Origin of the sequence: Lentzea albidocapillata subsp. violacea (assembly GCF_900100275.1) — a bacterium.
Taxonomy (GTDB): domain Bacteria; phylum Actinomycetota; class Actinomycetes; order Mycobacteriales; family Pseudonocardiaceae; genus Lentzea; species Lentzea violacea.
The window spans coordinates 1-50,823 of record NZ_FNET01000033.1; the positions used below are offsets into that span (position 1 = coordinate 1).

58 protein-coding genes and 2 pseudogenes are annotated in these 50,823 nt (G+C 66.7%); 37 read left to right on the plus strand and 23 right to left on the minus strand.

Annotated features, from left to right (window positions below):
* Positions 1 to 308: transposase (locus BLR21_RS38930; RefSeq protein ID WP_143028076.1), on the minus strand; the 308-nt coding region annotated here is incomplete at its 3' end.
* A gap of 445 nt (positions 309 to 753) precedes the next feature.
* Between BLR21_RS38930 and BLR21_RS38935 the strand changes: the two genes are divergently transcribed.
* The 3 genes from BLR21_RS38935 to BLR21_RS38945 are packed head-to-tail and all read left to right on the plus strand — an operon-like array spanning position 754 to position 3,565.
* The gene (locus BLR21_RS38935; protein WP_090014855.1) at positions 754 to 2,145 is read left to right on the plus strand and encodes an MBL fold metallo-hydrolase; all 1,392 of its coding nucleotides are present in this window, start codon (positions 754 to 756) and stop codon (positions 2,143 to 2,145) included.
* The gene (locus BLR21_RS38940; RefSeq protein ID WP_090014857.1) at positions 2,142 to 2,705 is read left to right on the plus strand and encodes a rhodanese-like domain-containing protein; all 564 of its coding nucleotides are present in this window, start codon (positions 2,142 to 2,144) and stop codon (positions 2,703 to 2,705) included. The genes BLR21_RS38935 and BLR21_RS38940 overlap by 4 nt, the downstream gene beginning before the upstream one ends.
* A gap of 5 nt (positions 2,706 to 2,710) precedes the next feature.
* Positions 2,711 to 3,565: a sulfite exporter TauE/SafE family protein gene (locus BLR21_RS38945; protein WP_090014937.1), complete on the plus strand. Its 855-nt coding sequence runs from the start codon at positions 2,711 to 2,713 to the stop codon at positions 3,563 to 3,565.
* A 185-nt stretch (positions 3,566 to 3,750) separates the two neighbouring features.
* Here BLR21_RS38945 and BLR21_RS38950 read toward each other — a convergent pair whose 3' ends face one another.
* Positions 3,751 to 4,185 (minus strand): MerR family DNA-binding protein, encoded by a 435-nt coding sequence (locus BLR21_RS38950; protein ID WP_090014859.1) that lies wholly within the window; start codon positions 4,183 to 4,185, stop codon positions 3,751 to 3,753.
* A gap of 555 nt (positions 4,186 to 4,740) precedes the next feature.
* On the opposite strand from BLR21_RS38950, the pseudogene BLR21_RS38955 reads away from it, so the two are divergent.
* Positions 4,741 to 5,060 (plus strand): annotated as a pseudogene (locus BLR21_RS38955) (YnfA family protein).
* A gap of 85 nt (positions 5,061 to 5,145) precedes the next feature.
* Complete coding sequence (locus BLR21_RS38960; RefSeq protein ID WP_176930001.1) at positions 5,146 to 5,574, plus strand: universal stress protein; 429 nt, start codon at positions 5,146 to 5,148, stop codon at positions 5,572 to 5,574.
* A 6-nt stretch (positions 5,575 to 5,580) separates the two neighbouring features.
* Here BLR21_RS38960 and crcB (BLR21_RS38965) read toward each other — a convergent pair whose 3' ends face one another.
* The 8 genes from crcB (BLR21_RS38965) to BLR21_RS43390 form a co-directional block, all read right to left on the minus strand.
* Positions 5,581 to 5,949, minus strand: coding sequence for a fluoride efflux transporter CrcB (crcB, locus tag BLR21_RS38965; protein WP_090014863.1), 369 nt, complete (start codon positions 5,947 to 5,949; stop codon positions 5,581 to 5,583).
* Positions 5,946 to 6,425 (minus strand): fluoride efflux transporter CrcB, encoded by a 480-nt coding sequence (crcB, locus tag BLR21_RS38970; RefSeq protein ID WP_338061091.1) that lies wholly within the window; start codon positions 6,423 to 6,425, stop codon positions 5,946 to 5,948. The genes crcB (BLR21_RS38965) and crcB (BLR21_RS38970) overlap by 4 nt, the downstream gene beginning before the upstream one ends.
* Before the next feature lie 412 nt (positions 6,426 to 6,837).
* Complete coding sequence (locus BLR21_RS38975; protein WP_218131105.1) at positions 6,838 to 8,280, minus strand: SulP family inorganic anion transporter; 1,443 nt, start codon at positions 8,278 to 8,280, stop codon at positions 6,838 to 6,840.
* Positions 8,281 to 8,765: 485 nt separating this feature from the next.
* Positions 8,766 to 9,335, minus strand: a complete 570-nt coding sequence (locus tag BLR21_RS38980; RefSeq protein ID WP_143028078.1) for a nucleotidyltransferase family protein — start codon at positions 9,333 to 9,335, stop codon at positions 8,766 to 8,768.
* Positions 9,336 to 9,539: 204 nt separating this feature from the next.
* Positions 9,540 to 9,881 (minus strand): hypothetical protein, encoded by a 342-nt coding sequence (locus BLR21_RS38985; RefSeq protein ID WP_338061092.1) that lies wholly within the window; start codon positions 9,879 to 9,881, stop codon positions 9,540 to 9,542.
* An 86-nt stretch (positions 9,882 to 9,967) separates the two neighbouring features.
* Positions 9,968 to 10,276, minus strand: coding sequence for a hypothetical protein (locus BLR21_RS38990; RefSeq protein WP_143028079.1), 309 nt, complete (start codon positions 10,274 to 10,276; stop codon positions 9,968 to 9,970).
* Positions 10,273 to 10,689: a MerR family transcriptional regulator gene (locus tag BLR21_RS38995; protein ID WP_090014871.1), complete on the minus strand. Its 417-nt coding sequence runs from the start codon at positions 10,687 to 10,689 to the stop codon at positions 10,273 to 10,275. The genes BLR21_RS38990 and BLR21_RS38995 overlap by 4 nt, the downstream gene beginning before the upstream one ends.
* Positions 10,690 to 10,702: 13 nt before the next feature.
* Positions 10,703 to 11,446 carry a thioredoxin family protein gene (locus BLR21_RS43390; protein ID WP_218131098.1) on the minus strand — a complete coding sequence of 248 codons (744 nt, stop codon included), beginning with the start codon at positions 11,444 to 11,446 and terminating at the stop codon, positions 10,703 to 10,705.
* A 154-nt stretch (positions 11,447 to 11,600) separates the two neighbouring features.
* On the opposite strand from BLR21_RS43390, the gene BLR21_RS39010 reads away from it, so the two are divergent.
* Positions 11,601 to 12,113: a DinB family protein gene (locus BLR21_RS39010; RefSeq protein ID WP_090014873.1), complete on the plus strand. Its 513-nt coding sequence runs from the start codon at positions 11,601 to 11,603 to the stop codon at positions 12,111 to 12,113.
* On the opposite strand, the pseudogene BLR21_RS39015 reads toward BLR21_RS39010, so the two are convergent.
* Positions 12,106 to 13,136: pseudogene (locus BLR21_RS39015) on the minus strand (flavin-containing monooxygenase). The gene BLR21_RS39010 and the pseudogene BLR21_RS39015 overlap by 8 nt on opposite strands.
* 57 nt (positions 13,137 to 13,193) lie before the next feature.
* The gene (locus BLR21_RS39020) at positions 13,194 to 14,030 is read right to left on the minus strand and encodes a helix-turn-helix domain-containing GNAT family N-acetyltransferase (RefSeq protein ID WP_090014876.1); all 837 of its coding nucleotides are present in this window, start codon (positions 14,028 to 14,030) and stop codon (positions 13,194 to 13,196) included.
* 98 nt (positions 14,031 to 14,128) lie between these two features.
* Between BLR21_RS39020 and BLR21_RS39025 the strand changes: the two genes are divergently transcribed.
* Entirely contained in the window at positions 14,129 to 15,460 is a 1,332-nt protein-coding gene (locus BLR21_RS39025) for an FAD-dependent oxidoreductase (RefSeq protein WP_090014878.1), read from the plus strand.
* Positions 15,461 to 15,500: 40 nt separating this feature from the next.
* Positions 15,501 to 16,637, plus strand: coding sequence for an MFS transporter (locus BLR21_RS39030; RefSeq protein ID WP_090014880.1), 1,137 nt, complete (start codon positions 15,501 to 15,503; stop codon positions 16,635 to 16,637).
* Here the strand turns inward: BLR21_RS39030 and BLR21_RS39035 are convergent.
* The 3 genes from BLR21_RS39035 to BLR21_RS39040 form a co-directional block, all read right to left on the minus strand.
* Complete coding sequence (locus BLR21_RS39035) at positions 16,634 to 17,035, minus strand: arsenate-mycothiol transferase ArsC (RefSeq protein WP_030476180.1); 402 nt, start codon at positions 17,033 to 17,035, stop codon at positions 16,634 to 16,636. The two genes, BLR21_RS39030 and BLR21_RS39035, sit on opposite strands and share 4 nt — an antisense overlap.
* Positions 17,036 to 17,110: 75 nt before the next feature.
* A complete protein-coding gene (locus BLR21_RS42970) occupies positions 17,111 to 17,275 on the minus strand; it encodes a hypothetical protein (RefSeq protein WP_176930002.1) in 165 nt (54 codons plus the stop codon).
* Positions 17,275 to 17,916 (minus strand): arsenate reductase ArsC, encoded by a 642-nt coding sequence (locus BLR21_RS39040; protein ID WP_030476179.1) that lies wholly within the window; start codon positions 17,914 to 17,916, stop codon positions 17,275 to 17,277. The genes BLR21_RS42970 and BLR21_RS39040 overlap by 1 nt, the downstream gene beginning before the upstream one ends.
* Before the next feature lie 83 nt (positions 17,917 to 17,999).
* On the opposite strand from BLR21_RS39040, the gene BLR21_RS39045 reads away from it, so the two are divergent.
* The 10 genes from BLR21_RS39045 (at position 18,000) to BLR21_RS39090 (ending at position 25,879) form a co-directional block, all read left to right on the plus strand.
* A complete protein-coding gene (locus BLR21_RS39045; protein ID WP_090014881.1) occupies positions 18,000 to 18,365 on the plus strand; it encodes an ArsR/SmtB family transcription factor in 366 nt (121 codons plus the stop codon).
* 156 nt (positions 18,366 to 18,521) lie between these two features.
* Positions 18,522 to 19,505, plus strand: a complete 984-nt coding sequence (locus BLR21_RS39050; protein ID WP_218131099.1) for a PstS family phosphate ABC transporter substrate-binding protein — start codon at positions 18,522 to 18,524, stop codon at positions 19,503 to 19,505.
* Positions 19,502 to 20,485, plus strand: a complete 984-nt coding sequence (gene pstC / locus BLR21_RS39055) for a phosphate ABC transporter permease subunit PstC (RefSeq protein ID WP_256335220.1) — start codon at positions 19,502 to 19,504, stop codon at positions 20,483 to 20,485. The genes BLR21_RS39050 and pstC overlap by 4 nt, the downstream gene beginning before the upstream one ends.
* The gene (pstA, locus tag BLR21_RS39060; protein ID WP_090014885.1) at positions 20,485 to 21,378 is read left to right on the plus strand and encodes a phosphate ABC transporter permease PstA; all 894 of its coding nucleotides are present in this window, start codon (positions 20,485 to 20,487) and stop codon (positions 21,376 to 21,378) included. The genes pstC and pstA overlap by 1 nt, the downstream gene beginning before the upstream one ends.
* Positions 21,379 to 21,403: 25 nt before the next feature.
* The gene (gene pstB, locus BLR21_RS39065) at positions 21,404 to 22,303 is read left to right on the plus strand and encodes a phosphate ABC transporter ATP-binding protein PstB (RefSeq protein WP_090014947.1); all 900 of its coding nucleotides are present in this window, start codon (positions 21,404 to 21,406) and stop codon (positions 22,301 to 22,303) included.
* Between the two features lie 72 nt (positions 22,304 to 22,375).
* Complete coding sequence (locus BLR21_RS39070; RefSeq protein ID WP_176930003.1) at positions 22,376 to 23,122, plus strand: response regulator transcription factor; 747 nt, start codon at positions 22,376 to 22,378, stop codon at positions 23,120 to 23,122.
* Positions 23,123 to 23,135: 13 nt separating this feature from the next.
* Entirely contained in the window at positions 23,136 to 23,495 is a 360-nt protein-coding gene (locus BLR21_RS39075; RefSeq protein WP_090014889.1) for a metalloregulator ArsR/SmtB family transcription factor, read from the plus strand.
* Positions 23,496 to 23,551: 56 nt separating this feature from the next.
* The gene (locus tag BLR21_RS39080) at positions 23,552 to 23,845 is read left to right on the plus strand and encodes an ArsR/SmtB family transcription factor (RefSeq protein ID WP_256335221.1); all 294 of its coding nucleotides are present in this window, start codon (positions 23,552 to 23,554) and stop codon (positions 23,843 to 23,845) included.
* Positions 23,842 to 24,918: an ACR3 family arsenite efflux transporter gene (gene arsB / locus BLR21_RS39085; RefSeq protein ID WP_090014893.1), complete on the plus strand. Its 1,077-nt coding sequence runs from the start codon at positions 23,842 to 23,844 to the stop codon at positions 24,916 to 24,918. The genes BLR21_RS39080 and arsB overlap by 4 nt, the downstream gene beginning before the upstream one ends.
* 4 nt (positions 24,919 to 24,922) lie before the next feature.
* A complete protein-coding gene (locus BLR21_RS39090; protein ID WP_256335222.1) occupies positions 24,923 to 25,879 on the plus strand; it encodes an ArsO family NAD(P)H-dependent flavin-containing monooxygenase in 957 nt (318 codons plus the stop codon).
* On the opposite strand, the gene BLR21_RS39095 is transcribed toward BLR21_RS39090, so the two are convergent.
* The gene (locus tag BLR21_RS39095) at positions 25,870 to 26,685 is read right to left on the minus strand and encodes a sulfite exporter TauE/SafE family protein (protein ID WP_218131100.1); all 816 of its coding nucleotides are present in this window, start codon (positions 26,683 to 26,685) and stop codon (positions 25,870 to 25,872) included. The two genes, BLR21_RS39090 and BLR21_RS39095, sit on opposite strands and share 10 nt — an antisense overlap.
* A gap of 61 nt (positions 26,686 to 26,746) precedes the next feature.
* Here BLR21_RS39095 and BLR21_RS39100 point away from each other — a divergent pair, with 61 nt between their 5' ends.
* Positions 26,747 to 27,436, plus strand: a complete 690-nt coding sequence (locus BLR21_RS39100; RefSeq protein WP_090014895.1) for an arsenate reductase/protein-tyrosine-phosphatase family protein — start codon at positions 26,747 to 26,749, stop codon at positions 27,434 to 27,436.
* Positions 27,433 to 28,068, plus strand: coding sequence for an arsenate reductase ArsC (locus BLR21_RS39105; RefSeq protein WP_090014897.1), 636 nt, complete (start codon positions 27,433 to 27,435; stop codon positions 28,066 to 28,068). Before BLR21_RS39100 ends, BLR21_RS39105 begins: the two co-directional genes overlap by 4 nt.
* Positions 28,069 to 28,156: 88 nt before the next feature.
* Here the strand turns inward: BLR21_RS39105 and BLR21_RS39110 are convergent, their stop codons facing one another.
* Both BLR21_RS39110 and BLR21_RS39115 read right to left on the minus strand, forming a co-directional pair.
* Entirely contained in the window at positions 28,157 to 30,235 is a 2,079-nt protein-coding gene (locus BLR21_RS39110) for a PhoX family protein (RefSeq protein ID WP_256335223.1), read from the minus strand.
* Between the two features lie 129 nt (positions 30,236 to 30,364).
* Positions 30,365 to 30,721, minus strand: coding sequence for an ArsR/SmtB family transcription factor (locus tag BLR21_RS39115; protein ID WP_090014900.1), 357 nt, complete (start codon positions 30,719 to 30,721; stop codon positions 30,365 to 30,367).
* 80 nt (positions 30,722 to 30,801) lie between these two features.
* Between BLR21_RS39115 and arsM the strand changes: the two genes are divergently transcribed.
* The 9 genes from arsM to BLR21_RS39155 all read left to right on the plus strand — a co-directional run bounded on the left by arsM (position 30,802) and on the right by BLR21_RS39155 (position 37,834).
* Entirely contained in the window at positions 30,802 to 31,689 is an 888-nt protein-coding gene (gene arsM / locus BLR21_RS39120) for an arsenite methyltransferase (protein WP_090014902.1), read from the plus strand.
* A gap of 39 nt (positions 31,690 to 31,728) precedes the next feature.
* On the plus strand, positions 31,729 to 32,064 hold the full coding sequence (locus BLR21_RS44275) for a hypothetical protein (protein WP_090014904.1): 336 nt from the start codon (positions 31,729 to 31,731) through the stop codon (positions 32,062 to 32,064).
* Positions 32,061 to 32,501 carry a MerR family transcriptional regulator gene (locus BLR21_RS39130; protein WP_090014907.1) on the plus strand — a complete coding sequence of 147 codons (441 nt, stop codon included), beginning with the start codon at positions 32,061 to 32,063 and terminating at the stop codon, positions 32,499 to 32,501. Before BLR21_RS44275 ends, BLR21_RS39130 begins: the two co-directional genes overlap by 4 nt.
* A gap of 228 nt (positions 32,502 to 32,729) precedes the next feature.
* Positions 32,730 to 33,062 carry a YnfA family protein gene (locus BLR21_RS39135; protein ID WP_176930006.1) on the plus strand — a complete coding sequence of 111 codons (333 nt, stop codon included), beginning with the start codon at positions 32,730 to 32,732 and terminating at the stop codon, positions 33,060 to 33,062.
* An 821-nt stretch (positions 33,063 to 33,883) separates the two neighbouring features.
* Entirely contained in the window at positions 33,884 to 34,417 is a 534-nt protein-coding gene (locus tag BLR21_RS39140) for a sigma-70 family RNA polymerase sigma factor (protein ID WP_218131101.1), read from the plus strand.
* A complete protein-coding gene (locus BLR21_RS39145; RefSeq protein ID WP_090014909.1) occupies positions 34,410 to 35,084 on the plus strand; it encodes a hypothetical protein in 675 nt (224 codons plus the stop codon). Before BLR21_RS39140 ends, BLR21_RS39145 begins: the two co-directional genes overlap by 8 nt.
* 28 nt (positions 35,085 to 35,112) lie before the next feature.
* The gene (locus tag BLR21_RS42080; protein ID WP_143028080.1) at positions 35,113 to 36,090 is read left to right on the plus strand and encodes a hypothetical protein; all 978 of its coding nucleotides are present in this window, start codon (positions 35,113 to 35,115) and stop codon (positions 36,088 to 36,090) included.
* Between the two features lie 121 nt (positions 36,091 to 36,211).
* Positions 36,212 to 36,445 (plus strand): DUF2188 domain-containing protein, encoded by a 234-nt coding sequence (locus BLR21_RS39150; RefSeq protein ID WP_090014911.1) that lies wholly within the window; start codon positions 36,212 to 36,214, stop codon positions 36,443 to 36,445.
* A 174-nt stretch (positions 36,446 to 36,619) separates the two neighbouring features.
* The gene (locus tag BLR21_RS39155) at positions 36,620 to 37,834 is read left to right on the plus strand and encodes a hypothetical protein (protein WP_143028081.1); all 1,215 of its coding nucleotides are present in this window, start codon (positions 36,620 to 36,622) and stop codon (positions 37,832 to 37,834) included.
* A 232-nt stretch (positions 37,835 to 38,066) separates the two neighbouring features.
* Here the strand turns inward: BLR21_RS39155 and BLR21_RS39160 are convergent, their stop codons facing one another.
* A complete protein-coding gene (locus BLR21_RS39160; RefSeq protein WP_218131102.1) occupies positions 38,067 to 38,723 on the minus strand; it encodes a uracil-DNA glycosylase family protein in 657 nt (218 codons plus the stop codon).
* 182 nt (positions 38,724 to 38,905) lie between these two features.
* On the opposite strand from BLR21_RS39160, the gene BLR21_RS42085 reads away from it, so the two are divergent.
* From BLR21_RS42085 to BLR21_RS39185, 5 genes are all read left to right on the plus strand, one after another.
* The gene (locus BLR21_RS42085; RefSeq protein ID WP_143028082.1) at positions 38,906 to 39,565 is read left to right on the plus strand and encodes an 8-oxoguanine DNA glycosylase OGG fold protein; all 660 of its coding nucleotides are present in this window, start codon (positions 38,906 to 38,908) and stop codon (positions 39,563 to 39,565) included.
* A gap of 35 nt (positions 39,566 to 39,600) precedes the next feature.
* A complete protein-coding gene (locus tag BLR21_RS39170) occupies positions 39,601 to 40,122 on the plus strand; it encodes a hypothetical protein (RefSeq protein ID WP_143028083.1) in 522 nt (173 codons plus the stop codon).
* A gap of 38 nt (positions 40,123 to 40,160) precedes the next feature.
* Complete coding sequence (locus BLR21_RS39175) at positions 40,161 to 41,222, plus strand: hypothetical protein (protein ID WP_143028084.1); 1,062 nt, start codon at positions 40,161 to 40,163, stop codon at positions 41,220 to 41,222.
* A 159-nt stretch (positions 41,223 to 41,381) separates the two neighbouring features.
* Positions 41,382 to 43,001, plus strand: a complete 1,620-nt coding sequence (locus tag BLR21_RS39180) for a hypothetical protein (protein ID WP_090014920.1) — start codon at positions 41,382 to 41,384, stop codon at positions 42,999 to 43,001.
* 137 nt (positions 43,002 to 43,138) lie between these two features.
* On the plus strand, positions 43,139 to 43,390 hold the full coding sequence (locus BLR21_RS39185; protein WP_090014922.1) for a hypothetical protein: 252 nt from the start codon (positions 43,139 to 43,141) through the stop codon (positions 43,388 to 43,390).
* Between the two features lie 146 nt (positions 43,391 to 43,536).
* Here the strand turns inward: BLR21_RS39185 and BLR21_RS39190 are convergent, their stop codons facing one another.
* The 4 genes from BLR21_RS39190 to BLR21_RS39205 all read right to left on the minus strand — a co-directional run bounded on the left by BLR21_RS39190 (position 43,537) and on the right by BLR21_RS39205 (position 47,400).
* The gene (locus BLR21_RS39190) at positions 43,537 to 44,499 is read right to left on the minus strand and encodes a hypothetical protein (protein WP_090014925.1); all 963 of its coding nucleotides are present in this window, start codon (positions 44,497 to 44,499) and stop codon (positions 43,537 to 43,539) included.
* A gap of 174 nt (positions 44,500 to 44,673) precedes the next feature.
* Complete coding sequence (locus BLR21_RS39195) at positions 44,674 to 45,849, minus strand: tyrosine-type recombinase/integrase (RefSeq protein ID WP_090014927.1); 1,176 nt, start codon at positions 45,847 to 45,849, stop codon at positions 44,674 to 44,676.
* A 133-nt stretch (positions 45,850 to 45,982) separates the two neighbouring features.
* Positions 45,983 to 46,228 carry a helix-turn-helix domain-containing protein gene (locus BLR21_RS39200; RefSeq protein ID WP_090014929.1) on the minus strand — a complete coding sequence of 82 codons (246 nt, stop codon included), beginning with the start codon at positions 46,226 to 46,228 and terminating at the stop codon, positions 45,983 to 45,985.
* On the minus strand, positions 46,225 to 47,400 hold the full coding sequence (locus BLR21_RS39205; RefSeq protein ID WP_090014931.1) for a DNA cytosine methyltransferase: 1,176 nt from the start codon (positions 47,398 to 47,400) through the stop codon (positions 46,225 to 46,227). Before BLR21_RS39205 ends, BLR21_RS39200 begins: the two co-directional genes overlap by 4 nt.
* Before the next feature lie 326 nt (positions 47,401 to 47,726).
* Between BLR21_RS39205 and BLR21_RS39210 the strand changes: the two genes are divergently transcribed.
* The 3 genes from BLR21_RS39210 to BLR21_RS39220 all read left to right on the plus strand — a co-directional run bounded on the left by BLR21_RS39210 (position 47,727) and on the right by BLR21_RS39220 (position 50,789).
* Positions 47,727 to 48,776, plus strand: coding sequence for a tyrosine-type recombinase/integrase (locus BLR21_RS39210; protein WP_256335224.1), 1,050 nt, complete (start codon positions 47,727 to 47,729; stop codon positions 48,774 to 48,776).
* Entirely contained in the window at positions 48,777 to 49,103 is a 327-nt protein-coding gene (locus BLR21_RS39215) for a helix-turn-helix domain-containing protein (protein WP_090014935.1), read from the plus strand.
* Positions 49,104 to 49,277: 174 nt separating this feature from the next.
* The gene (locus BLR21_RS39220; protein ID WP_176930005.1) at positions 49,278 to 50,789 is read left to right on the plus strand and encodes a tyrosine-type recombinase/integrase; all 1,512 of its coding nucleotides are present in this window, start codon (positions 49,278 to 49,280) and stop codon (positions 50,787 to 50,789) included.
* Positions 50,790 to 50,823 lie beyond the last annotated feature (34 nt).

Genomic DNA, 50,823 nt, shown 5'->3' on the forward strand with positions numbered 1-50,823 from the left:
GGACGGTCCAGCTCCGCCGCAAAGAAACTGGCCGCTGACTTCAAGATCTGGTTGGCCCGCCGCAGCTCACGGTTCTCCCGCTCCAGCTGCGCGAGCCGCTCCGCGTCACCGCTCGTGGTGCCCGGCCGGTCCCCGGCGTCGGTCTCCGCGCGCTTCACCCAGGTCCGCAGCGCCTCGGGATGGATCCCGAGTTGGTCGGCGATCCGCTTGATCGCACCAGTCGCGGCCGCTGGATCCCGGCGCGCCTCCACGGCCATCCGGGTCGCCCGCTCACGCAGTTCGTCTGGGTACTTCTTCGGTGGGGCCATCAGTCCTCATCATCCAGGCTTGAATGTCTCCATCAAACCCGGTACGGAACAAGGGGCTTGTAAGCGGAGTCAAGCTTCGGCGGCGGACGTTGGGCGACCGCGTGTGACGTCCGGCTGGACGCACACTGCGTCCAGGGTGATCCGTCCAGCACGGTGGGCCGACCGAACCATGAACGTCGTCGGTGCTCGGCGGGATCGGGGCCCACAGGTCGTCTATGTGCGCTTCTGCAGAGAGGCGACAGCTGGTCCGCGAGGTGCACCTTTGTCGCGTAGGCCATCGGCACAGTCGATCTCGTAGTTGACGACGCCCAGCCGGTCGCCCTCGACGCTGGAACGTCTCAGAGACCGACCTGAGGCATACCCCGGGGGGTAGTTGCAGATCCGCGATGGGCGAGCGTACGGTTGAGCTCAAATACCCCCTGGGGTATATGAGAGGAGAACGGTCATGCCGTTGAACGTCGAGGTCGTGGCGACCTCGTCATTGGGAGACCGCAGTTACCTGGCGCATGACGGGCAGGTGGCGGTGGTGGTGGATCCGCAGCGGGACATCGACCGGGTCATTCAGCTCGCGGGCCGGCGTGGAGTGACGATCACCCATGTCGTGGAGACGCATCTGCACAACGACTACGTGTCCGGTGGCCTGGCACTGGCCAAGCTGACCGGTGCCCACTATGCCGTGGCTGCGGCTGATGATGTCGCGTTCGAGCGGTTACCGGTGAGCGACGAAGACGAGATCGTCTTGTCGGACCGGATGCGGTTGACCGTGCTGGCGACGCCGGGACACACGTTCCACCACGTGTCGTACGTGCTGCACGGCCCGGATGGGCCTGAAGGCGTCTTCACCGGAGGCTCGCTGCTGTTCGGAACGACCGGGCGCACGGATCTGCTCGGCAAGCAGCACGCCGACACGCTCGCGCACCACCAGCATGCGTCTGTGCGCCGGTTGGCTGACTCGCTGCCGGATGGTGCAGAGGTGTGGCCGACGCACGGCTTCGGCAGTTTCTGCTCGGCCTCCCAGGCGGACGCGCCGTCGTCGACGATCGGCCGGGAGAAGACAACAAATTCCGCCTTGCGGGTGGAAGCGGACGACTTCGTTGCCCAGTTGCTCGCCGGACTGGATGCCTACCCCGCCTACTACGCGCACATGGGCGTCCGCAACGCGCAGGGCGCCGAGTTGATCGACCTGACGCCCGTGCGGATCGCTGATCCGGCCGAGTTGCGGAGCAGGATCGACGCGCAAGAGTGGGTAGTGGATCTGCGTTCACGCAAGGCGTTCGCGCATCAGCACCTGGTCGGCACGCTGAGCTTCGGTCTGGACGGGCCGATGTCGACCTGGCTGGGCTGGATGGCGCCGCGGGGCGCGCCGATCACGCTGCTCGGCGAGTCCGCGGAGCAGGTGGCGCAGGCGCAGCGCGAGCTCGCGAGGATCGGGATCGACCGTCCAGCGGCCGCCGCAACCGGCACGCCAGAGCAGTGGGCCGGCGATGCGAACCGGCTCGGCGAGTTGGCCGTGGCGACATTCTCGGACCTCGCGGCCGCGAGGTCCGGGCGAGTACCGCACGAACTCCCGCCCGCGGACGTGGTGCTGGACGTGCGGCTGACCGGTGAGTGGCAGCAGGGTCACCTTAGCGGTGCTGTGCACATCCCGTTGCCCGATTTGCCGCAACGGTTGGCGGAGGTGCCGGACGGGGCGGTGTGGGTGCACTGCCAGTCCGGTTACCGGGCATCCATCGCGGCGAGCGTGCTGGCTGCGGCAGGGCGTCGGGTCGTACACCTCGACGACGACTTCGGTACGGCCCGCGACGCCAGCCTCGCCATGGCGGGAGACCAGTCGTGAAGCTGGAGGTCGCACAGCTGCGGCAACAGGTACAGTCCGGCACCGGCCCGCGGCTGATCGACGTGCGCACGCCCGGCGAGTTCGAAACCGCGCACATCCCCGGTTCCTACAACGTGCCGCTGGACCTATTGCGCGAGCACCGCGACGAACTGCGCGCTCACTTGGACGAGCAGGTAGTGCTGATCTGCCGATCAGGCAGACGCGCGGTGGAGGCCGAGCAAGCGCTGGCCGCCGCCGGACTACCCAACCTCCGCTTGCTCGACGGCGGCATCGACGCGTGGCAGGCAGCCGGCGGGGAGGTACGGCACGGCGAACCGCGCTGGGACCTGGAGCGTCAGGTCCGGCTGGTGGCCGGTGCGATCGTGCTCACCGCCGTCCTCGTCGGCTTGCTGGTGCCGCCGGTCACCTGGCTCGCAGGGCTGGTCGGTGCCGGACTGGTGGTCGCGGCGCTCACCAACACCTGCGTCATGGGCACGCTGCTGGCCAAGCTGCCGTACAACCGCGGCCCGCGCGCGACCTTCGAGGCCGTCGTTGCGGCTCTGGCCAGCGAACGCGGGTGAGCATGATGCTCGTAGTCACGCTGCTCGCCGCCGTGCTGATCGGGCTCGCTCTGGGCGTGCTCGGCGGTGGCGGATCGATCCTCACTGTGCCGATCCTGGTCTACCTCGCTGATCTGGAGCCCAAGCAGGCGATCGCGATGTCGTTGTTCGTCGTCGGTGTCACCAGCGCCGTGGCTGCGGTGTCACATGCACGAGCCGGTCGAGTGCGCTGGCGTACGGGACTGGTGTTCGGCGCGGCAGGCATGGCTGGCGCGTACGGCGGCGGCAGGCTCGCCGAGCTCGTCCCCGGCACATGGTTGCTGGTGGGCTTCGCGTTGATGATGATCGCGACCGCAGTGGCGATGATCCGTGGTCGCCGCCACGGCGCCCCGACGAGGCCGCACGGAGAACTGCCGGTCGGCCGAGTCGTCGCCGAGGGGGTCGCAGTGGGTGCTGTCACCGGCTTGGTCGGCGCGGGCGGTGGCTTCCTGGTCGTACCCGCTCTGGCGTTGTTGGGCGGGCTCCCGATGGCGGTCGCGGTCGGCACGTCGCTGGTGGTGATCGCCATGAAGTCTTTCGCCGGGCTGGCCGGCTACTTGGCGACCGTCGACATCGACTGGACGCTCGCCGTGATGGTCACCGCTGCGGCGGTAATCGGCAGCCTCATGGGTGGCAAGCTGGCAGGACGGATCCCCGAGACACTACTGCGCAAGGCGTTCGGCTGGTTCGTGCTCGTGATGGGCGGCTTCGTCCTGGTCCAGCAGCTGCCTGTGGCGGCGGCCTGGGTCGTCGTCCCAGTCCTGCTCGTCGCCGGCGCGGGTAGCGCGTGGCTCGTGCGGCGCAAGCGCCGCGAGGTCACGGCAGGCGGCGTTCCCGAGTAAGGGCCGCCACCCGGACCTCACCGGTCCGGCCATTGACCAAAAGCCGCCAAGTGCTGCTGCGACGCAGTAAGCAGGTTGTCGCAGACGTGGGGGGACTCGGTGGTGGCTATACGACCACTCTGCGGAGCCGTACACCCACATCGATGGTGAGACCCTGCAATGAGTGGTGGCGTCCAGCTCAAAGCTCATTTTCGTACAGACCTGCCAGGTTCGATTGGGTGAGTACTTCCCATAGATGGGGCGACTGGGAGTAGGACCCACGTGAGGTGTTCGCGTTGATCGAACACCTCGCCTGGGTCGAGTCGCTGCAGGATGGGGCAGTCGCGTTCGGCGTGGGGCCGGTCACAGGTCGTCGTCAGCCCGGTCAGCCCGTCGTGCAGGGCCTGAAGATCAGCGATTCGCCGTTCGAGATCGGTGATTTTCCCGCTGGCCATGGCACGGGTTTGGTCGCAGCTGTCCGGGCCGCCGCCGGCCAGGTGCAGCAGTGTGTCCACTTCGGTCAGCGTGAAGCCCAGTTCCTGCGCGCGTTTGATGAACCGCACCCGCCGCACCGCGTCGTCCGGGTAGCGGCGGTACCCGGAGGCGGACCGTTGTGGCTTGGGCAGGAGCCCGAGGCGCACGTTCGCCTCGTTTCTCGGGGGATCGCACTGGCCCGCACTGCTCGCGCTGTGGGTTTTGCTAGGTGCCGGATGCTCCCTCGCGCTGACTCCCGGGTGCGCGGTTCTTGCGCCGATCCGCCAACTCGGGCGATCGTCATGCATTGTTCGCCGCAGACTTCGCGCTTTCTCACGCCTGCTGGCTGCTGTGCTATCCGGTGGCCGGATGGGCGGCCAGCGCTGCCAACATGACCACGCCTTCGTGATCCTCGGTGGGTATCACGGCAGTCGCCGCACTCATCGCGGCGAGGTTGTGGCCGAGGCAGGATCCAGCGGCTCGTACATCCGTCCTGCCCGCTGCCGTTCGCCTGCCTCGCCGGAGGGAAGGCCGCCGAGGCAGGCTGCTGCTGCCGACCAGGCCCGCCGCTTCGCGTGGCTCGCCGGAGCCGCCTGCCTGCTGTGCTGTCTCGTGCCGGTGCTGGGAGTCGCCGCAGTGGTGAGCATTGGAACGTGGTTGGTACTTCGGCATCGACGGCGGCACAGCTGCGTCGGTGACGGATGTGAATGTCAGACTTCCGGATCATGATGGTGCTGCGTTCGGTGGTGTTGTTCGTGCTCGCCGCGGTGGCGGAGATCGGCGGCGCCTGGCTGGTGTGGCAAGGACTGCGGGAAGACCGGGGTCTGCTGTGGATTGCCGGCGGCGTGCTGGCGCTCGCCGCGTACGGCTCGTCGCGACGTTCCAGCCCGATCCGAACTTCGGCCGGATCCTCGCCGCGTGCGGCGGAGTCCTCGTCGCCGGATCACTGGCCTGGGGGCAGGTGATGGACGGCGTCCGGCCGGATAGATGGGATTACACCGACGCCGTCATCTGCCTGCCTGGCGTCGCGGTGATCATGTAAGCACCCCGAGGCTGACCAGATTTGGCGTGCATTGACCCGCTGAGAGCGGGACAGTGGTGAGGTGAGCGCATCGCGCGGAGCACCGGTGCTGGTGGTCGGATTCGACGATCAAGCGGCCAGCCTGGCCGCGTTGCGCACGGCGGCGGATCTCGCGCTCCGGCTCGGCGCGGACCTGCATGTGGTGCACGGCATCGATGCACGCGACCAGCCCGTCGACCCCGACGCAGACGTCGACACCTGGGACAACTACAGGCACAAGGCGCTGGACCATCTGCGTGCGCAGGTCGAGCAGGCCTTGGCCGCACATCCTGGTGCCTGGACCTATCACGCCGCAGACGGAAACCCCGCCAAGTTGCTGGTCAGGATCGCCGATGAGCAAGAGGCTTTGATGATCGTGGTCGGCACGCACCGGCACCGCTCGCTCGCCAGGATGATGCGAGGCTCGGTGAGCCGCGGCGTGGCCAGAGCCGCCCATCACCCCGTCTTGCTCGTCGCCGACCCCACAGGGCGTTGACCAGCTTCAGCCGATCAGCGCCACGGTGGTCGTGAACGCGAGCAACACCGCGCCGAGTCCCGCGATGATGCTCACAGCGGCGTTCAGCACGGCATACAGGTAGGCGTTCTGCTCGACCAGGCGCAGGGTCTCGTAGCTGAAGGTGCTGTAGGTCGTCAGTGCCCCGCAGAATCCGGTGCCCACCAGCGTGAACACCTGACTCGGCAGGGCGGTGCCGGCTCCGGCGAGAGCCCCCAGGAGCAGGCACCCGGCGAGGTTGACGCTGAAGGTGCCCCACGGGAACAGGCTGTCGTGACGCGACTGCACGAACCGGTCGGTCAAGTACCGCAGTGGAGCGCCGACCATGGCGCCGACGAACACCAGCACTGCCGTCACGACTGCCTCCCCAACGTCGCGGTACGGGTGATCCACACTCCGGCGAGCACGGCGAGCATGGCGGCCAGGAACGTGCCGGCGAGATACACGAACGCCAGGGCGACGGCGCCGGGATGCAGCAGATCGCGGATCTCCAGGGCATAGGTCGAGAAGGTGGTGAACCCGCCCAGGACACCCACACCGAGGAACGGGCGAACCAGCCGGTGAGCGGTCCACACCTCCGTGATCAGCACCATCAAGACGCCGATCAGCAAGCAGCCGAGCGTGTTGATGACGAAAGTGCCCCACGGGAACTGGCCCGGTCGGGTCGGCAGAAGAAGCGTGAGCCCGTAGCGGGCCAACGCACCGAGACCACCGCCAAGCGCGACCGTGGCCAGTACAGGCCCGTGGTGGTACACGAGTTCACGACGGTGCGCCGGGACGTGGAGATCGATGTCGGGGTCGATCGGATCGGTGAGTTCGATCTCGTTGGCCACGGACACACTCCTACTCAGGTGCCGGGCACGTGTGGGTACCCGGTCGAGTAGGGACTGTTGGCAGCTCGGCGCTGCGGTTCTCCGGAACGGAGCGGCGAGCCCCACCGCCGCTGCCGCACACGCTACCGACACGAACAGCGACCCTGGAGAGCGATGTGGTCGGCTTCACGGCAGCAAGTCATCGCTGACCCGCTGCTGGTTGAGGCCGGTGCTGCTGATCGAGTGGGCCTGCCGCTGGCGGCTGAGCAGGACCAGCGTCACTCACCCCTGCGGTGCACACGGAGGGCAGGGGTGCGATACGCCATCAGCACCCCTCGAGTCGCAGGCGAGTAACTGCGGCGCCGGGCGGTCACGAACCTGCGGCCTTGCATCCCGTCAGCTGTCGCGCCGCCTGTGGCAGAAACATCGATCGTCAGTGGCTGCCGCTGAGTTCGCCGCTGAGCGCGCCGTGCATCTTGGCGCTGTGCTCGTTGAGTCCGATGATCTCGACGGTCTTGCCGCGTGCGGCGTACTTGGTCGTGATGGCGTCCAGTGCGGCCACCGAGGAGGCGTCCCAGACGTGTGCGGAGGCGAGGTCGATGATGACCTTGTCGGGGTCGTTGGCGTAGTCGAACTGGTAGACGAGGTCGTTGCTGGAGGCGAAGAACAGTTCGCCGTTGACGGTGTAGACGACCTGGTTGCCGTCGGGGTCAACCACTGGGGTGACGATGGCCAGGTGCGCGACGCGGCGGGCGAAGATCACCATGGCGGTGATGGTGCCGGCCACGACGCCGATGGCGAGGTTGTCGGTGGCCACGACGACCGCGACGGTGGCGATCATGACGGTGATCTCGCCGGTCGGCATGCGCTTGAGGGTCGCCGGGGCGACGGAGTGCCAGTCGAAGGTGCCGAACGAAACCAGGATCATCACGGCGACCAGTGCGGCCATCGGGATGTCGGACACGACCGGACCGAAGACGATGCAGAGGATCATCAGGAACACGCCGGCCAGGAACGTCGAGAGACGGGTCCGTGCACCATTCTTGACGTTGATCATGGTCTGGCCGATCATCGCGCAGCCACCCATGCCGCCGAAGAACCCGGTGACGACGTTGGCGATGCCCTGCCCGATGGACTCGCGGGTCTTGTTGGAATGCGTGTCGGTGAGGTCGTCGACGAGCTTCGCGGTCATCAACGATTCCATCAAGCCGACCAGCGCCAAGGCCAGCGCGTAGGGCGCGATGAGCTTGAGGGTGTCCACGGTGAACGGCACGTCGGGAAGGCCGGGGACCGGAAGGGATGAGGGCAGCGTGCCCTTGTCGCCCACAGTCGGTACGGCGATGCCCGCACCGATGGTCAGCGCGGTCAGCGCGATGATCGACACCAGTGGTGCGGGCACGGCCTTGGTGATCCGGGGGAAGAACACCATGAGCAGCAGGGCACCGACGACGAGCGGATAGACCATCCACGGGACGTCGACGAGTTCGGGCACCTGGGCCATGAAGATCAGGATGGCCAGGGCGTTGACGAAGCCGACCATGACGCTGCGCGGGACGAAGCGCATCAGCTTGGCCACGCCCAGTGCTCCGAGCGTGATTTGGAAAAGCCCGCCCAGGATGACTGCGGCGACGAGGTAGCTCAGCCCGTGTTCACGTGCCAGGGGCGCCACGACGAGCGCGATGGCGCCGGTGGCGGCGGAGATCATCGCGGGCCGCCCGCCCGCGACGGAGATGACCACGGCCATGGTGAAGGAGGCGAACAACCCGACGCTGGGATCGACTCCGGCGATGATGGAGAAGGAGATCGCCTCGGGGATCAGCGCGAGTGCGACGACGAGCCCGGCGAGTACTTCGGTGCGCAGGACCTTGGGGGTCATCCGGGCGGCACGAAGACGGGTCAGCAGTGCGGCGGGGGAAATCGGTGAGGTGGTCAAGAACGGCCTTGTCATGTTCGGGCGCGGCCGTGTCGTCGGAACGCGCAACGGACGGGCAGGGCACAGGGCCAACGGCGCTGGACGGCTGATCGATGTCCGCGGAAGGCACAGGCCAGGCATCAGGTCATGAAAGGGTGCACCGGCGGATGAGCCGGGGCGCGGGCCTCAGTCCGTAGCGACTACGGCGGGCAGAACGAGGAGAGGGGCAGCGACACGCGCATGCGGCTTCTCCTGTCTGTGAACTGATTCGGCAGCGGGAACATCATCGTTCCCGGCAAGTGCCGAGCGTTGCTCGAGTCTCAGAAGATCGGGTTGGCCACCTCGACCTTGAACGATCCGACTCTACCCCGAGGCCAGATCAGGGATCGACGTGAAGCAGGCGGGATGTGGCCGACAACACCGATGAGCGGTACGGCGACAGGGGCTGGCTATTCCGTCAGTCGTCGGTTCAGGTAGCCCAGGCCGTGAGGGCGACGGTCGGTGCGCAGCCGTTCCCGCACCGCGGAGTACGTCTCCGCTCGAAGCAGGTCTTTGGCTCTGGGTGGGTCCGGAATCCGGCGCAGCACCTCGTCGGGGTCGCATACCCACACCTGTACCCCGGCGAGTTCCAGCCGGCTGGCGCCCGGCCGCAGTTGCGCGTATGTCCCGGTGAGGGTCGGCGGGAGGTCGAGCATGCCCAGCCTGGTGACGAACAAGTGGTCCAGTTGCTGCTGCGTCGGAGGTTCCGGACGCCAGTCGCGACACTGTTGCAGCCCCAACCCGTCCGCCCAGTCCGGGAAGTGTGCGGGAACGGCGTTCAGGTCCTCCAGCAGCGCGGCGACCCGTCGCAGATTCGACGGTTCGGGCGCGGCCACCACGTCGAGGTCGTTCGGCGTCACCTGCGCTCCGTAGACCGCCATGACCATCGAACCGCTCAGTACCCAGTCGACATCATGATCACGCAGTGCCCGCAGCATCGCGGTCAACTGCAAAGGCGGCCTGGCCAGTGGATCCCCCATTCCATCCAGAATGGCACAGGTGGAGGCAGGGTCTTCCTCGGCGGGCCGGATGCTCTGGGCTGCTGGTGCCGGCCGTGGTCAACACCCCCGAGCGGTGCAGGACTCCGTTGATCGGCATCGCCTCGCGGACCCTTCTCGAATCCGCGCCCGGCCGGACTTGCGAAACAGATCGCCAATCACGAGGAAACACTACGTAGAACGGGATCACGCCGAGTACGGCGCTGACGTCGTCGCCGAGTTTAGGGATTTGTGACTCGGCAGGAAGCCGAACATGGCCGCGACGACGAGTGGCACGACGAGGAAGTTCACGACCAGAGCTGCGGCTAGGAACCACCCGGCGCGTAGTGATCGCACCAGTTGGCGCGCCGGGACTTGCAGGAAGGTCACGTAGAGCAGGACGCCGAGGATCGGGTTGATCGCGGTTTCGAGGCCTGGTCCGGCGCCTGGGGTGAGGACGCCGGCGAGGATGCCGGCCGCGATGGCGCCGACGTAGATCGGGACCTGGTGGCGCTCCATCTGCGAGACCAGGTCGCGTGTGCCCTGCATCAAGCTGCCCTTCGGCCATGTGTCACTTGCGGTAGGTCATCTTTCCCGAGTGCCTCCGTCGATGTACGGACGTGGCCACGTGATGGTCAGCACGAGCAGTTGCCCTGGGGGCAGGAGTGGTTGGACTTCTGGCGGTGGTGGAGGAGCCACAGCAGGCCGGCGAGTCCGAACAGGACAGTGGAGACGACGAGCAAGCCGGTCGTGGCCGCGGCGACGCCCGCGCCGCCGAGTAGGCCGAGCGGTACCAGCAAGGGCAATGCGCAGCACCCGACGCAGGCGATCGCGGCGAGGAACGCGACCACTTTGCTTCGTTTCGGCGGACCCGACTGTTCGTGCTGGGTGACGTGAACGGGCAGGACGACTGAGTCGGGGCCGGGTGTTGCCGGGGTGCTCATGTGAGGCCTTCCGTGACGGTGGTGAGCGCGATGAACGGGATGGGGCAGTCCGGGCAGGTGCAGTTGGTCAGGCTGTCGCAGCGGGCGTCGATGACTCGGGCGAGGCCTTCGCGGATCTTGTTGAGGTCTTCCATCCGCCGGTCGACCTCGTCGAGCTTGGCGCGTGCCCGGACCTGGAGGTCCGGAGACGGGTGGCGTTGCCGGCCCGTGTCGATGAGTTCGGCGACCTCGTCGAGGGTGAAGCCGAGCCGTTGGGCCGCCTTGACGACGCGCAGTAGGGCGACGGCGTCCTCGTCGTAGTCCCGGTGCCCGCCGAGTGAGCGGTCTGGTTCTGGCAGTAGGCCTCGCCGTTCGTAGTACCGCAGCGTCTGTACGTTCACTCCGGCCGCCGCGGCCAGTTCTCCAGACCTCATCGTTGTTCTCTCCTCATATCCGTGCGGCCAGTGCTGTCTCGGCTTGGGCGGCGATGCCGTCGAGCACGATTTCCTTGTCCGCGGGCACCTGTACGTCGATGAGCACCTCGTCGTCGGTGCGACTGATCGTGAAGCCGAAGAACGAGCAGCACTCGGTCTCTCGTGCGGTCAGGTCCCGTGCGGTGGCTTCAACCTCCGTGCCGCCGTGCAGACGCAGGCGGAGCAAGCCCGGCTGCTCGTGGCGTACTTCGCGCAGCGACGAGGTGAACAGCGCATCGAACTCGGCGAGTCGCGCCGGTTGATCAGCGGTCGGTAACGTGCAGGCTTCCGCGGGCACCCATCCGCTGATCAGGTCGGTTCCCGTTTTGGTGATCTTGCTGGAATCTGAGCCGCAGGTTGGTCCGCACCCGCATCCCGAGACGATCCCGCTACTGGTGGTATCGGCGGCGGACTCGAACAGGGCGCGCAAGATCGGTGTCGGCTGTGCGCCAACCGTGGACGCCACCTGCCGGCCACCTGCCATCGCGAACAACGTGGGGGTCGAGGTCACCGCGAACCGGGACACCAGCTCCGGGTTCTCGTCCGCGTTGACCTTCACCAGCTGTACGCGCGTCGTGAACTCGGCGGCCAGCTCGTCGAGAACCGGTGCGATCCTCCGGCAGTTTCCGCACCACGTCGCATAGAACTCCATCACCACCGGTTGCTGCGGCAGCCCGACCTCCTGCTCGAACGTCGCATCGGTGACTTCGAACGCCATGTCCCCTACCTCCGGAAGTCCGGCCAGGTCCAACAACACAACGCTAAGCCGATACCTAGGTACAGGATTCAATGAGACCTGTGTCACATGCCCGGGTGGCCTAGGGCGTTTCGATGCCTTCGCGTATCGGGGCCGTGAGGCGCACACTGGCAACGTGGACAAGCAGGCAGTTCACGAAGACCTCGACCGGGCATGCGATTCGTTTCGCCTGCTGCTCGACGGCACAGCGGCTGAGCAGTTGCGGCGCTGTTCGAACGGCACGAAGTGGAACAACTGCCAGCTGCTGTTCCACATGCTGCTCGGCTTCCTGATCATGCGCGCGTTGCTGGCGTTGGCCCGGATCATGGCGCGCCTGCCGCGGTGGGCCGGTTCTGTCTGGGCGAGACTGCTCAACGCGGGTACGAGGCCGTTCGACGTCGTCAGCTTCGCCGGCTCATGGCTTGGCGGCAGTGTCATGCCTCGCCGGGCGATGGTCGTCCTGTGCGACCGCACCATCGCGGCGCTGCATCGGCGCCTCGACCGGGAGAGTGAGAACAGCCTCGCGAAGGGCTTGCCGTACCCGACGCGGTGGGATCCGTTCTTCCTCGAGTTCATGACGGTGGCGGATCTGTACCGCTTCCCGGTGCAGCACTTCGACTTCCACTGCAACCAGCTCTCGCTCAGCTGATCTCGGTCCGCTTGAGCAGGCGGCGCACCACGTGGGCGGCGTCGCGGCCGACGCCTCGCAGGGTCGCCGACGAGAGACTGCGTTGCCATTCCAGTCCGACGAAGCCGAGGCCTGGATGGTGGCGGGACACGCCTCGGTCGTGCTCGGTGCCGAGTGCGCGAAGGTACGGCAGGTCGGGGCGGTATCCGGTGGCGAGGATGAGCGCGTCGACGTGTTCGCGCTGCTCATCTGGCCACATGACCTTGGAGTCCTCCAGGGCGGTGAACATCTGTCGCCGATCAGGACGGTGCTGGCCGATGGCTGCGCGGTAGACGCCGGTGTCCAGGACGGGGGTGGTGAAGCCGTTGGGCAGCCAGGGGCCGATCGGGAGGTAGTCGAGGCGCGTGCGGTCGAGCCAGAAGTGCAGGTCGCGGCCGAACGGGCGTTGGGCGGAGAACTTCACCGGCTTGCGCGTCGCGAGGGTGACGTGGGCGTGTTCGGCGAGTTCCGCGGCGATCTGGACGGCGGAGTTGCCGGCGCCGACCACGATCACGCGCTGGCCGTGGAACGGTTCAGGGGAGCGGTATCGCGCGGCGTGCAGGACGGTGCCGGGGAAGTCGTCGAGGCCGGGCACGGCTGGTCGGTGTGGGTTGCCGAAGCCGCCGGTGGCGGCGATGACGATCGGTGCGGTGAAGCTGGCGCCGTCCGTCGTCGTGACTCGGAAGCCGTTGTCACGTACCACCTCGGCGGCGCGTTGGCCGGTGCGGATGTCGGTGTTGAGGTGTGCGGCGTAGGTGCGGAGGTAGTTGACGACTTCGTCGCGGTGCGGGTAGCGGTCGGGATCGCCGGGGAACTTCAGGCCGGGAAGTGAGCTGTACCTAGCGGTGAGAACAAGGTCAGGCTGTCGTAGTAGAGCGGCCAGGAGCCGACGGGCTCGTCGCCGGCTTCGAGTACGAGCGGGCGTAGGCCTTGCGCGGCAAGGGCATGGGCTGCGGCGAGGCCGGACTGACCGGCGCCGATCACGATGGCGTCGTGGCTGTTCATGGGCACCTCGAAGTAGCCGTCGCCGAGCACGACGACGGATGAGTGGTCAGATGGGTGTTAGTTGGCTGTGCGGCGTTCGAGGAAGACGGTGTCGCGCCACACGCCGTGGTGCTGGGCGATGCGTTCGCGGACGCCGAGGGTGCGGAATCCCGCGGAGTGGTGCAGGGCGAGACTGGCGCGGTTCTCGGGGAAGATCGAGGTCTGCAACGTCCACAGGTCCGCGTCGTCGGCAGCGTTGACCTGGCTGTGCACCAAGGCTTTGCCGACTCCTCTGCCGCGGAAGTCCGCGCCCACGTACACGGACGTCTCGGCGACGCCGGAGTAGCAGTCCCGTGTGGACACCGCGGTGGCGGCGGCCCAGCCCGCGACCTGGCCGTCGACCTCGGCGACCCAGCGGTGGTCCGGGAGCCACTTGGCGTCGAGCGCCCTGCGCAGGGGCACTTCGGTTTCGAAGGTCGCGTCGCCGGTGGCGATGCCCTCGCCGTAGATGCGGCGCACTGCGTTCCAGTCCGCGATCTCCAGCGGGCGTACCAGGACGTCTGCCGGGAGGTTGTCCGGGCAGCACGGGCGTGGTGCGAGCACGCCCATGACGACGTCGGCGGCGTGGGGGAGGCCGGTGCAGCACGACGGGTTGACGCTGATGTGTGTGGCGGTGCCTTCTTTGTGTTGGAGCAGGAAGCCGACCTCGACCAGTTTGCGCACGTGGTGTGAACAGGTGGACTGGCTGATGCCGAGCAGTTCGGTGAGCTCGCCGACGGTCATCGAGCGTGCCGCGGTGGCGACGGCGTGCAGCAGGCGCACGCGGGTTGGTTCGGCGAGGCACGCGAACCAGTCCGCGTAGGTCGCGGCGTCGTCCGTAGGCAGCACGGCTGGGGCGGCCGCTGTGGTCGTCATGGCTGAAGTATCGACGCAAATCGATGGTTGCGTCAATCGATCTGGGTCGATAGAGTCCGCCGTGTTGATTTGAAGTCCGTCGATACAAGGGGTGCGTCGTGAGTGGGTTGCCAGTCGTCGTGGTGGGTGCCGGACCTGCGGGTTTGTCCGCGGCGGCGAACTTGGTCGAACGGGGCGAGCAGGTGCTTGTGCTGGAGGCGGGCGATCGTGCCGGTGCGGCCGTGTCGCAGTGGAACTACGTCCGGCTGTTCTCGCAGTGGAGCGAGCTCATCGACCCGGCGGCTGAGCGGTTGCTGAAGGAGACCGGCTGGGTGCGGCCGGACGGTGACGCCTACCCGAGTGGTGGGGAGTGGGCGGAGCAGTACCTGGCACCGCTGGCCGAGGTACTGGGGGAGCGGGTGCGGTTCGGTGCGCGCGTGGTGGGTGTGGCGCGGCGGGGGCGGGACCGGATCGTGGACGCCGGACGTGAGGACGAGCCGCTGACGGTGCACGTGCAGACCGCCGAAGGGGAGGAGCGGATCTCGGCTCGTGCGGTGATCGACGCTTCCGGCACTTACAGCTCGCCGAACCCGCTGGGCGGAGACGGCCTTCCAGCGGCGGGGGAGAAGGCGGCGGCCGAGAAGATCACCTACCGGGTGCCGGACCTGGTGGCCGAACGCGCTCGGTACGCGGGTAAGCGGATCGCGATCGCCGGCAGCGGGCACTCGGCGCTGACCGCGTTGGTCGTGCTGGCGGATCTCGCCGAGCAGGAGCCCGGCACGAAGATCGTGTGGCTGCTGCGCCGCGGTGCCGTTGGCAACGCGTTCGGCGGTGGCGAAGCCGACCAGCTGCCGGCGCGTGGTGCCTTGGGCCTGCGGGCCCAGAAGGCAGCTCAGGCTGGCCACATCGAGACCGTCACCGGGTTCCGCACGGCGGCAATCGAACGTGCGGCGGACGGCAGCCTCACACTGGAGTCGTTCGACGGTGACAAGGTCGAGGGCATCGACGAGGTCGTGGTGCTGACCGGGTTCCGGCCGGACCTGTCGTGGTTGTCGGAGGTCCGGCTCGACCTGGACCCGGTGCTGCAGGCGCCGACGAAGCTCGCACCGTTGATCGACCCGAACGTCCACTCGTGCGGCACCGTCTACCCGCACGGTGAGAACGAGCTGCGCCATCCCGAGCCGGGTGTCTACCTGGTGGGGATGAAGAGCTACGGCCGTGCGCCGACGTTCCTGTCGCTGACGGGCTACGAGCAGGCGCGCTCTGTCGTGGCCGCGATCTCCGGTGACCACGAGGCGGCCGGGCGCGTGGAGCTCGTGCTGCCCGAGACCGGGGTGTGCGGCGGCGCGGGCGTGTTCGACGCGCCCGAGGAGCAGAAGAGCGAGGGTGGCTGCTGCGGCTCGCCGGAGCACGGCGAGCTGACGATCGGGCTCACTGCCAGTGCACGCTGAAACAACGACGCGGCCCGGCGTTGACGGCGGGCTGCGTCGCGTGCTGATCGTGTTGTGCAGCACCGAGGTCATCAGCTGGGGGATCCTGTACTACGCGTTCCCGGTGCTGCTGCCGACGATCGGCGCGCGGACGGGATGGTCGTTGGCCGCGATTACCGCGGGCTTCTCGGCGAGTCAGATCGTGGCGGGGCTCGTCGGCGTTCCGGTGGGCAGGCTGCTCGACCGGCACGGTCCTCGCGCGATCATGGCCACCGGCTCGATCATCGCGGTCCCGGCGCTCGTCATGGTGGCGACCGCGCAGTCGTTGGCGTGGTTCACGGCAGCGTGGTTGCTGATCGGTGTCGCGATGGCCGGGGTGTTCTACGCCCCCGCGTTCGCGGCACTGACCCGCTGGTTCGGGGCGAGGCGGGTGTCGGCGCTGACCGCGCTCACGTTGGTGGCAGGGCTTGCCAGCACGGTGTTCGCGCCGCTGACCGCCGTGCTGAACACGCACCTGGACTGGCGCGGAACATACCTGGTGCTGGCCGGAATCCTGGCTGTCACCACGGTTCCGCTGCACCTGTTCGGCTTGCGCCTGCCGTGGCCGGAGATCGAGCACGAGGCGGAGTATCATCCGTCCGCGATCGCCCGCAGCAGACCGTTCCTCGTGCTGACGATCGCGATGAGCTTGGCGGCGTTCAGCGTTTACGCGGTGGTGGTCAACCTCGTGCCGCTGCTGACCGAACGCGGCATGTCCACGTCAATGGCCGCGGTGGCCCTGGGCCTCGGTGGGGTGGGCCAGGTCCTCGGGCGGCTGGGGTACGCGAGGTTGACCGCGAAGACGTCGGTGCGCACAAGAACAGCACTGATCTTGCTGGCGAGCGCCGTGGTGACCGCGTTGCTGGGTGTGGTGCCCGGCCCGGCATTGCTACTCATCGCGGGCTCGGTGCTCGCGGGTGTCGCACGCGGGATCTTCACGCTGGTGCAGGCGACGGCGATCACCGATCGCTGGGGTGCGGTCCACTACGGACAGTTGAGCGGGCTGCTCGCGGTGCCGGTGATGCTGACCGCCGCGATCGCGCCGTGGGCGGGCAGTGCCATGGCCTCGTGGCTCGGCGGCTACCCGGCGGTGTTCGTCGTGCTGGGGGCGATCGGGGTGCTGGCGGCCGCGTTGTCGACCGCCAGCGTTCCGCGTTAGTCCAGCAGCTCGGCGACCAGGCCGCGCACTCGGCGGTCGATGTCGTCGCGGATCGGACGGACGGAGTCGACGCCCTGGCCCGCCGGGTCCTCGAGCTCCCAGTCGAGGTAGCGCTTGCCAGGGAACACCGGGCAGGTGTCACCGCAGCCCATCGTGATCACCACGTCGGACGCCTCGACGTCCTCGGTCGTGAGCTTCGAGGGCACCTCGGCGGTGATGTCCAGGCCCCACTCGGCGAGCGCCTCGGCGGCGGCCGGGTTGACCTTCTCGGCCGGGGCCGAGCCGGCGGAGCGGACCGCGATCCTGCCCATGCCGTAGTGCTGCAGCAACGCGGCGGCCATCTGGGAGCGGCCGGCGTTGTGCACGCAGACGAACAGCACTTCGGGGGTCTTGGACACGTCGATCTCCTCCTGGCGGGCGTTTCCTTGGTTCGATAATGCCCGATCCAGGTGAACGGTTGGTGACACGATTCCTCACGTCACATACAGGTACAGACCGCCTACAACCAGTGCTCCGCACACGGTGAACCAGATGCAGGCGAAGGTCTTGCGGGCCTGAGAGAGGTTCGAGACGCCGAGCGCGAACGTCGCGACGATCCCGACCGTCCCGATCAGCGTGACCAGCAAGACCTGCAACATCAGTCGCCCAGAAGTTCGGACAGCAGGCTTCTGACCCGCCGGTCGATGTCGTCGCGCACCTCGCGAACGCGGTGCAGCGGAGCGCCGACCGGGTCGGCCACCTCCCAGTCCAGGTAGCGCTTGCCGGGATAGACCGGGCACGAGTCGCCGCAGCCCATCGTCACGACGACGTCCGCGGCACGCACGACCTCGTCGGTGAGCGGCTTCGGGAACGCCTGCGTGAGCGGGATGTTCAGCTCCGCCAGCACCTCGGTGATTTGCGACGGGATGGAGCCACTCGGCTGGCTGCCGGCGGAACGCACGGCGATCTTGCCGAACGCGTGGTGCTCCAGTAGCGCCGATGCCATCTGCGACCGGCCGACGTTGTGCACGCAGATGAACAACACCTGCGGCACCTCGACCTTGGTCAGGCCCTGGGCGCGGCCGTAGTCGTGCAGGCGCTGCTTGGCGAATCGGGCTGTCAGCGTCGCGAGGTGCGTCTTCACCGTGGCGTTCTCGTTGAGCAGGGCGTAGGTCTCGTCGACGAAGCGCTCGACAGTTTCCCGGCCGAACACGCCGTGGAACTTGTCAGCCAGCTCATCGGTGATGCGGAGAAGCTGGGCGGTGAGCTCGTGCTGGGGAAGTCCGCCTGCGCGGGTCATGAGGTCTCCTTGGACCGAGAATTACCGATGCAAAGCAGACCGTTTGCATCGACTTTTGTCAATCTAGGTCGTACCCTCGGGCCATGGTGGAGCGTCGGGATGAACTCCAGATGGACAGCGGCGGCCACAAGCGCTGCGTGCCACTCGGCCAGGGCATGGATCCCGCTGAAGCGCGCCGGATCGCCGAGATCTTCAAGGCGCTGTCCAGTCCCGTCCGCCTCGAACTCCTCCGCCTGCTTCAGCTCGCCCCGAGCGGTGAGTCGTGCGTCTGCGACCTCGTCGACAGTGTCGGCTTGAGTCAGGGAACCGTGAGTCATCACCTCCGCGTGCTCGCGGAAGCGGGCCTCGTTCGCGGCGAGCGCCGCGGCACCTGGGGCTGGTACGTCGCGATCCCGGAGCGCCTGGAAGAGGTCGGGCGGCTTCTCGGTCAGCCGATTGGCTCAATGTGAACACGGGTTGGATCGAGATTTTTCAACCATAGTTGTTCTGGTCACTCCACGTTCACCTTCTGTTTAGAACGGGATTCTTCGATGCAGGGGCCCTCGAACGAGGGTTCTCGTCGAAGATCCCGGTCCCGATCCGGGTCCCGAGCAGGAGGCACGTCAGTGACCATCCGCCAGGTGAAGCGTGCGCACGTGTTGTCCGTCGTGGCTGTCGCCGCGCTGACCCTGTCCGCCTGTGGTGGGCAGAACAACGGCAGTGGCTCCGAGAGCGGGGGTGAACAGCTCTCCGGCCCCGTCGTCATCGACGGCTCCAGCACCGTGGAACCGCTGTCGATCGCCGCGGCCGAGCTGTTCATGGAGAAGAACAGCGGCGTCCAGGTATCGGTGAGCGCCTCCGGTACCGGCGGTGGCTTCAAGAAGTTCTGCGTCGGTGAGACCGACATCTCCGGTGCCTCTCGCCCGATCAAGGCCGAGGAGGGCAAGGTCTGCACGGAGAAGGGTGTCAACTACACCGAGCTGCAGGTCGCCAACGACGCGCTGACCGTCGTGGTGCACAAGGAGAACACCTGGGCCGAGTGCCTCACGGTCGCGCAGCTGAAGAAGATCTGGGAGCCGGACTCGAAGGTCGCCAACTGGAAAGAGGTCGACCCGTCATTCCCGGACCAGAAACTCGACCTCTACGGCGCCGGCGCTGACTCCGGCACGTTCGACTACTTCACCGGCGCAATCAACGGCAAGGAAGGCGCCAGCCGCAAGGACTACAACCCGACCGAGAACGACAACATCACCGTCCAGGGTGTCAGCGGCTCCAAGGGCGGCCTGGGCTACTTCGGCTTCTCCTACTTCGAGGAGAACGCCGACAAGCTCAAGGCCGTGAAGATCGACGGCGGTAAGGGCAAGGGTTGCGTCGAGCCGTCGGTGAAGGCCGCGCAGGACGGTAGCTACAGCCCGCTCGCGCGCCCGCTGTTCATCTACCCCTCCGACGCCGGACTGAAGAAGGTCCAGGTCGAGAAGTTCGTCGAGTTCTACCTCACGAACAACGACGACATCGTCAAGGCCGCTCGGTTCGTGCCGCTGACCGAGGACCAGAAGAAGAAGGCCAAGGACGAGCTCGCAGCGCTGCAGGCGAAGGCCGCCGGTAAGTGAGTACCAAGACTCGTGACGGTGGTCGCCCGGAGTCGGGCGGCCACCCCGTCGCATGGGAAGGGCCACCGGTCGACCTGACCGCGCAGAGCCCGCGCATCGGCGAGAAGATCATCAAGGCCGTGCTGGTCGGCGCGGCCGCGTTGTCAGTTCTCGTCACGGTCGGCATCGTCGCGTCGCTATTCGCGCCGGTCGCCGAGTTCTTCACCCACGTCAGCGTGGGGGAGTTCCTGTTCGGCACCGAGTGGACGGCCCTGTTCGGCGACAAGTTCAACTGGGACGACAAGTCCTGGGGTGTCCTGCCGCTGGTCACCGCGACCTTGATGATCACACTGATCTCCCTGGTGGTCGCAGTCCCGTTCGGCCTCGGTGCCGCGATCTACCTCAGCGAGTACGCCTCGCAGCGCGTGCGGAAGATCTTCAAGCCGATCCTCGAAATCCTCGCCGGCGTGCCGACCGTGGTCTACGGCTTCCTCGCGCTCACCGTGATCACGCCGATCCTCAAGCCCTTGCTGGGCATCGAGGGCATCTACAGCATGATCTCGCCCGGCATCGTGATGGGCTTCATGATCGTGCCCACGGTCGCCTCCCTGAGCGAGGACGCGATGTCGGCCGTTCCGCTGGCGCTGCGGCAGGGCTCGTACGCGTTGGGCGCCAACAGGATGCAGACGACGGTGCGCGTCGTGTTCCCGGCCGCGTTGTCGGGCATCGTCGCCGCGGTCGTCCTCGGCATCTCGCGCGCGATCGGCGAGACGATGATCGTCGCGATCGCCGCGGGCAACATGCCGCTGTTCACCGCGGACCCGCTCAAGGGCGCGCAGACGATGACCGGGTTCATCGCGCAGGCCGCGAGCGGCGACACACCGCACGGCAGCCCGTCGTACTACGCGTTGTTCGCGATCGGCGCGCTGCTGTTCGTGATGACCCTCCTGATCAACATGATCAGCATCCGGCTGGTCCGCAAGTACAGGCAGGCCTACTGATGACCGCGACGACACTGGTCGTTGACCAGAGCCTGAAGTCCGGCCGCCGCAAAGGCGTGGGGCCGACCGTGTTCGCCGTGGCACTGTGGGCGTGCCTGGCGATCATCTGCGCGTTCCTCTTCTTCGTGCTCGCCGTGATCATTCAGAAAGGACTGGCGCGGTTCGACCTGAACCTCGTCACAGAGCACCCGTCGCGACTGCGGCCGGACACCTCGGGCGTGAAGTCCGCGCTGTTCGGCACGATCTGGATCATGGTGCTGACGGCGCTCATCGCGTTGCCACTGGGTATCGCGGCCGCGGTGTACCTGGAGGAGTACGCGGACAACACCCGCTGGTGGAACCGCCTGATCGAGCTCAACATCCAGAACCTCGCCGCGGTGCCGTCGGTGATCTACGGCATTCTCACGCTCGGGTTCGTTGTGCGTGGCCCGTTGTCCATCGGCGCTGTGCTCCTCGCGGGCGCGATCTCGCTGGCTTTGCTGATCCTGCCGGTCGTGATCATCACGTGCCGTGAGGCGTTGCGCGCGGTGCCGTCGGAGATCCGCTCCGGCTCGCTCGCGCTGGGCGCGACGCAGTGGCAGACCACGTGGCGGCAGGTGTTGCCCTCGGCGGTGCCGGGCATCGCGACCGGCTCCATCCTCGCGCTGTCCCGTGCGATCGGTGAGGCGGCACCGCTGCTGCTCGTCGGCGCGACGACGTTCCTCACGTTCAACCCGGACGGCGTGTTCTCCCGTTACACCGTTCTGCCGACTCAGATCTTCAGCCTGGTACCGCTCGACCGCGTCGAGTTCCGCGACCTGGCCTACTCCACGATCCTCCTGCTGATCATCGTGCTGCTCGTGATGAACGCGCTCGCGATCTGGTTGCGCAACCGCTATCAGCGCCGTTGGTGACACGCGAATGAAGGAGCGAGACCTCATGACCAGATCGGAGCAGCGAACCGTGTCCACCGAACAGCGCACGACCCAGGGCGACTCGACACCGGAGAAGCAGGTGACCATCGAGCGCTCGAACACCGTCGCGCCCGTGGAGGGAGCGCCGGACGGCGTGATCACCCTGAAGGACCTGGAAGTCTTCTACAGCGACTTCCGCGCCGTCACCGACGTCAACATGTCGTTCGGCAGCAGGGAGATCACCGCCCTGATCGGCCCGTCCGGTTGCGGCAAGTCCACCGTGCTGCGGTGCCTGAACCGGATGAACGACCTCGTGCCCGGCGCCCGCGTCGAAGGAGCTGTCGCCTACCACGGCGTCGACATCTACGGTGAGGACGTCGACGTCATCGAGGTGCGCCGGCGCATCGGAATGGTGTTCCAGAAGCCCAACCCGTTCCCGAAGTCCATCTACGACAACGTCGCCTACGGTCCGCGGGTCACCGGCATGAAGGTGTCCGACATGGACACCGTGGTGGAGCGGGCGTTGCGCGGTGCCGCGTTGTGGGACGAGGTGAAGGACAAGCTCAAGCAGAACGCGTTCGGCCTGTCCGGCGGTCAGCAGCAGCGACTGTGCATCGCCCGCGCCATCGCCACCTCGCCCGAGGTGATCCTGATGGACGAGCCGTGCTCGGCGCTGGACCCGATCGCCACCGCGAAGATCGAGGACCTCATGGTCGAGCTCGCCTCGACCTACACGATCATCATCGTCACCCACAACATGCAGCAGGCGGCCCGCGTCTCGCAGCGCACGGGCTTCTTCACCGCGGAGGCCGACGAGAAGGGTCAGCGCACCGGAAAGCTGGTCGAGTTCGACACCACCGAGCACATCTTCGGCAATCCCTCCGACGCCCGGACCGAGGCGTACATCACCGGACGATTCGGTTAAGCCATGACGGGCTCTGCGTTGGGGGCTTGGGAGTCCGACAGCTCACAGTTCCACACGCGGCGGCGAGCCTGCATGGCGAACAAGAGCCGGGTCCAGAACCGGCTCGCCGTCCTCGTGGTGGACCACGACGCCGACGTCGTGCACCAGCTCCTCGAAGGGTTCACCGGTCAGCCGGTGGAGCCGCGGGTCTGCCCTGACCCGGCGGAGGCCCTGCTGGTGCTCGGCCGGACGTGTCCGGACGCTGTGCTGCTCGGTCCCGCGGTGGGGAGGCTCGATCCGATCGACTTCCTCACGATCGTGCGCGCCGACGACCCGGACGTGCCGATCGTCGTCGGCGCAGGGCCAGGCTCGGGCGACTTCGCGGCGCGGGCCGCGGAGGTGGGCGTGACAGCGGTGGTGCCACGCCCCTACCGCACCCGTGAACTGCTCGCGTTCCTCGGATCGCTCGCACCGAAAACCGACACGGTGGAGATCCGGCCGATGGTCATCGACCTCGGCCGGCTTCGCGTCGACGGCGCGGTGCCGCAGTTCTGGCTCGACGGCGTGCTCGTCCCGCTGCCGCCGATGGAGTTCCTCATGCTGCGCTACTTCGCCGAAAGACCCGGCGCGGTGGTCAGCCGCAACGAGCTCGTCGCCGCGCTGTGGGCGGACCGGCCATTGGCGAAGAGCAACACGCTCAACGTCCACATCATGCGGCTACGCAAGCGGCTGGGTGACGACGACCACAATCCAACGTGGATTCGTGTCGTTCGTGGCCTCGGATACCAGTTCAGTGTGCCGCCGGTAGGGTCACGTTCACCGGACGTTCATTCTGTTTGATGAACATGTCACCATGGCGACAACGGACCTGGATGCGCGAAGGGAGGCGCTGGTGGCGGTGCCTGACGACCCGGCTTCCGCCGCACGTCTCTTCAAGGCTCTCGCGGATCCCATCAGGGTCCAGCTGGTTGTGCTCGTGAGGCAGGCGGCGAGCGGCGAGGCGTGCTTCTGCGACCTCGCCGACGAGTTCGAGATGCCGCAGTCCTCGCTGAGCCACCACCTGAAAATCCTGGTCAGCGCGGGTGTGCTGCAACGCGAGCGGCGCGGCACCTGGAGCTGGTACCGGGTGGACCACGAGGTGCTGGACACCATGGAGCAGTTCCTGCGCCCTGGTGGCCCGCTGCGTGACGAGCCGGCCTCCCGCTGCGACTGAGCTGCTGATTCGGGTCAGCGTCTCATCAGGCGGGGCTGATGTATCATTCCCGGCTGATGTCACTCGATGCTGATGTGTTGAAAGTTCTCGCCGACCCGCTGCGCGCCCAGATCCTGCAGCTGCTGGCCGGCGAGGCCCTGTGCACCTGTCACCTCGTCGAGGAGACCGGCGCGAAGCAGACCAACGTGTCGAACCACCTGAAGGTGCTGCGCGAGGCCGGGTTCGTCGACACCGAGCCGTGCGGGCGCTTCACGTACTACCGCCTGCGGCCCGACGCCTTGCGCCGGATCGCCGACAGTCTGAACGAGCTGGCCGACCGCGCCAACTCCGATGCCAGGAGGCCCTGTTGAGCACCACCAACCCGACGGCGGAGCAGGACGTCCTGCACCGGCTGTCCTTTCTGGACCGGTGGCTGCCGGCGTGGATCGGCCTCGCCATGGTTGCCGGGCTCGCGCTCGGCAGCTTCGTGCCCGGCCTGCAGAGCGTGCTCGAGGCGGTGAAGATCGACGGGGTGTCGCTGCCGATCGCCCTCGGTCTGCTGCTGATGATGTACCCGGTGCTCGCCAAGGTCCGCTACGACAAGCTCGACACCGTCACCCGCGACAAGCGCACGATGGTGTTGTCGCTGGTGCTGAACTGGGTGCTCGGCCCGGCGCTGATGTTCGCCCTGGCCTGGATCTTCCTGGCCGACCTGCCCGAGTACCGCACCGGCCTCATCATCGTCGGCCTGGCCCGGTGCATCGCCATGGTCATCATCTGGAACGACCTCGCCTGCGGCGACCGCGAAGCCGCCGCCGTACTGGTGGCATTGAACTCGGTGTTCCAGGTGATCATGTTCGGTGTGCTCGGCTGGTTCTACCTCGACCTCCTGCCCGGCTGGCTGGGCCTGGACACCGCGTCGGTGGACTTCTCGGCGTGGGAGATCGCCAAGTCCGTGCTGATCTTCCTCGGCATCCCGCTGCTGGCCGGCTACCTCAGCCGCAAGCTCGGTGAACGCTCGAAGGGCAGGGAGTGGTACGAGTCCAAGTACCTGCCGCGCGTGGGTCCGATCGCCCTGTACGGCCTGCTGTTCACCATCGTCATCCTGTTCGCGCTGCAGGGCGAGACCATCACCAACCGGCCGCTGGACGTCGTCCGGATCGCGCTGCCGCTGCTGGTCTACTTCGCCATCATGTGGGCCGGTTCGTACGCGCTCGGCAAGGCGTCCGGGCTCTCGTACGAGCGTACGACGACGCTGGCGTTCACGGCGGCGGGCAATAACTTCGAGCTCGCCATCGCGGTCGCGATCGGCGTGTTCGGCGTGACCTCCGGCCAGGCGCTGGCCGGTGTGGTTGGCCCGCTGATCGAGGTGCCTGTGCTGGTCGGGCTCGTGTACGTGAGCCTATGGCTGCGGCGTCGTTGGGTGGCCCGCGCTGAAGTCTGATGTCGTGGTGATCGGCGGCGGCCAGGCAGGCCTGGCCGCCGCCTACTACCTGCGGCGCGCGGGAATCGACTACGTGGTGCTCGATGCCCAAGCCGCACCGGGCGGGGCCTGGCCGCACGGGTGGAACTCGCTGCGGCTGTTCTCCGTCGCGCGCCACAGCTCGTTGCCGGGCTGGCCGATGCCGTCTTTTTCGGATGGTTATCCGACCGCTCAGCACGTGGTCGACTACCTGACGGCTTACGAGAAGCGCTACGACGTTCCTGTGCACCGGCCTGTCCAGGTGACGTCGGTGAGCCGTGCTGACGATGGGCTGTTGGTGCACACCGATGCCGGGACTTGGGCCGCGCGGCACGTGATCAGCGCTACCGGCACGTGGTGGCGGCCGTTCCGTCCGCTGATGGAACTGCCCGGCCGTCAGCTGCACACCGTCGACTACCACGACCCATTGGAGTTCGCGGGCCAGAAGGTCGTCGTGGTCGGTGGCGGCAACTCCGGCGCCCAGATCGCGGCCGACCTCGTGCCGCACGCGTCGCTGACGTGGATGACCCGCCGGCCGCCGCGCTACCTGCCCGACGAGATCGACGGCAAGGCACTCTTCGACATCGCCAGCCGCCGGGCGGGTGGCGTGGGGGAGTTGGGTGACATCGTGGCTGTCCCGCCGGTTCGGGAGGCTCGCGACAGCGGGTTGCTCGTGGCGACTCCGATGGACACCGACATGCTCGCTGAAGCCGACGTCGTGATCTGGTCCACCGGGTTCCGGCCCGCGCTCGGGCACCTCGCGCCACTGCAACTGCGCGATGAACGCGGCCGCGTCGCGGTGGACGGCACGACAGCGGCGGGGGAGCCGCGCCTGCACCTGCTCGGGTACGGCGGCTGGACCGGGGCTGCGTCCGCGACCCTGATCGGCGTCGGCCCCACCGCCAAGGCGACCGTCGCCCGGATTGCCGAGGATCAGTGGTGACGGGCGAGTTTCACCGCTGATACCAGCAAGACGACGGCGAGCGCGGGGATGAGCACCAGGTCGGAAATCGCTCCCAGGAGCAGCCCGCCGAGCAACGCGCCGACGATCGAGCCGGTGACCATGATGACGGCGAAGCGCACGTTGTCGCGCAGGACGCGGAAGTTGTTGTCGCGGCTGTAGCGGGCGAACGCGACGACCATCGTGGGCAGGGAGACCAGCAGCGACAGGCTGCCCGCCGTCTTGATGTCGACGCCGTACAACAGCACGATCGTGGGGATCAGCAGCTCTCCGCCCGCCACGCCCATGATGGCCGCGACCACCCCGATGCCGAACCCCGCGGCGATTCCGGCGACGGCCTGGGCCACCGGCGGCAGGTCGAGGGTCCCCACGCTGGTGACGTGCATGAGCACCAGCGCGGCCGCCATGAGGACCATCAGGGCGGCGAGGACTTTGTACAGGGTGGCGGTCCGCATCCGGATCGCCCAGCCCGCGCCCGCCCACGCCCCGATCAGGCTGCCGGCGAGCAGGTTGGCGGCGACCGCCCAGTGACTGCCGAGATCGGCGACCGTGACGGTGGCCAGCCTGGCGGGCAGCGCGGTGAGGACGACGACCAGGCTCATCGCCTTGTTGAGGATGACCGCGGACAGAGCGGCGAACCCGAACAGGCCGATCAGCAACGGCAGCCGGAACTCCGCGCCACCCAGCCCGATCATCCCGCCCAGCAGACCCACCGCCGCACCGGCGGCGAACACCACCGGCGCGGGGCGGCCGGCTCGCGTCGGAATCAGGTCTTCGTCGATCGTCACGCGCCCACAGTAATGGCCGCCACCGTTGACATCGGAGTAATGCTCAACCATCATTGACTCAATGAACGTTGAGTGGTCTTCCTTGGTGGTGGAGCGGGCACGGCTGCACGCGGTGCTCGGCGAACCCGCACGGCTGGCGATCGTCGACCGGCTGCTCCTCGGCGACTCCTCGCCCAGCGAGGTCGGCCGCGAGCTCGGCCTGCCCAGCAACCTGCTGGCACACCACGTGAAGCTGCTCGAACAGGCAGGAGTGCTGGAGCGCATCCGCTCGGAAGGGGACCAGCGCCGCAACTACCTGCGCCTGCGTGCGGACGCGCTGACCGGGCTCGGCCCGGCGGGAAACCGAACGGCGCCGCGCGTGGTGTTCGTCTGCACCTACAACTCGGCGCGCTCCCAGCTCGCCGCGGCGCTGTGGAAGAAGCGCAGCACCGTACCCACCGCCTCCGCCGGCACGAAGCCCGCCAATGGAGTGCACCCGCTTGCGGTCGCGACCGCCAAGGCGCACGGCCTGCCGCTCGCCCGCGCCCGCACCGCCCACGTCGAAGACATCCTGCGGCCGGACGACCTCGTGATCGCCGTCTGCGACAACGCCCACGAACAGCTCGACAGCCACCTCGACCGCCTGCACTGGTCGGTTCCCGATCCGGCTCGCACCGGCACCGAGGACGCCTTCGAACACGCCTTTCTCGATCTCGCCGACCGGGTCGACCGGCTGGCCCCCGTCGTTCACCAGTCTGGAGAAGACCGATGACCCTGAGCATCGACCAGCAACTCGCCCTCAAGACCGCCGCCAGCCGCCTGCAGTCGCAGTTCCACGGCATCTTCGGTACCGAGACCATCGAGCGGTTCCTGAACACCAGCTACGACCAGTTCGCCTCGAACAGCACCATCCCGAACTTCCTGCCGCTGCTGGCAGAACGGTTCGCCCGCCAGAGGCTGCACGCCCTGGCCAAGGTCGAAGGACACGTGACGGACAACAAGCCGATCGTGCTCTTCCTCTGCGTGCACAACGCCGGGCGCAGCCAGATGGCGCTCGGGTTCTTCGAAGACCTCGCCGAGGACCGCGCGGTGGCCTGGTCCGGCGGCTCCGAGCCCGGCAACCAGATCAACCCGGCCGCCGTCGAGGCCATGCTCGAGCGCGGCATCAACATCTCCCGCGAGTTCCCCAAGCCGTGGACCGACGAGATCGTCCGCGCCGCCGACGTGATCGTCTCGATGGGCTGCGGCGACGCGTGCCCGGTGTTCCCGGGCAAGCGCTACCTGGACTGGACGCTCGATGACCCGGCCGGCAAGGACGTCGCCGACGTCCGCCCCGTGCGCGACGAGATCGAGCGCAGGGTCCGCGCCCTCCTCGACGAGCTCGGCGTCGCGGCCCGCGTCTGACAACGGGAGCGGGGACCGTCCGAACCGGACGGTCCCCGCCTTGGTTAGTCGTTCCCACTAACCGATCCCGGCCATCGGTAGCCGAGTCCTAGTCGCCGATCCTGCCTCGATCGGATCGGCGCACCGCGACCACGGACGGTCGCGCGATCGTGCCCGGACCGCCGGGCCAGGTCGATCCCGGCTTCTCGACCGTCGCGCCGTCGAGCTCGCCGGGGTGCTGCACGGCGACGACGATCCGCCGTTCCTCGATGATCGGCCCGCACGTCTCCGCGCCGACGGGCACGGTGAGGAACTGCTTGACCTGACCGCGATAGCGACCGTCCACAGCAACGCCGAAGAGGCCGTCGTTGGAGCCGAGTGCGCTGCCGTCGGTCGCGATCCACAGGTTGCCGTGGCGGTCGAACGCGAGGTTGTCCGGGCAGGACACCGCCGACACCTTGTCCTTCGGGAACCCGGCGAAGTACGTGCTCGGGTCCGCCGGATCGCCGCACACCAGGAACAACCGCCACCGGAAGCTCGTCGCCGCGGCGTTGTTGCGCGACTCCATGACCTCCATGATCTGGCCGTGCCGGTTGCGGGTGCGCGGGTTGGCCTCGTCCGGTGCCGCCTTGCCCGCCGCGCCGCGGTCGGAGTTGTTGGTCAGTGCGATGTAGACGGTCCCGTTGTCCGGGTGCGGCTCGACGTCCTCGGGCCGGTCCATCTTCGTCGCGCCCACCTTGTCTGCGGCGAGACGCGTGAACACGTAGACCTCTTCGGCGGTCATGCCCGGCACGAACGACTTGTTCCCGCTCGCCAGCGCGACCCACTCACCGGTGCCGTCGAACGCGCCGTCCGCAGGGAGCGTGCCGGTGCCGTCGATTTCGGCGGCGGGGCTGTCACCGGTGAACTTGGCGACGTAGAGCGTGCCCTCGTCGAGCAGCGTGAGGTTGTGTCGGCGGGCCGACTCGCTGCGCCCGTGCTTCACGCGGTTCTTGGAGACGTACTTGTAGAAGTAGTCGAACCGCTCGTCGTCGCCCATGTACAGCACGACCCGGCCGTCAGAGGTGAGCCGCGGCTCCGCAGCCTCGTGCTTGAACCGGCCGAGAGCGGTCCGCTTGCGCGGCACGAAGTCCGGATCGAACGGGTCGATCTCCACGACCCAGCCGTGCCGGTTGGTCTCGTTGGGCTCCTGCGCCACGTCGAAGCGCTTGTCGAACCGCTCCCACTTGCGCTCGCTCGCCAAGCCGCGCAAGCCATAGCGGGCCAGCCGCGCCTTCGTGGCGGGGTCGGTGACCAGATCGGCGTTGCCGAAGTACTGGTTGAAGTTCTCCTCGCCGGACAGCACCGTGCCCCACGGCGTGACACCGCCACCGCAGTTGTTCAACGTGCCCAGCACCGTGCGCCCGGTCGGGTCTACGGAGGTCTTCAAGAACGCGCTACCCGCCGCAGGGCCGGTGAACTGCAGCTTGCTCGTGGCGGTGATCCGGCGGTTGAGGCGGTGCTTGATCGGCGACAGCTTGCAGCTGCGCCGCTGTTCCTCGAGCACGACGACGCTCAGGCCGTGCGCAGCCCAGGCGATCTCGACCTGCTCGCGCGTCGGGTTGGCGGAGCTGTACCCGGCGAACATCACCTGCTCGCTGGTGTACTCGTGGTTCGCGACGAGCACGAGCCGATCGTGGTCGAGTTCCAGCAGCGCGAGGTAGTCGACGTTGAAGCCGAACTGCTTGGCCTGCGCCGCCGCCGTCTGCTTGGTGTGGTCGAAAGCCGGCGCGCCAGGCAGAACCGGGTCACCCCACCGGATCACGACGTCCTGCTCATAGGCAGCCGGCGTGACCACAGCATCGAGCTTGTTGTGCGCCACCGGATCGAAGCGAAGTCCGCGAGCACCGCGGCTGCCACCGAGGCGGAGTTCGACGTCCAGCTCGACGTCCGCCGCAGCGGGTGAGGCAACGGCCGCCGTTCCCGCCGCTGCCAACGACAACACGGCGGTGGACCGCAGCAGCGAACGACGGGACAACACACCGGCGATCACGTCACCGAGGTAGGGGTTGTCGGAGGTGTTGGGCGCCTCGTGGAAGCAGGCGTCGCCGCAGCGGTAGCGGCAGGTCAGGGCAGAACGCCCGGCGTGGTTGGTCGACGCCAAGGGCAGCGGGATGATCCGCTGGTCCGTGGTGGGACGCGGCGGCACGGTACCTCCATGCGAGTCCATCGGGAACGACAAGCGCCGGTAGATCGGCTTATGTCGATCCAGGACGGTAGGCGGTCGTTCCGCTCGGCTGGCGACGTCCGCATGAACAGCAGGCGAACCCTGCTCGGCCTACACCGCGGCAGCGCGCTGTTCGCTGCTCACACTCGCCAGCAATGCGGCCAGCCGGTCGGTGGTCTCCGGGCGAACCCGGTAGTACACCCACGTTCCGCGACGATCGGAGTCGACCAGGCCTGCCTGTCGAAGGAGCTTCAGGTGGTGGGAGATCGTCGGCTGTGAGAGCTCGAACGCGGGCGTGAGCTCACAGACGCAGACCTCGCCGCTGGGGCGTGACGCGATCAGCGACAGCAGCCGCAGGCGCACCGGATCGCCGAGAGCCTTGAACATCGTCGCCAGCTCCGTCGCCTGCTCCTTGGCGAGCGGCTCCTCCGACAGCGGCTCGCAGCAGCCCTCACCTTGCTTCGACATTCTTCAATGTTGACTCGCCTCGGCCTCCAGTGCAAACATGACATAGATAAACTTCGATACAGCCTGGAGGTAGACCGCTCATGAGCGAGCAGACTGAGCTGCGTGAGACCGTCCGCGCCCGCTATGCCGCAGCCGCGACCGCTGTCGTCAACGGGGGAGGCGGGTGCTGCAATCCGGCGGCCGTGGAGGTCGACGAGACCTTCGGCGCCACGCTCTACCCGGCGGCTCAGCGCGATGAGCTGCCCGCCGAGGCGGTGGCAGCCTCACTCGGCTGCGGCAACCCCATCGCCGTCGCCGAACTCCGCGAAGGCGAGCGAGTGCTGGACCTGGGATCGGGCGGCGGCATCGACGTCCTGCTCTCCGCCCGCCGCGTCGGCCCCACCGGCAAGGCCTACGGCCTCGACATGACCGACGAGATGCTCGCGCTCGCACTGTCCAACGCCGACAAGGCAGGCGCCACCAACGTCGAGTTCCTCAAGGGCAACATCGAAGCCATCCCGCTGCCCGGCAACACCATCGACGTCGTGATCTCCAACTGCGTCATCAACCTCTCCGTCGACAAGCCCGCCGTGTTCGCCGAAACCTTCCGCGTCCTGCGCCCCGGCGGCCGCATCGGCATCTCCGACGTCGTCGCCGACGACCACCTCACGCCCGCCGAGCGAGCCGAGCGCGGCTCCTACGTCAGCTGCATCGCCGGAGCCCTCACCTTCACCGAATACCGCGAAGGCCTTAAGGCCGCCGGCTTCGCCGACGTCGAGATCACGCCGACCTTCGAGGCCGCGGACGGCATGCACTCCGCCATCGTCCGTGCCACCAAGCCGACTGAATCGGTGGATACACCGGTTGCGGCACAAGGTGAAGCGTCGTGTTGCGGCGTCAGCGCGTGCTGCACGCCGACCGAACAGGCGGTCGAGCCGGGCGTCACGGTCACTGAAGCCAAATCAGCTGCCGGATGCGGCTGTCAGTGACTTGCATCTGGTACCCAAGTACAGGCTTACCGTCGAAGCATGAGCACAAAAGCTGAGCCTTGGGCTCCGCAGGCCTGCACACCGCCCACCGCGGAACGGCCACTGCGGGTCGCTGAGTTCGACGCATTGTTCGCGCAGGCGCTACAGGACGTTCGACGTGTTGACGCCACGTCCGTTTCCTTGGATCTCCAGCCGCGGTCCGAGGTGGCCGCGCGGGCGGCTGACCTCGTGGTGCGGGAGGCCGGATGCTGTTCGTTCTTCACCTTCAGCTTGGTCGCGACCGGCGGCACACTGCACCTGGAGATCAAGGTTCCAGAGCAGCACGTCGACGTGCTCGAAGCGCTCGTGGCACGGGCGGAGGGCATGTCGACGTGAGCGGGTTGCGTGCTGGGGAGGTCGCCGAGGCCGCGGGCGTGAACCGGCAGACGCTGCGGTACTACGAGCGGGTCGGCCTCCTCACCGAGCCGGACCGGACGCTGGGCGGGCACCGGGTCTACCCGGCGGAGACGGTGACCGTCATCCGGGTCATCAAGGCCGCCCAGCGACTCGGTTTCACCCTCGAGGAGGTCGCCGAACTGCTCGACCTCGGGACGCACCGGCACGGCAAGCCGGGACTGCAGGCGCGAGCTACCGCCAAGCTGACCGAAGTCGAGACCAAGATCGCCGATCTGGAGATCATCCGGGACACGTTGAAGGCCGCGGTGGCGGCGGGCTGCGACGACCTCATCGCGTGCTCGCACATCTCGTCCTGCCCGCTGCCGTTCGCCGGCCTCGCCGAGGGGAAGGTCGCCGATGCCGGCTCCTGCTGCTGACAAGGTCCGTCGATTCGCGTGGCTCGCCGGAGCCGCCTGTCTGCTGTGCTGTCTCGTGCCGGTGTTGGGAATCGCCGCGGTGACAGGCTTCTTCTCGGCGATCGGCTTCCAGGACGTGCTGGTTGGTCTTGGCGTAGCCGCTGTGGTGGGCGTTGGCGCGTGGTTGGTGCTTCGGCGTCGGCGGCGGCACAGCTGCGTCGGTGACGGATGTGAATGTCAGACTTCCGGATCATGATGGTGCTGCGTTCGGTGGTGTTGTTCGTGCTCGCCGCGGTGGCGGAGATCGGAGGCGCTTGGCTGGTGTGGCAAGGACTGCGGGAGGACCGGGGTCTGCTGTGGATTGCCGGCGGTGTGCTGGCACTCGGCGCGTACGGCTTTGTCGCGACGTTCCAGCCCGATCCGAACTTCGGCCGGATTCTCGCTGCCTACGGCGGGGTCTTCGTCGCCGGATCACTGGCCTGGGGCATGGTGCTGGACGGATTCCGGCCGGACCGGTGGGACTACCTGGGTGCGGGCATCTGCCTGGTCGGTGTCGCCGTGATCATGTACGCACCGCGCTGACTCGGGCCAGCGGCTCGACAGTCTCCTGTGGACAATGTGATCAACGTGGCGGGACGAACCTGCAGAGGCAAGCGGTCCATGTTGGCGTAGGAGCGGCGCAACCCTTGTGTTGCAGCTACTTCGTGATGCTTCTGGTGAGTCTCACACTGTGCTAAGTGGAGCAAAACTGGAGCACAGCGTAGAGCGGAACGTCACGCAACGGCGCTTAACGGCACTGAACGGCAGCCAACGGCACCGGTTGACCATGGATTTCTCTGTTTCTGCAGTTCAGAGACGTGACCCGACCCGACTGGCAGTGTGAGGGTCAGGGGTTCGAGTCCCCTCAGCTCCACAATTTCATACAGCATACGAATCGCTCGCTGACCTGCGTAAACAGGTTCGGCGGGCGATCTTCGTTTCTGGTCCACTTTGGACAGTGGGGCGCCAGGCCGGAGAAATCCGGAGAATCGATGTTGATCACCACGAAACAGGGTCAGCGGATTCTCCAGGATCGGGTCGCCCAACCGGGTGGTTGTTCACCGCGATCTTCGAGCTCGCCGCTGACGCGTGCTTACCCTGTCCCCGGTTCGACTGGGCATCGACGCACGGTTTCGTTGGTGTGTGGCGGTTCTGGGCCGACGTGTGAACGGTACGGATCGTCTGCGGGCGGGGCTACCGCTGTGATCGCGGTGTCCTTCCCTCCTCCGGCGCGTCACCTGCCCAGCTAACGCAGGCACCTCGAGCGTCGACTACGTGATGAGCTGGCGAACCGCCCAGCGAGAAGCGCAAGTGGAGGCGACCGATGGCACGTCCTTCGGTGCGTGAGAAGGGTGGTAGCCAGCGTGCCCGAGACTCAGCCTGACTGGGCGGCGCTGTACCTCAAGCATCGAGACGCCATGCACAGAGTCGCCGCGAAGGTCCTGCGCGAGGCCGGGATCGCCGATCAGGCAGGCGACGCCGTTCAAGAGGCGATGATGTCGCTCATGGCCTCTCCGCCCGACGACGTCCGCGAGTGGGAGGCGGTCATGGTCGCGACGGCCAAGCGGAGAGCACTTGACCGGCTGCGTTCGGCCGCTGTCCGACACGCGGGGCCGGAACTCGGGGAAGAGCACGACCACGCCGACCTGGGCGACGTGGCCGAGGAGGTCGCGGAGGCTGCGGACCGTCAACGGGCAGCGGCCGAGGTGTGGGACCACCTTGCGGTGTTGGACGACCGACACCGCAAGGTGGCTTGGGAGTACGTCGCCCTCGAGCGTCCGCGGGCCGAGGTCGCGGAGGAACTGGGCGTGACGCCGGCCCGAGTGAGCCAGATGGCCAAGGCCGCGCTGGAACAATTGCGCGATGCGATGAGCCCGGAGGAGGTGGCACATGACTAAAGACGAGCGCGATGAGGCACTTGCAAGCCTTCTGGAGGCTCGCGCTGGCAACGTCAGAGACAAGCCCCAACCCTTGCTGAATGAAGGCGACCGTGCCGAAGTCGAGTCGCTGATCGAGGTCGCAGACCTGCTGTGGGAGGCGGGGCACGGCGCGCCGCCGTTGGAGTCTGATCCGGTAGCGGCCTTGCTGGGTCTCAACCCGGATCCGCACTGCGCGCTGGATGCCAAGGCTCTGGTTCGAGCGCGGAAGAACGCCAGGTTGAAGGGGAGTGAACTAGCCGAGCGTCTTGTCGCGCGTGGTTGGGAAGTTCAGGGGCGGGATGTCTTTCGATGGGAGAACCAGTCGGCAGCTGACGTCGCGCCCGCTCTGATCAAGGCCATCGCTGACGAGACTGGCGTCAGCGTCGAACAGCTCACAACGAACCTGCAGGCCGACGTGGAGAACGACGCTGTCGCTGAGGTTGCCCGTTCGTCCAAGTTCGAAGGGCTGGTGGAACGTTGGGCCCGGCTTCAGGGTTTGTCGCATGCGATGGCGGCTTCGGTGTTGGAGTCGCGGTTGCGTGCCACAGTTCACCGTGGAGATCGTCCGGATGCCGGTCAGTTGCTGCAGTCTCTTGATGCGCTTGTAGCCGCTGTGGAGAGCGGGACACGCCGAAATGAACCTTGATCAGTGTGTCGACCGAGCTCTTGGTTACTTGGACGAAGTCGTTCGTGGGCGGTTCGCGGCTAATCCTCTCGGGGTTCTCCGTGACGATCTCGGTCTGACGGTTACTGCTGTAGATCATCTGGCGAGTCGACGTGCTGACGGCGGCGCGTGCGACGGAGTTTCTTTTCTGCAGGATGGAGTCGTCCTTTACGCGCCGACGCCATACAGCCGACGTGAGAACTTCACGCTCGCACACGAGCTCGGGCACTGGCTCGTCGAGCAGGTCGAAGAGCTGTACGACTGGCTCGGCGACCAAGAAGATCCGCCGCGCATGCTGGAAACAATTTGTGACCGCATCGCTCAGCGTCTCCTTATTCCGGGGGCAGTTGTCGATTCAGTGATCGGTGGGCGTGTCCGGGCGACGCATGTGATGGACCTATACCGAGCCTGCCAAGCCAGCGTTCCGGCATGCTCCATCGCTGTCGCCGGCAGGCTGCCGCACCTTGGCGCGGTCGCGGTGATCGATCGTGACCAGGACGAAGTGCAGTATGCAAGCGTCAGGCCCGACGCCGCGGAGGGGTGGCCAACTGTTTTTCCCTGGCCGGGACAGAGCGTTCCCACAGGGCACCCCTTCAGGAGCATGCCACTCGGTGAAGCGATGACCAGAAAGACCTTCTGGCGAACGCCCTGGGGAAAACAGGAAGACTATTACGTCGACGCTGTGAGCGAAGGTAGACGTATCATCGCAGTGTTCTCGGATATTGACATCTGGGATGCCGAGCGACTGCACATCGACGAGCCCCGGGACTTCGACACGCGCCCCTCCACCGAGATCCACTGTTGCGGGCGAACGCAAACCGTGCGCGGCTACCCTTGCCAAGACTGCGGGCAACCGTACTGCCCCGTATGCGGGAACTGCCGATGTGGACGGATCGCACAGAAGGAACAGATGTGCAGCGGCGGCTGCTTCCTGCGATACCAACCGCACCTCCTTGTCGGCGGCCTCTGTGAAGAATGTCGTAGCTAGCCTGCTGTATCGCTAACTCTCAGATGGCCTGTCTCGACTACCTGGTAAGAGCACGCTGTCGGGACGGTGATCAATTGGGTGCCGTCGAGACCAGCTGCTGTTTTCCCTAGGGAGGCAACCGATGACCAACAAGCGAGTCGTCCAACATCGCGAGGACGGAAACTGGGAGGTTCGAGCCCCAGGTGCCGATCGTGCCAGTGCAGTCGTTTCGACTCAATCAGATGGTATCGATCGTGCACGTGAGATCCTCGGAAACTCCGGCGGCGGCGAACTGCAGGTCCGCGGCCGTGATGGCACCATCCGCCAGCAGGACACGATCAAGCCGGGCAACGACCCCCGCTCTTCACGCGGCTGACCAGCCCTGGCGGGGCGTCCAGCTCTGATCACATGACCGCCATGGCGTTTCTGACGGGGCACCACCGCAGCGGCTCGGCGTGTTGTATGCCGGGCCGCTGCGGTGCACCTGTCCCGTGTTCCGTGAAAGTCACTCCACATCACTGGCAAGCTGAGCATGCGGAAGTAGGCGACTGTGGCCAAGACCGGCGAACCGCATACCGCGGCTGGTCGACTGGATGAACAGAGCGGTATGTCCGGCGTCTTCGCGAGTTCGTTCGATGCCGCCCTGCAACAGTTCGGAATTCCGCGGGACGTCCTGACCTTGGCTCTGCGCCATTGCGCCGAGACTGATCGCTATCCGCTGCTCGGCATAAGCTCGGTAGACCGGATCAAGATCTATCTCGACGTCAAGGACTGGGTGGCGTTGGCCAAGGCGCGGTTGGGCCGACCGGAGTCCCCGCAGGACGAAGCGGCGTACAAGGCTTTGCGTGCGGCAACCCGCGCCGGAGAAGCGATTGTGTTCCTCACCGCCGCGACCTACATGGAGGTCGCTCGGATCTCCTCACTCCGCCAGCGTACCGACCTTGCGAACGTCATCGCCGAGATCACGGGCTTTGCGGCCATCTCGGGTCGGTCAACCGTGGTGCAGCACCAGCTGCAGACAGCACTTGCGACACGCTTCGGTGGCCAACCGCCTGCGCCTATCGCGGTGCTCGGCATAGGGCAGCCCTTCGCAGTCGGTGTGCGGGGCGCGTTCGTGCTCCGGCAGAAGGGCGGTGGGACTCCTGACCTGCCAGCTGCGCAGGTGCGCGCGATCGAGACCATCGTCCGCGTGACGGGCGAGTACACAATGCTGCGTGGACCGGCGCCCGAGGAGCTGCCTGACTTGAGGGCGCGAGGGTACCGGCCGGAGAACGTTGCCGCGGTTGAGGAAGCTCGTTTGAAGCGCGAGAAGGAGCTTGCCGAGATGCTGAAGGACGGCACAGCAGATCGCGATCGGCTCGGAGATCTCGTGCACGCGCGTTACCTCTACTGGGAACTGGCACACCACCTTCCTACTGCGTTGCAGCCGTACAACATGGACATCAGCGACTTCTACGCCAAGGGCAAGGAGTCGTTGACCGAGCTGTTGGACGACATCCCCAGCGCGGCGATCAACATCACGCTTGCTGACAAGGGATTCCGTAACTCCTACAAGAGCTGGACAGGCAACGACATACGCGATGCCGATGCTGTCTCGGCCGCGATTCCCTACTGCGACATCGTCATGACGGACAAGTATGTCGCTGCTCAGCTCGCGAAGTCGCCTGCTGTTGCCCGCCACGGGACGCTCCTGCTCAGTCGCCTGGCAGATCTCAACAACGCACTTTCAACCCTGATTGCTGCCCGGTCCACCGGGACGCCTTGAGCTGTGGATGGTTGTGGTCGAACAGGGCCTGGCGGCTGGTGGCTCGCGCTTGCGGGTTTGATCGTGCGGTAGGGCTGTCGTGCCGATCGGTCAGTTGAACCGCGTCCAACGCTGCAGACCGCAGCGTGGACAACTGTTGCGAAGGCGCGGTGAAGACCGTTGTCACTCGGTCCCCTACGACCGGTCTGGGGAAGGCGACATCGAACAGATGGATCACGTGCTCCCAGCATCGTCAGTGACCTTGTGGGTGGGAAGCAGGTCGGTCGCCGATGAGGCGGGGAGGCTGGGTGAGGTGGACCGCGACGGTTCGCATCGTCGACTGGAAGCGCTCGGCGTTGCCTGCGACTGCGTTGATTCCCCGGTTCGACGGGTGCGGTCCGCGGAGGACGACGAGGTCGTTTCGGTGGATGTCGGCTCTGCGCCAGCCGTCTTCGGCTGCTCGGCCGAGCAGCGTCACCAGCTCGAGCCGGGGAAGCAGGTCGAGTAGTTCGAGGGTGTATCGCGCTGCGCGGGTTCGCTCCGACGTGCTGGACTGGTCTTTCGCCGTGGGGAACGGACAAACGTTCCAGTGCAGGCACAGTCCGCGGTCGATGTGGAAAGTGCGATAGGCGGTGTGGGCACGTGCCGCCGAGGGGTCGTCGTTGTCGATGCTGAGCAGTCCTGAGCCGCCGGTCTCCAGCTTTGCGCGTGGGCCGGGGCTGTCGAGCAGGAACAGGGCTCGCGCGTGGACACCGCCGAACTCTGGGTCGGGGTAGGGCACGGTTCCTGGAGGGAGTCCTTCTGCCGCCGCGATCCGGTTGGCGAGGTCGACCAGTGGCGCGACGTGTTGCTCGCGAAGCCGCATGTGTTTGGCGGCAACGACGGTGGGGTCTGCGTGTGCTTGTCTCACGAGGTCGCCTCTCGGTTGATCAGCTGACGGCCAGCCAACTACACGTTCGTGCGTTGCTCCACCACGAAGGTGATCGAGCTGCCTCTGAGCAGGTCATCCTTCGTGCTTGCTTGTCCGTTACTGCAGGCCGATGTTCCACCCAGTAACGACAGCATGGGTGTGGCGATGCATGCGGTATGCCGATGACCGACCTGGCAACGTTGGCGCTGCCCGCCTGGGCGGTCCCCGCACAGCCTCGCCGAGCGGCTATCGATGAACACGTCATCCACATCAAGGGAGAGTGGTGGCGCGACGCGGTCAGCTCACGGAGTTTGCCCGGTACGCCGCCAGCCGGGCCGACCATTACTCGCGCCGAAGTGTGGGCGGCTGAATCCCTAGATGTATTCACCCTGCTGTGGCGGACCCTAGCGTGGGGATCGGGCAGGTACTTGCGACAGAACGCACGTCGGCTGGACGCTATCGCCGCCGACGTGCCGCGAGTAGAGGATCTCCTCAGCAGAGCCGCAGTGGAGTCCAGGCGCGACCCTGCCGCCGCGTACGCCCTGCTTCGGCCTGAGCGACGCAACGAGATCCTGTGGCTGGGTCCGTCGTTCTTTACGAAGTTTCTGTATTTCGCCGGCGGCGGCGCACCAGGCCACCCGTCACTCATTCTCGACCGCGTCGTGGCGACCAGGCTGCGCGAGCGGTGCGGCTGGGCATCGTTGCACCACGCAGGTCCCTGGCCGGCGGAAACCTATGGGCGTTACTGCGACCTGCTCGCCCGTTGGGCCTACGACAACCGGTGCGCACCCGATGAGATCGAACGCACCCTCTTCGCTGGCGAACCGGAGGAACGATCGTGATCATCACCTGTCCGAAGTGCTTCAGCGCTGATGACGTGCTGCCGCCGCGCAGGCTTCCGGATCGCTTGCTGCAGTACCGCTGTACCAACCAGGAGCATGGCGACCACGAATGGTTCACGACCCGCGAAGCCGTCCAGTCACCGAGCGAGGTACAGGAGGGTGTGACCGACGAACTGCTCGAACCGCTCAACCGGTGTGTGGACGCCGGTGACCCCTTCGTCGAGTACGGCATCGTCGAGCACCGTCTGCGCACGCGATTCCCCGATCTGTTCGCCGCCCACGTTGCCGATCAAGGCCACTCCATGTTCGGCTCTCGTGCCTACACGGCGTCCAGTGTCCGTTTCGGTGTCGCGCTCGGCCGGCTGGAACGGATGGGCGAGCTGGTCAGCGAGTACGGACCAGCGACCGGCGCGTGGCGCTACAACGGCCAGGTGACCTACTGGGCCCGAGCGACGCCATCAGACCGGAGCCGCAAGACGTGGGCTGAACACTGTGCGGAAATCGGTCGGCCCTCGGAGTGGACGGACGACGACCGCCTCGGCCTGCGTACACCGTGAACCTCTCAACACCGGGGACGCACGAAGCCGAGTCCACGATGCGAGATTGGGAAGGTTTCGTGGTTCACACTGTTGAGCACGGCGGCTTTCTCTGGAAGCCCTTGCCGGATGCGACTTCGACGGCGGAGGAGTTCCAGCGGGCCCGGAGCCTCATGATCCAACTCCACGAGGCGTCCTCGTGGAATCCGTGGGTGATGGAAGACCAGGCGGATGACTACGTCAAAGCGACGGACATATTCCACCAATGGACTCGTGCGGAGCCTGGGCATCGCTACTTGACCGAGGCCGAGCTGGATGCGAAGTGGGCGAGATTGGACGCGGAGTCCAAGCAGCGTTCGGCAGAGCAGGAAGCACAACGACTCGCCAGGATCGCCGACTTCGATGGTTCCCGTGAAAACGCGCGTCTCGCTCTGTTGGAGTGTGAAGCGCAGCTGCGTGAGCGAGAAAACCGCATATGGCCAGTCGGCTCGCAGGAGGACAGCAACGCGCTTGAGGCAAGGGCCGAAAGGCTTCGGGGTGAGGTGGAAGACCCTGAGGCAGTGGTGGACAAGGCGGGGCTACTGCCCGCTGAACGTCGTGACATCCACCTCACCCTGTTCAAGATCTGGCGCGAGGGTGAAGTCAGACGCCTGAGGGGCTTGGTCAGTGAACAAGCTGCGGCGCTGTCGGCAGCGCCGCCCAAGAGTGCGGAGAGGTCCAAGATTCGAGGCGAGCTGGCCGCGTCGAAACGAGAGTTGGAGAAGCTGCTCGCGATCCCTCCGTTAGCAGCTCAGGACATGTGCTCTGAATGCGTCAGGCCCGCGAGTCAACACGGCTACGTCTGGCAGAGCGGCGTGCGCGAGACCGTGCCGTGCCCTGCATGGCCAGACTGGGCGGCGCGGCTCAAGGAAGCCCGAGACATCCTGATGCGGGCCGCTGATTCCCGCAAAGAGTCCCCTGCTCCCCCGAAACCGAAGCCACTCGCCGTCGTCCCGTCCGGGCTGCCGATCGCTGAGGTGATCACGAAACTCACCGATCTCCAGGGGCAATACCCAGACGCCGTCGTGCGCAGAGGGACAGCCAACAGGTGGGAACTTTGGCCACCCAAAACAGAAAAGTAATACTGTTGGGCTACCTGAGCACATCGGGGCCAGTGGCGTAGCCGGCCGTTGCGAGTCTGACCTTTGCTGGCGAGCCCTACAAGGCTCCACTCCTGACGAAACTACACTCGAAGCATGTCAGGTGGTGATCTACTGCCGGAAGCCGAGCAGGACCCAGTCATGACTGAAGCCTGGGAGTGGGCACGAGGTACGTCTGACGGGCAGGAGTTCCTGGAGGAGCTGCCTGCGCTTGCCCTCAAACTCCGGGCCGACTCGCGCTCCCTGTACGACTACTTCGGTCTCCGCCGCGAGTACGCGGTTGAGTTGATGGTCGCGCACGATGCCGGAGCGATTGAGCACGCCCTGCTGGACATAAGTCATGAGCTGCTGCTCTCAGACCGTGGCCGTCCAGCGGTCGTGGCCTGGCTGTCTGACTACTCCAAGCAGTTCGATGAGCTTGCGTGGCAACGACTTCGAGTCCCTGCCGGCGTGGCCGCGGGTGTGGTGACAGGTCGGCAGGCGGTTCGGGAGATAGCGGGCGGCGGTTGGCTGGAACCTTGGAAGGGCGGGTACGAGGCGGACTGGTTCGCCGTTGAGACGCTTCTCGATGAGGCTGAAGAACTGCACTGCGAGTTGTGGAGCCGCTTGACGGTTCAGGTCACGCTGAGCAGGACCTCGCGATGGCACCATGCACTGAGCCTGAACGAGTCGGCTGCTCGTCACCGGCTTGAGCAGCACGCGCAGCAGTGGCCCAAGGTATGGGCGGAGGCCATGCCGTGGCTCCTGGCTGCCTGCAAGAACTCGGGCGGCTATCTCGAGTCGTTGCTCGTGGCGAAGGTTGCTCTTGAAGACCGCCTGTTTCGAGATGCTGTGGAGTCTGCTGCGGAGCATCCGCATCTGGCCGTTCGAACGCCTGCACAAGGGGTTCTCGCCCGTGCTGGCGGTGTGGACCAGGCAGATCTGGCACAGCACTTGGTCGAAGTGGTTGCTGCGCTTCTCGACAACGACCGTAGCCGCATCGACGCGTTCCCATGGCCACTTGCAGAGCCGACGCACACCTGGCTGTCGCAACGCCGTCTTGAGGATTTGGTGCGAGATCGTGCCGCCATTGCGCTCAATCGTTTTCGTGAGGTCGTTCGTAATCAGGGCGCCGCAGAGGAGGACGCGCTTACCGGGCGGCTTCTCGACCGGCTCGAGAGCGAGTTCTCCAAGATCGACGCCGAGCTGACGCTCACCGAGTCCCATGGTGTTCGTAAGCCGGAGGTCTCGCTCGCGCAGCGACCGGTGCGCAAGGCTGATGAAAGGACGGTCGGCGCGGATGTCGGTCTGGTTGTCGCTGTTGACCTTCCTGGCCGGTTGAAGGTGCGCTTCGGTGAGTTGGTTCAGGTCAAGAAGTCGTCGCTGCTGCATGGCACTGGTGGCTCCGTCGACTCCTGGCGCATCGAGATCAGGCAGTTGCACGACCTGCTCGAGCACAGCCCTACCGCGGTGTACTGGCTGATCCAAGCCGCTGGAGATGTGCTGTGTGTGCCAGCCAAGTTGGTGCACGCCATCATCAAGGGGAGAGACAAGCCGAGTTCACTGTCACTCACCATTCGGTACAGCGAGATCCGGCACGCGGCCATCGGTCTCGGCCAGTATCTGCGGGATCTGTTGATGGGCATGTGGGTAGGCAACTGCGGCGAGCCAACGCTGAGCGTCGCGTCCGGTGTGGACGACCGCATCCGGCCGATGCACATCCTCGCCGTCGCTGTCCGCGTTCGCAGCGAGCGAGACTCTGGTGATCAACAGGACCGGTAACGCGCGTGTCAACGGGGCGCATGAGCGTGGAGTGTTCGGCCGACTCGACCGTTGCGGTTCCTTGTGGGTGACACTCACCGTGCGGTCTTCTGCGCGCGGGTGTTGAGTTGGTGTCGACTCGTACTCGGAGGTGCGTCGTGTCCTCCTCGCAAGCAGACAAGCCGCTCGACGAATCGAACGCCGTGGTCTCTCAGACGCCCGAAACTCCGCCTGACTGTGAGAGCGGTCAGCAAGAGACCAGCATCGACCAAGCTGTCTGGTCCTATCGGAACAAGCCGACACGAGGCAAGAACTACACCTTCACCGGTCATGTTCGGTACGTGGACGGTGCTGAGGCGGAGCGCCTGCGAGGCGAGCTGGCGGTCGTGATCAGAGACCTGCTCGTGTAGGCAGCGACCGAGCAGAGCGCCGCACTGCCTGATCACGAAGATCCGGATGGTCGCAGCAGCTGATCGGTGATGGCTTCGTCCGACTACTCGTCTCGCCACCTCGAGCGGTAGGCGCACTTGGCGAGTGCACCTACCGCTTCCTTGGCTCAGCGTCGGAAGCCGCGGTTCGGATCGCGCTGTTCTTCCAGCGAGTAGAACCGTTCGAAGAGGTACTCCAGCTCGCCTGGCGCGGCTGGATCGTGCTTCGAGGACAGGTAGCCGTCGTGGTCGGCGTCCTCGAACAGCACGTCGTAGAGGCTGCCGAAATCGTAGTCGTACGGGGTCTCGGGGAGGCCCTCAGCGAATTCCGCAGTCACGTCGGCGTCGCTGTGCATGGCTTCGGCATCACTGATGAGCAGGTCCAGAGCGATCTGTTCGACCATGTCGAGAGGACGCGGGTCGGTGCCGTCGCGAAGGTCACCGACCAGGTCGTCGAACGCGCGTGCCACGCGGCGGAGGAACTCGGCCGACTGCTTGCGCATGATCGAGAGGACGAACTGAAGGTCGCCGGCGGACGTGTTGCCGCGGCTGACAGCTTCGGCGTAGTCGAAGTACTGGTCCGCGAGCACGGCGCCGGCCGCGGCGAGCAGTCGAGCCGTGCGGGGAGTTAGGTCGGGCGGGATGCAGTCCTCACAACCGGCCTCCTCGCATAGTTCGCAGTTCTGGCAGTCGTTCGCGCAGTCCTTGCAGAGGGTGCATTCGCCCGGCGTGCATGAGGTGGTCGGGAACAGCAGGATGCCGTCGATGGGCTCGCTGTAGACCTCGCGAGCCAGCGGCGGTCGGCCCCACTTCGCGACCCGGACGGGATCGATCGGCAGCTGGCGGACAGCGGCGACGACGCTGTCGGGCATGCCTGCCAGTGCGGCGTCGAGGCGTTCGGTGTGGTTGCGGCGGCCGAGCAGGCGGGAGTTGAGGGCGTCGGCCAGTCGGCGTGCGGCGGTGGCGTCGGAAACGGTGGCCAGGGCGTGGAGTTGGGTGTGGCCGGGGTGGCGGGTGATGGCCATGACGCGGTGCTTGCTGGCCGTGTGGTGCGGCAGGAATGCCTCGTAGAACGGGTCGTCGAGCGACATGAGTTTCTCCGGTTAGCGCAGGTCGAGCAGACCTGCCGCCGGGCGCGCACCGACGACAGGTCTGTCAACGAAAGTCAGGGTCCGCGCTGGTGGTCCGGGTGCTTCCGCAGACCCCGTGGCGCAGAGACGACGCTAGCAGAGTTCATTCATGTCCACACCGACGAAGGCGGCGGTTCACGCGGCGGTGCGCCAGTCGCTGCTGGCCTCCTGTTCGCGAAGTTCGGTGATCGCGTCGATCCATCGCTTCTGCAGGGCGACCATCAGTCGTTGTTCGACTTCGGCGGCGACGTGCGAGTAGGTCTCCTGGATCTTGTCGGGGAGCTTGTGGCCCAATCGGCGGGACTGGGCGACCTCGGGGACGGCGTCGGCGATCATCCAGGTCTTGTGGCTGTGGCGCAGGCCTCGGAAGGTCAGGCCGGGTTTGATCGGGTAGGTGCTGAGGCTGGAGTTGCCGTCGGAAGCGGGGCGCATCGCACGGCGGGAGAAGTTGCTGCGCCGATGCAGGTCGCCGCCAGGAGTGACGAACACGTGTCGGTGCTTGTGGGTGTCGAGGTGCTGGCGCAGCAGCGGAACGAGGAACTTCGGCAGAGTGACCGTGCGTGCTGACTGCGGTGTCTTGGGCGGGCCGAGCCAGAGTTTGCCGGAGGCGGACTCGTGCAGGCTGCCGAAGTTGGGGTCGATGACGAAACAGGCGTCGTCGAGGTGCAGGTTGTGGCGCTGCAGGCCGACGAGTTCGCCCCAGCGGGCGCCGGTCCATCCGCCGGTGAGGATGAGCATGCCGCCAGCGGGGCCGTAGCAGGTGGCGGTCTGGTCGGCGACGCGGATGACCTCGCCTGGCATCGCCCAGATCTGTTCGGTGGCTTGACGGTGGCGGCGAGCTCGACCTCGTCGGCGGGGCCTGATCGGGTTGGCGGGGATGAGTTTCTCGTCATGGGCGTCGGACAGGATGAACGAGAGCAGTTTGAGAGTGTCGGACACCGTCACATCGGCGAGACCGTCCTGGCGCAGCGACTTGGCCCAGGCATGCGCGGCGGCGTTCTTGATGTCAGCCAACGGGGTCGTGCCCCAGCGGGGCAGGATGCGAGCGCGGAGCTTGCTGCGGTAGTTCTCCTCAGTGCGCAGGTCCACGTCGAGGGCATCAAGCCAAGTCTCGGCCCACTCGGCCAGGGTCGTGGTCTGACCGGGCTCCAGGTTGGTCTTCGAGGCGTCGCGTTGGTCTGATTCGAGGTCTTCCGCTGCGTTGTCGGCGGCGGTTTTCGTGGTGAAGCCGGTAAGGGAGCCGATGGTGCCGTCGTCGTTGAAGTAGCGCACCCGCCAGCTCTGCTTGCCTGACTTTTCTACCCAGGCCATCTCGTCCTCCGGTTGGTGGTGTGGGGGTCACGGATTTGACGGATGCATGGACGCTTCGATCTGCGAAGAGGGCAAGCGTTGCGGCACAAGAACCTTGGTTTGTCCGCAGTGGACTCCCACAAATGACACGTGCTCAGCGCCTTCGCGTGCGGCGACGTCCTGAGGTGGGCCGGGAACCGGCCGCGATGATCTGCTGGATGTCGGCGTCAGAGAACCGCAGGTGCTTGCCGAGGAAGGTGCACGGGATCCGTCGTTGCCCGGCTTGGCGTCGCAGCCACGACTCCCGGACCGTCAGGATGTCAGCGGCTTCAGCGGGGGTGTAGAGCCGCGACGGCGGGTCCTGCTGCGGCGCCGTTGTTCGATGTGAAGGAGCCGTCATGACACGTCCTCCGCGCTCGAGGCATGTCTGACGAACTCCTGGAGATCGGCCAGCAGGAGGGACACGGCGCGGGTGGCCTGTTGTGGCACGACTCCGTTACCGAGAACCTTCAGCTGCGCCGTGCGGCTGAGTGCGAGATCGGTGACCCAACCGCGTGGCAGGCCCATTATGTGTTCGACGAGTGGGGGCGCGAGGACTGGTCGTCCGTGGCGTCCGGGTTGGGTGGGGAATGGCGCCGGGCGGCCGAGTGTGGCTTCCCAGCGGGCGATCGCGGTGGCGTAGTCGCCCCAGTCGACTTCGGTGGCCGGCGGGTTCCACGTGTCGTTGTGCGTGGCTGTTGACGGTGCAGGCGAACCGCCGCTGAGGACAGCATCAACTCGCCCTTGGAACCCCGTTGTTGCGGGCAGCCTTTCGCGCCGTCGCTGGCACGCGGAGTCAACAACGTCTGCGCGCCCACCGGCGGCAGGGCCTCCTGGGACAGCGGTGGATGGGATCCAGCGCTGGCCGCGTGGTCGGGTGCTCCGGTGTTGGTCTGCGCCTGGCGTGCAGTCGCACGCCGGTCCAGTGCGGTTGGCGTCGGCAACAACCGCAACTGGTCCAGCAGCGACGGCCCACCCTGTCTGCTGGCGGCGCTCACACCGTTGGAGCTGCCATCGTGTGCTGTCGGCGTTGCGAACGTCCTGGTCTTCGAGACGGCGGGGCCACCCGAGCAAGAAAACTCTCTCGCGGCGGTGCGGCGCTCCGACGTCGGCGGCGCGGACGCTACGCCAGAGTGCGTCATACCCTGCGGCGGCCAGGTCCGCGAGTACGCGGTCGAGTCCGCCGTTGCGCCATCGCAATGCGGCCACGTTCTCCACGACAACGAGTTGTGGATGTAGTAGGCGAAGGGCGGCCACGATGCTGGTCCACAGTCCACTGCGTTGCCCCTTCTTGATACCGGCGCGGCGGCCGGCGGCGGAGATGTCCTGACACGGGAACCCGGCGGTGACGATGTCCACAGTGGGCACAGCGGACCAGTCGACGGTGCGGAGGTCTCCGAGGTTCGGCGCGCTTGGCATGCGGGCGTCGAGAAGTGTGGTGACGTGCGGGTCGTTGTCGGCGCACCAGGTGACCCTGCCGCCGCCGAATGCGGCCAAGACACCGAGATCGAGCCCGCCGTATCCGGTGCACATCGAGCCGATCGACGGTCCTGGCGTCGCCGCAACGTACAGCGGCGTCACGTTGTTTGCCCGTACGATGTCGAGCGTTCGTCCGAGTCCGTAGTGGACTGAACACGCTTCCGATCTGTTGATGCCGCAGGGTTCAATCCGACATCACTTGAGTTCGATCGGGCCTCAGGTCGTGGTCGGCTGCTGACCCAGTACTTCGTCGCTCGATCCGAGAGGATCGGCGTGTTGAAGTTGCTTCGGAATTTCTGAAGTGATGTCATCTTGGCTGAACTCTCTGCACGTTGTCCGAAGACAAGGGGCGTGGGTTGGCCGTCGCACCGGTTCGGGACTTGCGGGCACGCCGCGTGGTGGCGTCGCCCGAGGAGCTCGAGCGGTTCGAGGTCGATGTGATGGCCGGGCTGGTGCTCGCGCGGTCGTCGGCGGGTCTGGCGGACGGCACGGTTCGCGGCGATGTGAGCAACCTGGAGCAGATCCGGGACTGGTTCGGCCGGCCGTTGTGGGAGATGGAGCCGCAAGATGCGGACACTTACTTCGGCAAGGTGATGCGCGCAGCGCCGAGCGGAACCCGGCTGGCCCGCGCGGGAGCGCTGTCGGTCTACTTCGAGTTTCTCGAGCTGCGGCACAAGGTCGAGCTGCACGCGATGACCGGCCGGGTCGTGCAGTGCCCGCTCGACGAGATGAACCGGCCGCGCGGCAACAAAGACGCTCGGCTGCGGATCCCGCCGCTGGAAAGCGAGATCAACACGCTGTTCACTGGCTGGGCGCAGGACCTGGCGACCTGCCGGAAGTTCGCGCCCTCGGCGCGCAACTATGCGGCGGCACGACTGATGGCAGGCGTCGGCGTGCGGATCAACGAGGCCCGGCACCTCGACCTGGCCGACATCCGCTGGGAGCTGGGCCGGTTCGGCAAGCTGCACATCCGGATGGGCAAAGGCGCGCGAGGCTCCGGGCCGCGCGAGCGGATGGTGCCGTTGCTCAACGGTGCTGATCGCACTTTGTGTTGGTATGTCGAGGATGTGTGGGGCCAGTTCGGCGACGATCACACCCGGCACGGTGCGCCGTTGTTCCCTTCCGAGCGCACGAACCGTGACGGATCGCGTTGCCGGGTCGGCTATGACACGTTGCGCGCCGGGCTGGCCGAGGCGACCGTGACGCACCTGCCGCAGTGGGCGGGCCGGTTGTCGCCGCACGTGCTGAGGCACTACTGCGCCTCGCAGCTCTACCTCGGCGGTCTCGACCTGATCTCCATTCAGGAGATGTACGGCCATGCCTGGGTGGCCACCACGATGAAGTACGTCCACGTGCACCGCAGCCGCATCGAAGACGCCTGGATCGCTGGGCAGAAACGCGCCGCCACGCGGCTGGAAGGACTGATGTGAATGCGGTGGAACCTGCGTCTGGTCGCGGCGAACCGCGGCATCTGGCAAGCCTCCGAGTTGCAGCGGCGACTCGCCGAATACGGCTTGGTCATCTCGCTGGGCAAGATGTCCAACCTGTGGTCCGGCCAGCCCGCGTCGCTCAAGCTCGCAGATCTGGATGTGATCTGTACGGTGCTCGGCTGCCAGATCGGGGAACTGTTGATTCCCGAGCCGGACAAGGTTCGTGGCCCGAATGCCGACAGCGAGCAGTCCGCTGCCAACGGGCCGGCGAAGCCGCCGCGCGTGGTGCCGCGTCGGCGGGACGGCCGGTCCTTGCCGCCTACCTGATCGATGGTCGCGCGTGACGGTGTCGGGCCGAGGGTCGCTCGGTCGGTGACCAGCTGCGCGGACTGCCTGGCGTGGGGGCAGACCTACGCACAGGGTGTGTGCCTGGCTTGCTACAACTTCGCCGCTGCCCGTTTCGGCCAGCACGTCGGCGAGTGCGGTGCGTGCGGGCGTCGCGTGCGGCTCAAGAAGGGCTACTGCCGGTTGTGCTGGTGCCAGGCCCGCGAGGATCGCGCCGTCGCCGCCGAGGATGCGCGCGGGAAGGTCGTGCTCGCCCCGTTCGTGGCAGCGGTGCAGTGCCACCAGTTGTTCCTGGCCGACCTGTACCGCCCTCGTGCTCGCCCGCGCACGGCTGAGCGGCGCCGCGGAGCGAAAGGACGCCCCGCCAAACCGCCACCGCCGGTGGCGCGTGGTCCCCACCTGGACTGTGCGCAGCTCGTTCTGTTCGCCGACCTGCCCCGCACCTACCGCTATGGCCACGTCGACCTGAGATCCGGCTCCGCGCCGGACAATCCGTGGCTGGCGTGGGCGCTGCATCTCGCGCACACGATGGCCGAGACACGCGGATTCGATCCGATCGTGCGACGCACCCTCAACCGCAACCTCGTGATGCTGCTGGTCACTCACACCGACGGCGACACGGTGCGAGTCTCGGACTTCCAGCATGTGATCCGCAACCGGGGCGGCGGCCTGGTCCACGTCCTCGACGTGCTGGCCGCGATGGGCATCCTGCACGACGACAGGCCGTCGGTGTTCGACACCTGGCTTGAGTCCAAACTCGACAATCTCGCACCCGCGATCGCCCACCACGTGCGGCGCTGGGCGCACGTGGTGCGCGACGGCGGACCTCGCCGCCGACCACGTCGGCCCGAGACAGCCATGACCTACGTCAATGCCGCGCGACCCGCACTGCAGATGTGGTCGGGCACCTACGACCATTTGCGCGAAGTCACTCGCGACGATGTCATCGACTACCTCGACCTCTTGCGCGGCGAGCCGCGGGTGCACGCCTTGGTGGCGCTGCGCTCGCTGTTCACCTGGGCCAAACGTGAGGGAGCGATCTTCCGCAACCCGGTCGCCCGAATCCGAATCGGGAAGTACCCGCCGCCTGTCTGGCAACGTCTGTCCGATGAGGACATCGCCTGCGCGGTCCAAGCCGCGACCACACCTCAGGCCAAGTTGTGCCTGACACTGGCGCTCGTGCACGCGGCCCGCCCCGGTCAAATCCGTGCACTGCAACTCGGCGACGTCGACCTCGCCAACCACCGGCTCACCGTCGCCGGCCGGACACGCCCGCTTGACGAGCTGACCTACCGCGCGCTGGTCGAGTGGCTCGACCACCGACGCCGCCGATGGCCGCACACCGCCAACCCACATCTGTTGATCAGCAAGGAAAGCGCGCTTCGACTCGGCCCGGTCAGCGCCGCGTTCATCCTGAACCTGCGAGGACTCCCCGCGAACCTGGAACGTCTGCGGATCGACCGGCAACTCGAGGAAGCCATCGCCTGCGGCGCCGACCCGCTGCACCTGTCGGCTGTGTTTGGCATGGCCGCGCAGACCGCGATCCGCTACGCGACCAACGCACGCCAACTGATTGAGGACGTTCACGCCGCCACGTCCTCGGGTTCGTTGCGAACCCCAGTGTCCAACCCCGACAATGAGGCCGATGACCACTTGGGTTCCCGCTGAAGTTGCTTCAGTTTTCGTGAACTCAAGGAGTTCA

Excerpts from the sequence above, each read along its gene's own strand:
- BLR21_RS38935 (WP_090014855.1), top strand. The coding sequence starts at position 754 with ATGCCGTTGAACGTCGAGGTCGTGGCGACCTCGTCATTGGGAGACCGC.
- BLR21_RS38945 (WP_090014937.1), top strand. The coding sequence starts at position 2,711 with ATGCTCGTAGTCACGCTGCTCGCCGCCGTGCTGATCGGGCTCGCTCTG.
- BLR21_RS38975 (WP_218131105.1), bottom strand. The coding sequence starts at position 8,280 with ATGACCCCCAAGGTCCTGCGCACCGAAGTACTCGCCGGGCTCGTCGTC.
- BLR21_RS38980 (WP_143028078.1), bottom strand. The coding sequence starts at position 9,335 with ATGGGGGATCCACTGGCCAGGCCGCCTTTGCAGTTGACCGCGATGCTG.
- BLR21_RS38985 (WP_338061092.1), bottom strand. The coding sequence starts at position 9,881 with ATGCAGGGCACACGCGACCTGGTCTCGCAGATGGAGCGCCACCAGGTC.
- BLR21_RS38990 (WP_143028079.1), bottom strand. The coding sequence starts at position 10,276 with ATGAGCACCCCGGCAACACCCGGCCCCGACTCAGTCGTCCTGCCCGTT.
- BLR21_RS38995 (WP_090014871.1), bottom strand. The coding sequence starts at position 10,689 with ATGAGGTCTGGAGAACTGGCCGCGGCGGCCGGAGTGAACGTACAGACG.
- BLR21_RS43390 (WP_218131098.1), bottom strand. The coding sequence starts at position 11,446 with ATGGCGTTCGAAGTCACCGATGCGACGTTCGAGCAGGAGGTCGGGCTG.
- BLR21_RS39020 (WP_090014876.1), bottom strand. The coding sequence starts at position 14,030 with ATGACGACCACAGCGGCCGCCCCAGCCGTGCTGCCTACGGACGACGCC.
- BLR21_RS42970 (WP_176930002.1), bottom strand. The coding sequence starts at position 17,275 with ATGTTGCAGGTCTTGCTGGTCACGCTGATCGGGACGGTCGGGATCGTC.
- BLR21_RS39040 (WP_030476179.1), bottom strand. The coding sequence starts at position 17,916 with ATGACCCGCGCAGGCGGACTTCCCCAGCACGAGCTCACCGCCCAGCTT.
- BLR21_RS39045 (WP_090014881.1), top strand. The coding sequence starts at position 18,000 with ATGGTGGAGCGTCGGGATGAACTCCAGATGGACAGCGGCGGCCACAAG.
- pstA (WP_090014885.1), top strand. The coding sequence starts at position 20,485 with ATGACCGCGACGACACTGGTCGTTGACCAGAGCCTGAAGTCCGGCCGC.
- pstB (WP_090014947.1), top strand. The coding sequence starts at position 21,404 with ATGACCAGATCGGAGCAGCGAACCGTGTCCACCGAACAGCGCACGACC.
- BLR21_RS39070 (WP_176930003.1), top strand. The coding sequence starts at position 22,376 with ATGGCGAACAAGAGCCGGGTCCAGAACCGGCTCGCCGTCCTCGTGGTG.
- BLR21_RS39075 (WP_090014889.1), top strand. The coding sequence starts at position 23,136 with ATGGCGACAACGGACCTGGATGCGCGAAGGGAGGCGCTGGTGGCGGTG.
- BLR21_RS39080 (WP_256335221.1), top strand. The coding sequence starts at position 23,552 with ATGTCACTCGATGCTGATGTGTTGAAAGTTCTCGCCGACCCGCTGCGC.
- BLR21_RS39100 (WP_090014895.1), top strand. The coding sequence starts at position 26,747 with ATGAACGTTGAGTGGTCTTCCTTGGTGGTGGAGCGGGCACGGCTGCAC.
- BLR21_RS39105 (WP_090014897.1), top strand. The coding sequence starts at position 27,433 with ATGACCCTGAGCATCGACCAGCAACTCGCCCTCAAGACCGCCGCCAGC.
- BLR21_RS39115 (WP_090014900.1), bottom strand. The coding sequence starts at position 30,721 with ATGTCGAAGCAAGGTGAGGGCTGCTGCGAGCCGCTGTCGGAGGAGCCG.
- arsM (WP_090014902.1), top strand. The coding sequence starts at position 30,802 with ATGAGCGAGCAGACTGAGCTGCGTGAGACCGTCCGCGCCCGCTATGCC.
- BLR21_RS44275 (WP_090014904.1), top strand. The coding sequence starts at position 31,729 with ATGAGCACAAAAGCTGAGCCTTGGGCTCCGCAGGCCTGCACACCGCCC.
- BLR21_RS39145 (WP_090014909.1), top strand. The coding sequence starts at position 34,410 with ATGACTAAAGACGAGCGCGATGAGGCACTTGCAAGCCTTCTGGAGGCT.
- BLR21_RS39150 (WP_090014911.1), top strand. The coding sequence starts at position 36,212 with ATGACCAACAAGCGAGTCGTCCAACATCGCGAGGACGGAAACTGGGAG.
- BLR21_RS42085 (WP_143028082.1), top strand. The coding sequence starts at position 38,906 with ATGACCGACCTGGCAACGTTGGCGCTGCCCGCCTGGGCGGTCCCCGCA.
- BLR21_RS39175 (WP_143028084.1), top strand. The coding sequence starts at position 40,161 with ATGCGAGATTGGGAAGGTTTCGTGGTTCACACTGTTGAGCACGGCGGC.
- BLR21_RS39180 (WP_090014920.1), top strand. The coding sequence starts at position 41,382 with ATGACTGAAGCCTGGGAGTGGGCACGAGGTACGTCTGACGGGCAGGAG.
- BLR21_RS39190 (WP_090014925.1), bottom strand. The coding sequence starts at position 44,499 with ATGTCGCTCGACGACCCGTTCTACGAGGCATTCCTGCCGCACCACACG.
- BLR21_RS39195 (WP_090014927.1), bottom strand. The coding sequence starts at position 45,849 with ATGGCCTGGGTAGAAAAGTCAGGCAAGCAGAGCTGGCGGGTGCGCTAC.
- BLR21_RS39200 (WP_090014929.1), bottom strand. The coding sequence starts at position 46,228 with ATGACGGCTCCTTCACATCGAACAACGGCGCCGCAGCAGGACCCGCCG.
- BLR21_RS39205 (WP_090014931.1), bottom strand. The coding sequence starts at position 47,400 with ATGTGCACCGGATACGGCGGGCTCGATCTCGGTGTCTTGGCCGCATTC.
- BLR21_RS39215 (WP_090014935.1), top strand. The coding sequence starts at position 48,777 with ATGCGGTGGAACCTGCGTCTGGTCGCGGCGAACCGCGGCATCTGGCAA.